This is a genomic window from Pseudomonas farsensis, assembly GCF_014268805.2.
Lineage (GTDB): Bacteria > Pseudomonadota > Gammaproteobacteria > Pseudomonadales > Pseudomonadaceae > Aquipseudomonas > Aquipseudomonas farsensis.
The window spans coordinates 57,672-115,342 of record NZ_JABWRF020000002.1 but is presented as its reverse complement, the minus strand read 5'-3'; the positions used below and the strand labels follow the sequence as shown (position 1 = coordinate 115,342).

Annotated in this window: 45 protein-coding genes, 1 pseudogene and 1 riboswitch (2 of these 47 cut by a window edge); of the genes and pseudogenes, 28 read left to right on the top strand and 18 right to left on the bottom strand. The window is 63.6% G+C overall.

Annotated features, from left to right (window positions below; all coding sequences use genetic code 11):
* The 6 genes from tkt to fba form a co-directional block, all read left to right on the top strand.
* Positions 1–1,741, top strand: the 3' portion of a protein-coding gene (tkt, locus tag HU719_RS09940; protein WP_186520425.1) for a transketolase. Its footprint begins 257 nt before the window's first position; only the last 1,741 of its 1,998 coding nucleotides appear in the window; its start codon lies beyond the left edge, outside the window; it ends in the stop codon at positions 1,739–1,741.
* A gap of 129 nt (positions 1,742–1,870) precedes the next feature.
* Positions 1,871–2,932, top strand: coding sequence for an erythrose-4-phosphate dehydrogenase (gene epd / locus HU719_RS09935; RefSeq protein ID WP_186520424.1), 1,062 nt, complete (start codon positions 1,871–1,873; stop codon positions 2,930–2,932).
* A gap of 12 nt (positions 2,933–2,944) precedes the next feature.
* Positions 2,945–4,108 carry a phosphoglycerate kinase gene (locus tag HU719_RS09930; RefSeq protein WP_186520423.1) on the top strand — a complete coding sequence of 388 codons (1,164 nt, stop codon included), beginning with the start codon at positions 2,945–2,947 and terminating at the stop codon, positions 4,106–4,108.
* Between the two features lie 32 nt (positions 4,109–4,140).
* Entirely contained in the window at positions 4,141–4,359 is a 219-nt protein-coding gene (locus tag HU719_RS09925) for a hypothetical protein (RefSeq protein ID WP_186520422.1), read from the top strand.
* Between the two features lie 79 nt (positions 4,360–4,438).
* Entirely contained in the window at positions 4,439–4,765 is a 327-nt protein-coding gene (locus HU719_RS09920; protein ID WP_186520421.1) for an MliC family protein, read from the top strand.
* A 100-nt stretch (positions 4,766–4,865) separates the two neighbouring features.
* Positions 4,866–5,930 carry a class II fructose-bisphosphate aldolase gene (gene fba, locus HU719_RS09915; RefSeq protein WP_186520420.1) on the top strand — a complete coding sequence of 355 codons (1,065 nt, stop codon included), beginning with the start codon at positions 4,866–4,868 and terminating at the stop codon, positions 5,928–5,930.
* Positions 5,931–5,983: 53 nt separating this feature from the next.
* Here the strand turns inward: fba and HU719_RS09910 are convergent.
* Positions 5,984–6,697 (bottom strand): annotated as a pseudogene (locus HU719_RS09910) (ISL3 family transposase); the annotation flags it as partial.
* Positions 6,698–6,936: 239 nt separating this feature from the next.
* Here HU719_RS09910 and HU719_RS09905 point away from each other — a divergent pair.
* The 5 genes from HU719_RS09905 (at position 6,937) to HU719_RS09885 (ending at position 12,420) form a co-directional block, all read left to right on the top strand.
* Positions 6,937–8,268, top strand: a complete 1,332-nt coding sequence (locus HU719_RS09905; protein ID WP_186536503.1) for a PI-PLC domain-containing protein — start codon at positions 6,937–6,939, stop codon at positions 8,266–8,268.
* Between the two features lie 279 nt (positions 8,269–8,547).
* Complete coding sequence (locus HU719_RS09900) at positions 8,548–10,665, top strand: putative bifunctional diguanylate cyclase/phosphodiesterase (RefSeq protein ID WP_186536504.1); 2,118 nt, start codon at positions 8,548–8,550, stop codon at positions 10,663–10,665.
* Positions 10,666–10,704: 39 nt separating this feature from the next.
* A complete protein-coding gene (locus HU719_RS09895) occupies positions 10,705–11,205 on the top strand; it encodes a M48 metallopeptidase family protein (protein ID WP_186536506.1) in 501 nt (166 codons plus the stop codon).
* A 13-nt stretch (positions 11,206–11,218) separates the two neighbouring features.
* On the top strand, positions 11,219–11,521 hold the full coding sequence (locus HU719_RS09890; protein WP_186520416.1) for a winged helix-turn-helix domain-containing protein: 303 nt from the start codon (positions 11,219–11,221) through the stop codon (positions 11,519–11,521).
* A 161-nt stretch (positions 11,522–11,682) separates the two neighbouring features.
* Positions 11,683–12,420, top strand: a complete 738-nt coding sequence (locus HU719_RS09885; protein WP_186536507.1) for a substrate-binding periplasmic protein — start codon at positions 11,683–11,685, stop codon at positions 12,418–12,420.
* Between the two features lie 168 nt (positions 12,421–12,588).
* Here the strand turns inward: HU719_RS09885 and yccS are convergent, their stop codons facing one another.
* From yccS to HU719_RS09835, 10 genes are all read right to left on the bottom strand, one after another.
* Positions 12,589–14,772, bottom strand: coding sequence for a YccS family putative transporter (gene yccS, locus HU719_RS09880; protein WP_186536508.1), 2,184 nt, complete (start codon positions 14,770–14,772; stop codon positions 12,589–12,591).
* A 173-nt stretch (positions 14,773–14,945) separates the two neighbouring features.
* Positions 14,946–16,127 (bottom strand): aminoacetone oxidase family FAD-binding enzyme, encoded by a 1,182-nt coding sequence (locus tag HU719_RS09875; RefSeq protein ID WP_186520413.1) that lies wholly within the window; start codon positions 16,125–16,127, stop codon positions 14,946–14,948.
* 133 nt (positions 16,128–16,260) lie between these two features.
* A complete protein-coding gene (dbpA, locus tag HU719_RS09870; protein WP_238337693.1) occupies positions 16,261–17,598 on the bottom strand; it encodes an ATP-dependent RNA helicase DbpA in 1,338 nt (445 codons plus the stop codon).
* A 110-nt stretch (positions 17,599–17,708) separates the two neighbouring features.
* Positions 17,709–19,136 carry a multidrug transporter subunit MdtD gene (gene mdtD, locus HU719_RS09865; RefSeq protein ID WP_186520411.1) on the bottom strand — a complete coding sequence of 476 codons (1,428 nt, stop codon included), beginning with the start codon at positions 19,134–19,136 and terminating at the stop codon, positions 17,709–17,711.
* Between the two features lie 207 nt (positions 19,137–19,343).
* Complete coding sequence (locus HU719_RS09860) at positions 19,344–20,672, bottom strand: TldD/PmbA family protein (RefSeq protein ID WP_186536509.1); 1,329 nt, start codon at positions 20,670–20,672, stop codon at positions 19,344–19,346.
* Positions 20,672–22,114 carry a TldD/PmbA family protein gene (locus HU719_RS09855; RefSeq protein WP_186536510.1) on the bottom strand — a complete coding sequence of 481 codons (1,443 nt, stop codon included), beginning with the start codon at positions 22,112–22,114 and terminating at the stop codon, positions 20,672–20,674. The genes HU719_RS09860 and HU719_RS09855 overlap by 1 nt, the downstream gene beginning before the upstream one ends.
* 30 nt (positions 22,115–22,144) lie before the next feature.
* Positions 22,145–23,941 carry an acyl-CoA dehydrogenase gene (locus HU719_RS09850; RefSeq protein WP_186536511.1) on the bottom strand — a complete coding sequence of 599 codons (1,797 nt, stop codon included), beginning with the start codon at positions 23,939–23,941 and terminating at the stop codon, positions 22,145–22,147.
* A 220-nt stretch (positions 23,942–24,161) separates the two neighbouring features.
* Entirely contained in the window at positions 24,162–24,335 is a 174-nt protein-coding gene (locus HU719_RS09845; protein WP_186520407.1) for a hypothetical protein, read from the bottom strand.
* 388 nt (positions 24,336–24,723) lie between these two features.
* Entirely contained in the window at positions 24,724–28,677 is a 3,954-nt protein-coding gene (gene putA / locus HU719_RS09840) for a trifunctional transcriptional regulator/proline dehydrogenase/L-glutamate gamma-semialdehyde dehydrogenase (protein WP_186536512.1), read from the bottom strand.
* Between the two features lie 32 nt (positions 28,678–28,709).
* Positions 28,710–28,961, bottom strand: a complete 252-nt coding sequence (locus HU719_RS09835; RefSeq protein ID WP_186520405.1) for a hypothetical protein — start codon at positions 28,959–28,961, stop codon at positions 28,710–28,712.
* 77 nt (positions 28,962–29,038) lie between these two features.
* Between HU719_RS09835 and putP the strand changes: the two genes are divergently transcribed.
* From putP to HU719_RS09785, 10 genes are all read left to right on the top strand, one after another.
* Positions 29,039–30,514 carry a sodium/proline symporter PutP gene (gene putP, locus HU719_RS09830; protein ID WP_186536513.1) on the top strand — a complete coding sequence of 492 codons (1,476 nt, stop codon included), beginning with the start codon at positions 29,039–29,041 and terminating at the stop codon, positions 30,512–30,514.
* 149 nt (positions 30,515–30,663) lie between these two features.
* Entirely contained in the window at positions 30,664–31,500 is an 837-nt protein-coding gene (locus tag HU719_RS09825; RefSeq protein ID WP_186536515.1) for a 23S rRNA (adenine(2030)-N(6))-methyltransferase RlmJ, read from the top strand.
* Between the two features lie 374 nt (positions 31,501–31,874).
* Positions 31,875–33,632, top strand: a complete 1,758-nt coding sequence (locus HU719_RS09820; RefSeq protein ID WP_186521210.1) for a carbamoyltransferase family protein — start codon at positions 31,875–31,877, stop codon at positions 33,630–33,632.
* A complete protein-coding gene (locus tag HU719_RS09815) occupies positions 33,616–34,746 on the top strand; it encodes a glycosyltransferase (RefSeq protein WP_186521209.1) in 1,131 nt (376 codons plus the stop codon). The genes HU719_RS09820 and HU719_RS09815 overlap by 17 nt, the downstream gene beginning before the upstream one ends.
* Entirely contained in the window at positions 34,746–35,642 is an 897-nt protein-coding gene (locus HU719_RS09810) for a GNAT family N-acetyltransferase (RefSeq protein ID WP_186521208.1), read from the top strand. The genes HU719_RS09815 and HU719_RS09810 overlap by 1 nt, the downstream gene beginning before the upstream one ends.
* Positions 35,639–37,048 carry a PIG-L family deacetylase gene (locus tag HU719_RS09805; RefSeq protein WP_186536913.1) on the top strand — a complete coding sequence of 470 codons (1,410 nt, stop codon included), beginning with the start codon at positions 35,639–35,641 and terminating at the stop codon, positions 37,046–37,048. Before HU719_RS09810 ends, HU719_RS09805 begins: the two co-directional genes overlap by 4 nt.
* A 30-nt stretch (positions 37,049–37,078) precedes the next feature.
* Entirely contained in the window at positions 37,079–37,960 is an 882-nt protein-coding gene (locus HU719_RS09800; protein ID WP_186536914.1) for a DUF6625 family protein, read from the top strand.
* The gene (locus HU719_RS09795; RefSeq protein ID WP_186536915.1) at positions 37,957–39,111 is read left to right on the top strand and encodes a glycosyltransferase; all 1,155 of its coding nucleotides are present in this window, start codon (positions 37,957–37,959) and stop codon (positions 39,109–39,111) included. Before HU719_RS09800 ends, HU719_RS09795 begins: the two co-directional genes overlap by 4 nt.
* Positions 39,108–39,992, top strand: coding sequence for a glycosyltransferase (locus HU719_RS09790; RefSeq protein WP_186521204.1), 885 nt, complete (start codon positions 39,108–39,110; stop codon positions 39,990–39,992). The genes HU719_RS09795 and HU719_RS09790 overlap by 4 nt, the downstream gene beginning before the upstream one ends.
* A 12-nt stretch (positions 39,993–40,004) precedes the next feature.
* Positions 40,005–40,625, top strand: a complete 621-nt coding sequence (locus HU719_RS09785; protein WP_186521203.1) for a CatB-related O-acetyltransferase — start codon at positions 40,005–40,007, stop codon at positions 40,623–40,625.
* 39 nt (positions 40,626–40,664) lie between these two features.
* Here the strand turns inward: HU719_RS09785 and HU719_RS09780 are convergent, their stop codons facing one another.
* On the bottom strand, positions 40,665–42,512 hold the full coding sequence (locus HU719_RS09780) for a bifunctional O-antigen ligase/aminoglycoside phosphotransferase family protein (protein ID WP_186536916.1): 1,848 nt from the start codon (positions 42,510–42,512) through the stop codon (positions 40,665–40,667).
* 144 nt (positions 42,513–42,656) lie between these two features.
* Between HU719_RS09780 and msbA the strand changes: the two genes are divergently transcribed.
* The gene (gene msbA, locus HU719_RS09775; RefSeq protein WP_186521201.1) at positions 42,657–44,462 is read left to right on the top strand and encodes a lipid A export permease/ATP-binding protein MsbA; all 1,806 of its coding nucleotides are present in this window, start codon (positions 42,657–42,659) and stop codon (positions 44,460–44,462) included.
* A gap of 105 nt (positions 44,463–44,567) precedes the next feature.
* Positions 44,568–45,989: a bifunctional D-glycero-beta-D-manno-heptose-7-phosphate kinase/D-glycero-beta-D-manno-heptose 1-phosphate adenylyltransferase HldE gene (gene hldE / locus HU719_RS09770; protein ID WP_186536917.1), complete on the top strand. Its 1,422-nt coding sequence runs from the start codon at positions 44,568–44,570 to the stop codon at positions 45,987–45,989.
* Between the two features lie 27 nt (positions 45,990–46,016).
* Here hldE and HU719_RS09765 read toward each other — a convergent pair whose 3' ends face one another.
* The 4 genes from HU719_RS09765 to HU719_RS09750 form a co-directional block, all read right to left on the bottom strand.
* A complete protein-coding gene (locus HU719_RS09765; protein WP_186536918.1) occupies positions 46,017–46,985 on the bottom strand; it encodes a metal ABC transporter ATPase in 969 nt (322 codons plus the stop codon).
* A gap of 35 nt (positions 46,986–47,020) precedes the next feature.
* Positions 47,021–47,833, bottom strand: coding sequence for an aldo/keto reductase (locus HU719_RS09760; RefSeq protein WP_186521198.1), 813 nt, complete (start codon positions 47,831–47,833; stop codon positions 47,021–47,023).
* Positions 47,830–49,005, bottom strand: a complete 1,176-nt coding sequence (locus tag HU719_RS09755) for an NAD(P)/FAD-dependent oxidoreductase (RefSeq protein ID WP_186521197.1) — start codon at positions 49,003–49,005, stop codon at positions 47,830–47,832. The genes HU719_RS09760 and HU719_RS09755 overlap by 4 nt, the downstream gene beginning before the upstream one ends.
* 99 nt (positions 49,006–49,104) lie before the next feature.
* Complete coding sequence (locus HU719_RS09750; RefSeq protein ID WP_186536926.1) at positions 49,105–49,437, bottom strand: DMT family transporter; 333 nt, start codon at positions 49,435–49,437, stop codon at positions 49,105–49,107.
* A gap of 92 nt (positions 49,438–49,529) precedes the next feature.
* Here HU719_RS09750 and waaA point away from each other — a divergent pair, with 92 nt between their 5' ends.
* Positions 49,530–50,801, top strand: a complete 1,272-nt coding sequence (gene waaA / locus HU719_RS09745; RefSeq protein ID WP_186536919.1) for a lipid IV(A) 3-deoxy-D-manno-octulosonic acid transferase — start codon at positions 49,530–49,532, stop codon at positions 50,799–50,801.
* Positions 50,802–50,880: 79 nt separating this feature from the next.
* Here the strand turns inward: waaA and HU719_RS09740 are convergent, their stop codons facing one another.
* Positions 50,881–52,314, bottom strand: a complete 1,434-nt coding sequence (locus HU719_RS09740; RefSeq protein ID WP_186536920.1) for a TolC family outer membrane protein — start codon at positions 52,312–52,314, stop codon at positions 50,881–50,883.
* 158 nt (positions 52,315–52,472) lie between these two features.
* A riboswitch (TPP riboswitch) is annotated at positions 52,473–52,579 on the top strand.
* Positions 52,580–52,734: 155 nt separating this feature from the next.
* Between HU719_RS09740 and thiC the strand changes: the two genes are divergently transcribed.
* Complete coding sequence (gene thiC / locus HU719_RS09735; protein WP_186521194.1) at positions 52,735–54,615, top strand: phosphomethylpyrimidine synthase ThiC; 1,881 nt, start codon at positions 52,735–52,737, stop codon at positions 54,613–54,615.
* A gap of 160 nt (positions 54,616–54,775) precedes the next feature.
* Positions 54,776–56,059, top strand: a complete 1,284-nt coding sequence (gene cytX, locus HU719_RS09730; protein WP_186536921.1) for a putative hydroxymethylpyrimidine transporter CytX — start codon at positions 54,776–54,778, stop codon at positions 56,057–56,059.
* On the opposite strand, the gene HU719_RS09725 is transcribed toward cytX, so the two are convergent.
* Complete coding sequence (locus HU719_RS09725) at positions 56,028–56,774, bottom strand: RsiV family protein (protein WP_186536922.1); 747 nt, start codon at positions 56,772–56,774, stop codon at positions 56,028–56,030. The genes cytX and HU719_RS09725 overlap by 32 nt on opposite strands.
* Before the next feature lie 184 nt (positions 56,775–56,958).
* On the opposite strand from HU719_RS09725, the gene HU719_RS09720 reads away from it, so the two are divergent.
* Positions 56,959–57,576 (top strand): NUDIX domain-containing protein, encoded by a 618-nt coding sequence (locus tag HU719_RS09720; RefSeq protein ID WP_186536923.1) that lies wholly within the window; start codon positions 56,959–56,961, stop codon positions 57,574–57,576.
* Positions 57,567–57,671, top strand: partial view of a DUF1249 domain-containing protein gene (locus tag HU719_RS09715; protein WP_186536924.1) — the 5' portion only. It continues 348 nt past the right edge of the window; the window shows 105 of its 453 coding nt (coding positions 1–105); its start codon is at positions 57,567–57,569; the stop codon falls past the right edge of the window. The genes HU719_RS09720 and HU719_RS09715 overlap by 10 nt, the downstream gene beginning before the upstream one ends.

Here is a 57,671-nt window from a genome sequence, read left to right as displayed (position 1 = left end):
TCTCAAGGCCTTCCGCCAGTTGCACAGCCGCACCCCGGGCCACCCGGAGTACGGCTACACCCCAGGCGTCGAGACCACCACTGGCCCGCTCGGCCAGGGCCTGGCCAACGCCGTGGGCTTTGCCCTGGCAGAAAAAGTCCTGGCTGCGCAGTTCAACCGTGACGGCCATAGCATCGTCGACCACAACACCTACGTGTTCCTGGGCGATGGCTGCATGATGGAAGGCATTTCCCACGAAGTCGCCTCGCTTGCCGGCACCCTGGGCCTGAACAAGCTGGTCGCCTTCTACGACGACAACGGCATCTCCATCGACGGTGAAGTGCACGGCTGGTTCACCGACAACACCCCGGCGCGTTTCGAAGCCTACAACTGGCAGGTCATCCGTAACGTCGACGGCCACGATGCCGAAGAAATCAAGATGGCGATCGACACCGCGCGCAAGAGCGACCGTCCGACCCTCATCTGCTGCAAGACCACCATCGGTTTCGGCTCGCCGAACAAGCAAGGCAAGGAAGACTGCCACGGCGCGCCGCTGGGCAACGATGAAATCGCCCTGACCCGCCAGGCCCTGAACTGGAACCACGGTCCGTTCGAAATCCCGGCCGACATCTATGCCGAATGGGATGCCAAGGCCAATGGTGCCAAGGTCGAAGCCGAATGGAACCAGCGTTTCGAGGCCTACGCCAAGGCTCACCCAGAGCTGGCTGCCGAGTTCAAGCGCCGCGCAGCAGGCGACCTGCCGGCTGATTTCAGCGAAAAAGCCCAGCAGTACATCAATGAAGTGGCCGCCAAAGGCGAAACCATCGCCAGCCGCAAGGCCAGCCAGAACGCCCTGAACGCCTTCGGCCCGCTGCTGCCCGAGTTCCTCGGCGGCTCGGCTGACCTGGCCGGCTCCAACCTGACCATCTGGAAGGGTTGCAAAGGCGTCGACGCCAATGACGCCAGCGGCAACTACGTGTTCTACGGCGTGCGCGAGTTCGGCATGACCGCCATCATGAACGGCGTCGCCCTGCACGGTGGCCTGGTGCCTTACGGTGCGACCTTCCTGATGTTCATGGAGTACGCCCGCAATGCCGTGCGCATGTCGGCACTGATGAAGCAGCGCGTCATCCATGTCTACACCCACGACTCCATCGGCCTGGGCGAAGACGGCCCGACTCACCAGCCGATCGAGCAGCTGACCAGCCTGCGCAGCACGCCGAACCTGGACACCTGGCGCCCGGCCGATGCCGTGGAATCGGCGGTGTCCTGGAAGTACGCCCTGGAGCGCAAGGATGGCCCGTCGGCGCTGATCTTCTCGCGTCAGAACCTGCAGCATCAGCAGCGTGACGCCCAGCAGATCGCTGATATCAGCCGCGGCGGCTACATCCTCAAGGACTGCGCCGGCGAGCCTGAGCTGATCCTGATCGCCACCGGTTCCGAAGTGGGCCTGGCTGTCCAGGCGTACGACGCCCTGGCCGCACAAGGCCGCAAGGTGCGTGTGGTATCGATGCCGAGCACCAGCGTGTTCGACGCCCAGGACGCCGCCTACAAGCAGTCGGTGCTGCCGCTGGAAGTGGGTGCGCGCATCGCCATCGAAGCTGCCCATGCCGACTTCTGGTACAAGTACGTGGGCCTCGAAGGCCGCGTCATCGGCATGACCACCTACGGCGAGTCGGCTCCGGCCTCGGCGCTGTTCGAGGAGTTCGGCTTCACCCTGGAAAACATCCTCGGTACCGCCGAAGAGCTGCTGGAAGACTGATGTACCCGGGAGGCCTTGTGCCTCCCGCCTGATCGCGGGGCAAGCCCGCTCCCACAAGGTATCGCAGTGCCTTGTGGGAGCGGGCTTGCCCCGCGATGGTCGTTCAACGCACCTGTTCGTGAGCATCGAATGCCCCAGCCGCGCCCCTACAAAGTTGCACTCAACGGTTACGGCCGCATCGGCCGTTGTGTCCTGCGCGCACTGTTCGAGCGCGGGGCGCAGGCCGGTTTCGAGATCGTCGCGTTGAACGATCTGGCCGATCAGGCCAGCGTGGAATACCTGACGCGCTTCGACTCCACCCACGGCCGCTTCCCCGGCGAAGTGCGGGTCGATGGCGACTGTCTGCATATCAACGGTGACTGCGTGAAAGTGTTGCGCAGCGCCACCCCCGAGGGCGTCGACTGGGCGGCCCTGGACATCGACCTGGTGCTGGAGTGCTCCGGCGCCTACAACACCCGTGCCGATGGCATGCGCTTTGTCGATGCCGGCGCGCCTCGGGTGCTGTTCTCCCAGCCCATGGCCAGCGAAGCCGATGTCGATGCCACGGTGGTGTACGGCATCAACCAGGCGTGCCTGACCGGCAGCGAACGCCTGGTGTCCAACGCCTCCTGCACCACCAACTGCGGCGTGCCGCTGCTGCGGGTGCTGGACCAGGCGTTTGGCATCGAATACGTGCAGATCACCACCATCCACTCGGCCATGAACGACCAGCCGGTGATCGACGCCTATCACCATGAAGACCTGCGTCGCACGCGCTCGGCGTTTCAGTCGGTGATTCCGGTGTCCACCGGCCTTGCCCGGGGCATCGAGCGCCTGCTGCCGGAACTTGCCGGGCGAATCCAGGCCAAAGCGGTACGTGTGCCGACCGTCAACGTGTCGTGCCTGGACATCACCTTGCAGACCGCCCGCGACACTACTGCCGCCGAGGTCAACCAGGTGTTGCGCCAGGCGGCCGTGGACGGCCCGCTCAAGGGCCTGCTGGCCTACACCGAGCTGCCCCATGCCAGCTGTGATTTCAATCATGACCCGCATTCAGCCATCGTCGATGCCAGCCAGACCCGCGTCAGCGGCCCGCGCCTGGTGAACCTGCTGGCCTGGTTCGACAACGAATGGGGGTTCGCCAACCGTATGCTCGACGTTGCACAGCACTATCTGCACGTCGTCAACCCAACCCGCAGCAAACAGCCCTGAAGGACTGCATTCATGACCGTGTTGAAGATGACCGACCTCGACCTGCAAGGTAAGCGCGTACTGATCCGCGAAGACCTCAACGTGCCTGTAAAGGACGGCGTGGTCGCCAGCGATGCGCGTATCCTGGCAGCGCTGCCGACCATCAAGCTGGCCCTCGAAAAGGGTGCAGCGGTAATGGTCTGCTCGCACCTGGGGCGCCCGACCGAAGGCGAATTCTCGGCCGAGAACAGCCTCAAGCCTGTGGCCGACTACCTGAGCAAGGCACTGGGCCGTGATGTGCCGCTGGTGGCTGACTACCTGGGCGGCGTCGAGGTCAAGGCCGGCGACCTGGTGCTGTTCGAAAACGTGCGCTTCAACAAAGGCGAGAAGAAAAACGCCGACGAACTGGCGCAGCAGTATGCAGCGCTGTGCGATGTGTTCGTGATGGACGCATTCGGCACCGCGCACCGCGCCGAGGGTTCGACCCATGGCGTGGCCAAGTTTGCCAAAGTCGCCGCCGCAGGCCCGCTGCTGGCCGCAGAGCTGGACGCCCTGGGCAAGGCCCTGAAGGCCCCGGCCAAGCCGATGGCGGCCATCGTTGCAGGCTCCAAGGTATCGACCAAGCTCGACGTGCTGAACAGCCTGAGCAATGTTTGCGACCTGCTGATCGTCGGTGGCGGTATTGCCAACACCTTCCTGGCAGCTGCCGGCCACCCGGTTGGCAAATCGCTGTACGAGGCAGACCTGGTCGACACTGCCAAGGCCATCGCGGCCAAGGTCAATGTGCCGCTGCCGGTGGACGTGGTGGTTGCCAAGGAGTTCGCCGAGAGCGCCGAAGCCACCGTCAAGGCCATTGCCGACGTTGCTGCCGATGACATGATCCTCGACATTGGCCCGCAAACTGCGGCCAACTTCGCCGAGCTGCTGAAGTCGTCCAAGACCATTCTGTGGAACGGCCCGGTGGGTGTGTTCGAGTTCGATCAGTTCGGCAACGGTACCCAGGTGCTGGCCAAGGCCATCGCCGACAGCGCCGCATTTTCGATTGCCGGTGGTGGCGACACCCTGGCGGCCATCGACAAGTATGGCGTGAGCAAGGATATCTCCTACATTTCTACCGGTGGTGGTGCGTTCCTCGAATTCGTCGAAGGCAAAGTGCTGCCAGCCGTGGCAATTCTGGAAGAGCGGGCCAAAGCCTGAGCAGCTGGGCGTTTGGCAAAGGGAGCGACCTGATGGTCAAGCAATTGCCGGTGATGATCGTGGCCCTGTTGCTGGGCGCATGCTCCAGCAAACAGGGTGCTGACAGCGAACCGTCGCAGCCGCCCAAGGGGGGCTGCTATCAGTCGCAGTGGCAGGCCGAAACGGTGCCGGTGATCAACAAACGCATTGGCCCGGATGGCCTGGAAAAGTACGACGACGAACACCAGCGCAAGGCGCCGGGTTGCCCTTGATCGGCTCCCGGGCAACCTAACGCAGGTTTTGTGGTCTTGGACATTGGGGCTGCAAGGCAGCCCCCAACGAGGTTTTGGGATGAAAGCGCTACTGGCCTTGATGGCCCTGGCAACACTGGCAGGATGCTCACTGCTGCAGCCTGCGCCCGCCCCGGCGGAAAACTGGACCCGCTGGGTCTGCGACAGCCAGGCCGAAGTGCTGTGGCGTTTTGCCGACCCGCAACAGGACCAGGTCGATGTACGCCTTGGCGGCGCTGACCAGGTCTACCGGCTCAAGTCCGAGCCGGGCGCCTCCGGCGCGCTCTACAGCGACGGCGTGCTGGCCTTCCACACCAAAGGCGATGAAGGCCTGGTGTACTGGGTGGCGACCGATGATCTGATTGGGCGGGGCTGCAAGGCACCGTGACTGGCCGGGCTGCCACGGTGGCCCACACTACTTGAACAGCAACCGCCCCTGCGGCAGGCTTGCACGAAACAAACGACGCTTGTCGGGAGAGAGATACACAATGGCACTCATTAGCATGCGCCAGATGCTGGACCACGCCGCCGAGTTCGGTTACGGCGTTCCGGCTTTCAACGTCAACAACCTTGAACAGATGCGCGCAATCATGGAGGCCGCCGACAAGACCGACTCTCCGGTCATCGTCCAGGCCTCCGCGGGTGCCCGCAAATACGCAGGTGCGCCGTTCCTGCGCCATCTGATCCTCGCCGCCATCGAAGAATTCCCGCACATCCCGGTGTGCATGCACCAGGACCACGGCACCAGCCCTGACGTCTGCCAACGCTCCATCCAGCTGGGCTTCAGCTCGGTGATGATGGACGGCTCGCTGGGCGAAGACGGCAAGACCCCCACCGAGTACGACTACAACGTCCGTGTGACCCAGCAGACCGTGGCCATGGCCCACGCCTGCGGCGTTTCGGTAGAAGGCGAGCTGGGCTGCCTGGGTTCGCTGGAAACCGGCATGGCCGGCGAAGAAGACGGCATTGGTGCCGAAGGCGTTCTGGACCACAGCCAGATGCTGACCGACCCCGAAGAAGCCGCTGACTTCGTCAAGCGCACCCAGGTCGATGCCTTGGCCATCGCCATCGGCACCAGCCACGGCGCCTACAAGTTCACCAAGCCGCCTACCGGCGACGTGCTGGCTATCGACCGCATCAAGGAAATCCACAAGCGCATCCCCAACACCCACCTGGTGATGCACGGTTCGTCCTCGGTACCGCAAGAGTGGCTGGCAATCATCAACCAGTACGGTGGCGACATCAAAGAAACCTACGGCGTACCGGTTGAAGAAATCGTCGAAGGCATCAAGCACGGCGTGCGCAAGGTCAACATCGACACCGACCTGCGCCTGGCCTCCACCGGCGCCATGCGTCGCCTGATGGCGCAGAACCCGAGCGAGTTCGACCCGCGCAAGTTCTTCGGTGAAACCGTCAAGGCCATGCGCGACGTGTGCATCGCCCGCTACGAAGCCTTCGGCACTGCCGGCAACGCCTCGAAGATCAAGCCGATCTCCCTGGAAGGCATGTTCCAGCGCTACGCCAAAGGTGAACTGGCCGCCAAGATCAACTGATCTGCTTCCGATGCCCAGGAAACCCGCAGAGATGCGGGTTTTTTTTTGGTTCTTCACGGATTGCCGGGAAAGTCATTCTTGATCTTCATGAAAAAGAATTCGCTGTCCCGGTAGCCGTAAGCCATCCGTTTGATCACCTTGATCCGGTTGTTAATGCCCTCCAGCTGCCCCGTATGCATCGGCCAGCGCACCCTACTCAGGATGCCGCGCCAGTAGTTTTTCAAGCGTTTAGCGAACTGCTTCAGTGCTGGTATCGCGCTTTCATCAGCCAGTCGCAGCCATTGCTTCCAGGCTGATCGCCAGCCCCAGGCGGTGGCGGGTGACCACAACGCTTTGAGTTCTGCTTTCATCAGATAAACCGTCATCAACGATTGATTAGCCGCCAGCAGATCCTTCAGGCGCACCTGCTGATCTTCACGTTTGAGATTCCTCGGGTTACGCAGCAGCAGCCACCGCGCCTGCTTGATCACCTTGCGAGCAGGTTTGTCATCACGCAGGCGGTTGGCCTCGTCGACCCGCACCCGATCAATCACCTCTCGCCCATACTTGGCGACCACATGAAACAGGTCGTACACCACTCTCGCCTGAGGGCAGTGCTGGCGCACTTCCAGGTCGAATGAGGTGTTCATGTCCATTGCCACGGCTTCGATCCTCGCACAGCCCTCCGGCCCCAATTCTTCAAAGAACGGTCTGACCGCGGCTCGGCTGCGACCTTCGCCAATCCAGAGCACTCGACGGGTATCAGCATCCAGCACCACGCTGGCGTAGCAATATCGTGCACAAGAACGCCGGTTTGTAGATGTGTTTGCTCGCACGAACATCATCCATCAAACCGGCGTTCTTGTTTCTGTCTTTCCCAGGATTCCGTGAAGAACCTTTTTTTTGCGGGAACGTGGCGTATTTCAACGGGTGCAGGGCCCGCGTTCTACTGACAGTTTTGTCAGTTACTCCCCGCAACTTTTCGTTCTAATGTGAGGACTCTTTGAACTCGCAGGGAGTCACGACCATGAGAATTGATTGGACCACGGGTGAAACGATGGCGCTCGAAAACGATCAACCTCCGCCCCAGGATTTTTTAGACATGCGGGATGCATATCTGCCCACTCTCATGTCCTGTGAGTATGGTTGCAACGATGTTTGTGAGCATGTAATGGATGCTGCAGAGCTCATGGCCGGTTGGTGCCCGAACGGAAGTTGGTCGGGGGGAATCTGCAAGCCTGCCAATAACAACCGAAGCAACTGGATGGGCATTTACGGCGGTGCGCGGGTATTGCCGATTGGCGAATGCATATTGTTAGGTACGCATAACGCCGGGTGCGACAAGTATGCGCCGCGCGCGTCGTCGAGTGCGACGTGCCAGGATGTGCCTATCTATGACCAGTTGATCTGGGGTATTCGGGTATTTGACCTGCGTGTTCAGTTTTTCGGCGCTGGCTCAGGCCCGAACCGCTTCATGATCTTTCACGGCTCTACAAATGGTCGAACCGTTGAAGTCGACGTGTTGCAAGCCTTGTTGAGGTATCGTCGTGACGCTGCTGCTGACAAGGAAATCGTGATTCTCGACTTCCATGAGTTCAAAGGTTTCAACGCTGCGGCACATCTAGAGTTCTGTGCATTGTTAAAAAGGGTATTGGGTAGTTCCATCATCCCTCCGACGTGTAAGGACGCGGCCATCGTGCAGCTCTGGCAGCTGAAAAAAAATACTGTGGTGGCCTATAACGATTCGCACAGGGACACCGCGTTCTGGGGGGGGGTCACTCAGCGCTGGATTGGCAGTAATACACCCAGTCGAGATGAAATGGCTGCATTCATAGCGCGGGTGGGGGGGGAGCCCAAACCTTTTGGTGAATTGCGCTCTGTACAGGCCGCATACTATTCCATGCCTTTCTTTGTTCCCAAGGACCTTTCCGGGGATGTGATGGGATGGTTTGCCGCCACCTATGCCGGGGGGCCAATATCAGATCACTTCATCATCAACACCGACTGGTCGCTGCGTTGCCGCATGGCGGATAACGTTATCTATGGGAACGATATCAGGGCACGAAGACGCAATGCGCATGTCATCTTGTCATCACCTAACCAGGCAGGCCCGGAGATCCAGACGATGTCGTATGGGATCTACAATGTTGCCAACGCTAACTGGGCATCGCCTCTCACCTTTGGTGCCAACACATCCGGCTACACGTCCGTGCAAGTGATCACCAGCGATGCCGAATGGCCCTGTGAGCTACGTTATGGCGGGCACGTTCGGCAAATAAAAAGAGGTGACAGGCTCGTATTCAAGGTCAAGCATGGCTCACTGCCGCAATTTCTCGACCATTTCAACGATCTGCAATAGCTTGCAGGGGCGCGGCAACGCCTGAAAAAGCCGGCATCACCGCATCATGCTGTGCATTAAAGTTCGTTGGGCTACATGGCAGCCTTGAGTGCACAGCATAAGCGGCAATGGCGGCTTTTTTGTGCGCGGCGTTTGCGCAGGGCGCGTTGACCATTAGTCGGCTACCCTGAAATTCATGGCGTATAGCCATAAACACCCCTTTGCGTCTTCCGGGGCCATAGCTAGAGTAAAGATCGGATCCAATGACAGGTTGATTGTCGTACTCACAAGAGAAGCAGCATGGATGTGGCTCACACGCAATTAACGGATAACCGGTCGGTTTTGCTGGTTGTAGACGATTACCCAGAAAACCTGACCAGCATGCGCGCCCTGTTATCACGGCAGGATTGGCAAGTATTGACCGCAAGTTCAGGGGTGGAAGCCCTGAGTACTTTGCTTGAACATGAAGTCGACCTGGTGCTGCTCGATGTGCAGATGCCTGAGATGGACGGCTTCGAGGTTGCCCGCCTGATGCGCGGCAGCCAGCGCACCCGGCTGACCCCGATCATCTTCCTCACCGCCAACGAACAATCCCAGGCCGCTGTGCTCAAGGGGTACGCCAGTGGCGCGGTGGATTACCTGTTCAAACCCTTCGACCCGCAAATACTCAAGCCCAAGGTGCAGGCGCTGCTCGAGCAGCAGCACAACCGGCGCATGCTGCAACGCCTGACCCGTGAGCTTGAATCGGCACGGGCGTTCAATGCCTCCATCCTGGAAAACGCCGCCGAGGGCATTCTGGTGGTCGATGAGGCAGGCATCATCGGCTTTGCCAACCCGGCCATCTCGAGGTTGCTGGAGAGCCCGGTGGATAAGCTGCAGGGTGCCCATGTGCTGGACCTCATCCAACTGCCCTGCGCGAGCCTGTGGCGCGAGTCGGCCTTCTACCAGGCGTACCTGGGGCGCAAGATCTTCCGCGTCCACGACGCCCAGTTGCGCACCTTGAGCGGCCAGTTGGTGCCTGTGGCGCTGTCCTGCGCGCCGCTGCCCGCCGAGCAGCGGGCCATGGTGGTGACGGTGCTGGACATGTCGGTGGTGCGCAACCTGCACCAGCAGCTTGAGTACCAGGCGGTCACCGACCCGCTGACCGGCTTGCTCAACCGCCGCGGCTTCTATCAGGCCGCCGAAAGCGCGCTGCTGCGCACCGAGCGTTCTGACAAGGCCAAGGCACTGATGTACATGGACCTGGACGGCTTCAAGCGGATTAACGACCTGCTCGGGCATGATGCCGGCGATCAGGTGTTGCGCTGGGTGGCCGAGCAGCTCAAGGACTGCCTGGGCAACGAGGCGTTGCTGGCGCGCATGGGTGGCGATGAATTCACCGCGTTGTTCGACGGGTTGCCCTACCCGGAGCAGGCCGGGCGCTTTGCCGAAAAACTGCTGGAACGGATGTCAGGCTTCAAGGAAGTCGACGGCATGGAGGTCAGCCTTGGGGTGAGTATCGGCATTGCCACCTACCCCGAGTGCGGCGCCAATGTCGAAGGCCTGCTGCGCGCCGCGGACGCTGCCATGTACGCCGCCAAGCAGGCCGGCCGCCAGCAGTACCGTTTCTATGACCAGGAACTCAACGGCCGCGCCCGCTCGCGGCTGATGCTCGAAGACAGCGTGCGCGAGGCCATCGAGCAGAACGACTTCACCCTGGTCTACCAGCCCCAGGTGGCGTTTGCCGATGGACGGCTGCGCGGTTTCGAGGCGCTGCTGCGCTGGAAACACCCCAGTGTCGGCGACGTGCAGCCGGGGCTGTTCATTCCGCTGCTGGAGGAGGCCCGGTTGATCAACCGGCTGGCCAGCTGGATCTACCGTAAGGGCGCCGACCAGCGGCGCAAGTGGAGCGGGCGCTTTGGCAACGAATTGGTGCTGGGCATCAGCCTCAGCCGCGCGCAGTTCGCCATGCCGGGCCTGCCCGACGAGCTGGCGCGGGTGATCGAGGAGTACGGCCTGCAGGCTCACCAGTTGGAAGTCGAGGTGGCCGAGACCTCGTTGATGTACAACATCGATGCGGCGGTCAAGCAACTGCACCGCCTGCGCGAGCTGGGCATCCGCGTGGCGCTGGACGATTTTGGCGCCGGTGACTGCTCGCTGCGCATGCTGCGCGACCTACCCATCGATACCCTCAAGCTGGACCGCCATCTGGTGGCACGGCTGCCGGAGTCTGCGATCGATATCGCCCTGGTGCGCAGCGTCATCGACCTGTGCGCTGCCTACGATATCACGGTCATTGCCGAAGGCGTCGAAACCCAGGCCCAGGCTGACTGGCTTAAGGGCGCTGGGTGTGCCTATGTGCAAGGGTTTCTGGTGGCGCGGCCGCTGGTGCCAGACGATGCGGGTGATTTTCCGGCGGTTTTCCCTTGGCCGGCCTGATTGGCTAAACTCGCGCTCACCCCAGCCGAACAGCCCGCCATGACCGCATTACGCTACCTGCAAGCCTACCCGCCGCAACTGCAAGACCAGGTGCGCCAGATGATCGCCAGCGGCCGTCTGGGCGATTACCTGCAGCAGCGCTACCCCGAACGGCATGCGGTGCAGAACGACAAGGCGCTGTACAGTTATGCCCAGGATTTGAAGCAGACGTTCCTGCGCAGTGCCCCGCCGCTGGACAAAGTGCTGTTCGATAACCGCCTGGACCTCACCCACCGTGCGCTTGGCCTGAATACTGCGGTATCGCGTGTGCAGGGCGGCAAGCTCAAGGCCAAGAAAGAAATCCGTATTGCCGCGCTGTTCAAAGAGGCAGCGCCGCAGTTCTTGCGCATGATCGTGGTGCATGAACTGGCGCACCTGAAGGAACGCGACCACAACAAGGCGTTCTATCAGTTGTGCCAGCACATGGAGCCGGACTACCACCAACTGGAATTCGACCTGCGCGTCTACCTGACCTATCGGGAGCTGCCGGGCCACACCTAGAGACAAGTGCCCCATGACCACGCAAACCAGCAAGACCCGCAGCAGCTTCTATCGGCGCCTGTACGTGGCCTGGCTGATCGACAGCGGCAACGCCACCACGGTGCCTGCGTTGATGGAGGCGACCGGCATGCCCCGGCGCACTGCGCAGGACACCATTGCCGCGTTGGCCGACCTGGATATTGTCTGTGAGTTCGAACAGCAGAGCGGCGCGCGCAATCACGCCGGGGACTATCGCATTCGCAACTGGGGCGCCATCGACAAACAGTGGATCAGCCAGCACCTGGGCCAGCTTCGCGACGTCCTGGGCTATCCGTGAAGCCTGGTAATCACCTTGGCTGCCAGCGCACGGCCAAAATAGAGGCTAAATGACATTATTGCCCGCTGCCCTCAGCCGCAGGCTTGTGTAATCTGCAAAAGCTATGCGTGGTACAGATCGCCAGTTTCAGCGTGGAGCCCCCAATTGCACAGGGATTTGAGATGCGGCCACTGCTTTGCGTTCTTGGTTTACTCGGCATGCTTTGTGCGCTGCCGGCGGCGGGTCAGGCCAAGTTGCGCCTGGTTGCCGACAGTTGGCCACCCTTTACCGACACCAGCATGCCGGGCGGGGGCCTTGCCACCAGTCTTGTAACCACCGCGCTGAACCGCGCAGGGTTCGACACGGTGTTTGAAGAGGCGCCTTGGGCGCGTGCGCTGATGGGCATTGGCGAAGGACGCTACGACGTGTTGGTGAATGCGTGGTACAGCGACGAGCGTGAGCTGCTGGGCGAGTTTTCCGGGCCTTACCTGACCAACCGCATTCGCCTGCTCAAGCGCCAGGGGCAGGCGTTCAGCTACCAGCATCAGGCCGACCTTTACCCCTACAGTATTGCCGTGGTGCGCGATTATGCCTATTCGTCGGCGTTCGACGACGATGAGCGTCTGAACAAGGTTGTAGTGCGCAATTTCTCATCGGCGGTGCGCATGCTGGCGGCCGGGCGGGTCGACCTGGCAGTCGAAGATGAGTATGTGGCCCGTTACAACCTTCAGCGCGAGCCGCCGCAGGTGCGTGATGCGATCAGCCTGGTGGACCCGCCGCTTGCCGAGAACAGCCTGCATATTCTGGTCAGCCTCAAGCACCCCGAGCATCAGCAGATCGTGGCGCGCTTCGAAAAGGCGATAGCCGCGATGAAAGCAGACGGCAGCTATGCCCGCCTGTTGCGCCAGCATGGGTTCTGAAAGCTGACGTTACGCGGTCAATGTAGGAGCGGCCTTGTGTCGCGAAAGGGCTGCAAAGCAGCCCCAGGATCTACGCATCCCGCCAAATCGTTGGGGTTGCTTCGCAACCCTTTCGCGACACAAGGCCGCTCCTACAGGAGACTGCGTTGGCCGCGGTGTGGGCAGCGTTCAGCCCGCCTGCCCTTCCTTGATCAGGTGCCCAGCCAAGGTGCGCAGCGGCCCCAGTTGCCGGCAGATCAGCGCCAACTGCGTTTGCACCAAACGCTGATGTTCGTCCAGTTCTTCCGGCATCTGCTCCAGCGCATTGGCCAGCGCTTCTTCGGCATCGCTGTGAATCGCCACCGGCAGCCGTGCAGCCAACCCATTGGCGATTTCGTCCAGGCTCGCCGCCAGGGTTTGCCCGGCACCGTCGATCAACTGCTCGTGCACTTCGGCCGGCAGCGCCGTGTCGCGGTGCGCGCCGAGGCCTGACAGGTAGCTGAGCAGGGTGTGCGACAGCACCAGGAAGCGGAACCCCACGTCGGCTTCCTTACGGAAATGCCCAGGCTCCATGAGCATGTTGGCAAGGGTCGTGGACAGCGCCGCATCGGCGTTGTGCGCATTGCGCCGGGCCAGGCGGTAGGCCAGGTCGTCGCGCTTGCCGTGGGCGTACTGCTGCATGATCTGGCGCAGGTACTGGCTGGCGCACGACAGCGTGTTGCCCAGCACCTTGTTCAGGCGACGGCCCTGCCAGTCGGGCAGGAACAGGAACACCGCCAGGATGGCGATCAGGCTGCCGACCAAGGTGTCGAACAGCCGCGGCAGGAACAGCCCGTAGCCGTCGCCGATCTGGTTGAAGCAGAACAGCACCATCAGCGTGATCGCCGCCGTTGCCAGGGTGTAGCGGGTGGTGCGGTTGACGAAGAACACCACCCCTGCCACCACCGCGAAGGCCGACTGCACCAGCGGGTTGGGGAACAGGTCGAACAGCGCCCAGCCCACGGTGAGGCCCACGGCCGTGCCGAAGATGCGCTGCACCAGCTTGCGCCGGGTGGCGCCGTAGTTGGGTTGGCAGACGAACAGCGTGGTGAGGATGATCCAGTAACCCTGGGTCGGGTGAATCAGGTGCACCATGCCGTAGCCCACCGACAGCGCCAGTGACAGGCGCAGGGCGTGGCGGAACAGCAGCGAAGTGGGGGTGAGCTGGGTGCGCAGGCGTGTCCAGACATCCTTGAAGGTGCGTGGCGAGCGGTCCAGCAGGCTGCTGTCGCTGGCATCTGCCAGGCTGTCGGGGTTGCTGGCTGCGCTGAGCAGGCGGTCAAGGGTCGCAAGGTTGGCTGCCAGCGCCCGCAGCGAGCGTAGCAGGCCGCGCCAGGCCGGATTGTTCTGGGTGCGTAGTTGCTCCAGGGAGGCGTGCAGGTCTTCCAGCGCCTCGGGGTAGCCGCTGGCCAGGACGAACGGCTGGCGCAGGCGAATCGAGCGCGCCAGCTCCTGGCACGACGAGCCCTGTTTACGCAGCAGGCGCTGGCAGCGGAACATCACGTCGCTATGGAAAAACGCATCGGTCAGCGCGTTGTAGGGGTAGTGCGAGGCGCTGACCCGCTCGTGAATATCCTGGGCCAGGAAGTACAGCTTCAGGTAACGGCTGACCTTGGAGTTGGGCTGGCTGTTGCCGACTCGGTGCAGGATGATTTCCTTGGCCGTATTCAGCGCTGCCACGACCCGGCCGTTCTGCTGCGCCAGTTCCAGGCGGCGGGCCTCGACGTCGAGGGTGCGCACCGGCTCGAACAGGCTGGCCTTGAGCTTGAGGTAACTGCCCAGCTCGAAGAACAGCTTGGCCAGGCTCTGCTGCACCGGCTGGTTGGAAAACAACGCCTGCCACAGCACCGACAGCAGCCCGTACCACGCGGCGCCTGCGACCAGCAGCAGCGGCTCGTGCCAGAAGTCGCTGACTTCGCCGCCGCGCTGGTCCACGCCGATCATGGTGTACACCGACAGAATCAGCGTGGCCGAGGCAATCGCGCCATAGCGTTCGCCCAGCGCCCCGAGCATGGTCAGGCCGAACGCGGCCAGGGCCATGGAGGCGGCGAATATCCAGGGGTAGGGGAATAGCAGCTCGACCGAGAGGGCGGCGATGGCAAAGCACACCAAGGTTACCGCCAGCGCGCTGAGGCGGCCTTGCCAGCCGTCGTCGGTCTCGGCCAGGGCGCTGGCGATGATGCCCAGGAACAGCGGGATGAGCAGGCTCATCTCGTTTTGGTACCAGCACCAGGCCATGCTGCCGGTCAGCGCGATGGTGACCCGGATGGCGTAGCTGAACTTGTCTTGACCCCACAGGCGACGCAATGAATGGCGGAACGAGCTCGATGACATGATGGCCTGCTGGGCTGATATCAATAGGAACCTTTACGGCGCCATCGCGGGGCAAGCCCGCTCCCACAAGCAAAAGCAGGCTCTTGTGGGAGCGGGCTTGCCCCGCGATGTTTGTGCGCCTTCACCGCGACGGACCAGCCAGAAGCGTTCCGTGCTGCTGAAAGGTTTCCACTCTACACGAACTGCGCCGCGGCGTTAGCCGAAGCCCAGGCCCATTGGAAATTGAACCCGCCCAAATGGCCGCTGACATCCAGCACCTCACCAATGAAGTACAGCCCAGGGCTTTTGAGCGATTCCATGGTCTTGGACGACACTTCACGCGTATCCACCCCGCCCAAGGTCACCTCGGCGGTGCGGTAGCCCTCGGTACCGGCCGGTACCACCTGCCAGGCCGACAGTCGCTCGGCAACTTGGGCAAGCTCTGCCGGGGTGTACTGCTTCAACGGCTTGGACACGAACCACTGCTCGGCCAGCAGGTTGGCCAGCTTGCGGGTGAACACCTCGCCGAGCACGGTTTTCAGTTCGCTGTTGGGCCGTTCCACTTGCTGGCCTTGCAGCCACTCCAGGGCATCGCGGTCGGGCAGCAGGTTGATCTCGACCGTGTCGCCGGCTTCCCAGAACGATGAAATCTGCAAGATGGCCGGGCCGCTGAGGCCGCGGTGAGTGAACAGCAGGTTTTCCCGGAAGCTGTGCTCGTTGCAACTGGCGATGCAGTCCAGCGAGGTGCCGGAAAGCTCGGTGCACAGCGCCTTGAGCTGCGGTTCGGTGATGGTGAATGGCACCAGCCCGGCGCGAGTTGGCAGCAGTTCATGGCCGAACTGGCGCGCCACCTGGTAGCCGAAACCGGTGGCGCCGAGGGTCGGGATCGACAGGCCGCCGGTGGCGATCACCAGCGACTGGCAGGCGAACGGGCCGGCGCTGGTCTGCAAGGTGTAGCCGCTGTCGGTCTTGCTGATCTGCTCGATGCTGGTGTTCATGCGCAGTTCGGCGCCGTTGGCGTCGCACTCGGCCAGCAGCATATCGAGGATGTCGCTGGCCTTGTTGTCGCAAAACAGCTGGCCGAGCTTTTTCTCGTGGTAAGGCACGCCGTGCTTGCCCACCAGCTCGATGAAGTCCCATTGGGTGTAGCGGGCCAGCGCCGACTTGCAGAAGTGCGGGTTGTGCGAGAGAAAGTTGGCGGGCTCTGTGTACATGTTGGTGAAGTTGCAGCGCCCACCGCCTGACATGAGGATTTTCTTGCCCGGTTTGTTGGCGTGGTCGAGCAGCAGCACCCGGCGCCCACGGCGGGCAGCGAGCTGGGCACACATCAGGCCGGCGGCGCCGGCGCCGAGAATGATCACGTCGGTGGAATGCACGAAATTGCCTCTTTAAAAGCAGGGCCGCTGCGCGCCCCATCGCAGGCTATCGCCAGCTCCCACAGGGAAACTGCAACCCACTGTGGGAGCTGGCGATAGCCTGCGATGGGGCGCGAAGCGCCCCCAAAAAACATCAGATAATGCGGACCTTGAGCGAACGCCCTTTGATCTTGCCGCTGTTCAGCCGCTGCATGGCCTGCTTGGCCAACGCACGTTCCACGGCCACAAAGGCGACGAAATCAAAGATGGCGATCTTGCCGACCTGCTTGCCCGGCAGCCCGGCATCACCGGTCAGCGCGCCGAGGATATCGCCAGGGCGCAGTTTGTCTTTGCGCCCGGCACCGATGCACAAGGTGGTCATCACCGGCAGCAGCGGCTCGCCGCCTTTGTTTTTCAGGCTGTCGAGCTGTTCCCAGCGCAGCGGCTGCTTCTGCAGTTGCTCGATGGCCTGGGCGCGGTGGCCTTCGGCCGGGGCCACCAGGCTGATCGCCAGGCCCTTTTCACCGGCACGGCCCGTACGGCCGACGCGGTGCACGTGAATCTCGGCGTCACGCGCCAGTTCGACGTTGAGCACCATGTCCAGGCCGTCGATGTCCAGGCCACGGGCGGCCACGTCGGTGGCAACCAGTACCGAGCTGCTGCGGTTGGCGAACATCGTCAGTACCTGGTCGCGGTCGCGCTGCTCCAGGTCACCGTGCAGCGCCTGGGCGACGATGCCCTTGGCGGTCAGGTGGGCGACCACGTCTTCGCACTGCTGCTTGGTGAAGCAGAACGCCACGCACGAGGTCGGGCGGTAGTGGCCGAGCACGCGGGTGACGGCTTCCAGGCGCTGGTCGGCATCGATTTCGATGAAGCGCTGTTCGATCTGGTTGTCGCTGTGCAGCGCCTCGACCTTCACCTGCTGCGGCTGGCGCATGAAATTCTTGGCCAGTTGCTCGATGCCGGCCGGGTAGGTGGCCGAGAACAGCAAGGTCTGGCGGCGCGCCGGGGTCTTGCCGATGATGCTGGCGATGGCGTCGAAAAATCCCATGTCGAGCATACGGTCGGCTTCATCGAGCACCAGGGTGTTGAGGCCGTCGAGCACCAGGGTGCCTTTGTCCAGGTGCTGCTGGATGCGCCCCGGAGTGCCGACGACGATGTGCGCGCCGTGCTCCAGCGAAGCGATCTGCGGGCCCAGCGAGACGCCGCCGCACAGGGTTAGGATCTTGATGTTGTCCTCGGCGCGGGCCAGACGACGCAGTTCCTTGGCGACCTGGTCGGCCAACTCGCGGGTCGGGCACAGCACCAGCGCCTGGCAACCGAAGTAGCGCGGGTTGATCGGGTTGAGCAGGCCGATGCCGAAGGCGGCGGTCTTGCCGCTGCCGGTCTTGGCCTGGGCGATCAGGTCCAGGCCCCTGAGGATGACGGGCAGGCTCTGCGCCTGAATCGGCGTCATCGAGGCGTAACCCAGCGCCTCCAGGTTGGCCAGCATGGCGGTGGACAGCGGGAGGGTGGCAAAGGCGGTTTGTTCAACGGTCACGAGGCGGGCCTGCGGCGATGCGAAAAATGTCGCACAGTCTACCAGCCTCGTGGCCATTCACCCTACGGCTCTACATGTTGTTCCGGACGACGGGCACGCCTTCCATCCGTCGGCGACAGTTGCATGAAGATCGCCGCGGCCAACATGGCCATGACGCCGATGGTGACGAAGGTCAGCTGGAACGCGCCCAGTGTGGTTTCTACCCCGTCGGCGTTGCCTGCGGCCGTGAAACCGCCGAGCAGCGCGCCGGCGCAGGCCACGCCCAGGCTCAGCGAAAGCTGCGCCACCACCGACAGCAGACTGTTGCCACTGCTGGCGCTGGCATCGTCCAGGTCGATCAGGGTGACGGTGTTCATCGCCGTGAACTGCATCGAGTTTACCGCCCCCAGCAGTGCCAGTTGGGTCAGCAGCAGGGCGTATGGGGTCTGTTCATCGACCAGCCCCAGGCTTGCCAGCAGGATACCCAGCAACAGCGTGTTACCAGTGAGCACGATGCGATAGCCCAGGTGTTCGATCAGCGGCCGCGCCACCGACTTGGCCACCATGGCGGCGGCGGCGAGCGGGATCATGCTCATGCCGGCCTGGGCGGGCGAGTAGCCCAGCGCCACCTGCAACAGCAGCGGCACCAGAAACGGCAGGGCGCCGCTGCCCAGGCGGGCGAACAGGTTGCCGAGGATGCCGATGGCAAAGGTGCGCACGCGAAACAGCGATGGCGAGAACAACGGCTCGGGGTCGCGCCCGGCGCGCAGCCAGTAGGCGGCAAGGCAGGCCAGGCCTGCGAACAGCAACAGCATCACCCGCAGGTGCGGCAGGTGCAGCTCGCCCAGGCCTTCCATGGCGATGGTGATCAGCACCATCGCTGCGCCAAACAGCAGGAAACCCTGGCCGTCGAAGCGGGTGCGCTCGGCCCCGCGCAGGTCGGGGATGAATTTCCACACCGCATAGCAGCCGAGCATGCCCACCGGCAGGTTGAGCAGGAAGATCCAGTGCCAGCTGAGGATCTCCACCAGCCAGCCGCCGACGGTCGGGCCCAGCAGCGGGCCGAGCAGGCCGGGGATGGTGATGAAGCTCATGATGCGCACCAGCTCAGTGCGCGGGTAGGCCCGCAGCACCACCAGCCGCCCGACCGGCAGCATCAGCGCGCCGCCCAGGCCCTGGACGATGCGGGCAAAGATCAGGAAGCCGAGGCTGTTGGCCATGGCGCACAGCAGCGAGCCGAAGCTGAACAGCAGGATGGCGCCGAAGAAGATGCGCTTGGTGCCGAAGCGGTCGGCGATCCAGCCCGAGGCCGGGATCAGCAGGGCCACGGTGAGCATGTAGGCGATGATCACCCCCTGCATGCGCAGCGGGTCCTCGGCCAGCGAGCGGGCCATGGCCGGCAGCGCGGTGTTGAGGATGGTGCCGTCGAGTGACTGCATGAAGAAGGCGATGGCCACCACCCAAGGCAGCCAGCGGGCGGTGACGGGGTCAAGTGGGGCGCGGTCGGGCATGGCTAACCTCTCTGTGCTGTATTGGCTGTTCTGGCCTCATCGCAGGCTGTCGCCAGCTCCCACAGGGATCCAGGCAAGCTGCAGAAACCCAGGACAACTCGGTCTCAGTGGAAGCTCCCATAGGGATCCAGGCAAACTGCAGAAACCCAGGGCAACTCGGTCTCTGTGGGAGCTGGCGACAGCCTGCGATAGGGCCAGGCCTGTCGATCACAATGTCAGGGTCAACCCTCTGACCAGCGCGCCGGGCAGATGACTCGATCCAGTGCTGCGCTGGCTATAGGTGCTGGTCGAGAGGATCATCTCGCGCTCGCAGGTCAGCGCCTCCAGTTGGCTGCCCAGCAAACTGTACAGGCTGTCATCGAAGCGCATGGTGCTCACCGGCCCCTGGATCTGCCCGTTTTCTACCCAGAAGGTGGCGAAGCGGGTCAGCCCGGTCATGCGTGCGGCGGGCAGGTCCGAGTAGTTCAGGTACCACAGGTTGCTGATATACAGCCCGGTACCCAGGCGCTCAAGCACCTGCGCGCTGGGCAAATCGCCCGGCGCCAGGCTGAGCGCGCAGGGCGATTCATAGCTGTCGGCGCCATTGGCCGCCAACTCGAACTCGGCCGCGCTGCGCGCACTGACCAGCCGCTCCTGCGCCTGCCCTTCGACGATCAGGCGCAGGTCGCGGCGTGGCGAGCCTTCGTCAGAGAACGCCGGGCTGAGCGAGCCGCTTACCTGCTCGCTGAAGCTCACCAGTGGGCTCAACTGCGCATCACCGCTGTACAGCCGTTGCAGCGCGCTGTTGCCGGTAGCCAGCGCCTGTGCGGAAAACCCGCCCCAGCACAGCATGCCGGCGATTTCGTCCATGGCCGCCGGGGCCAGGTAGGCGCGGTAGCTGCCGGGCTTGAGGGTGATCGGCGCGCGGCCCAGGTGCTGCAGCTGCTCGCGGGCCTGGCGCAGGCGTGCGGCGAAGGTGTCGCTGCTCCACTGCTGGCCGGCGTAGTTGGCCTTCACCGCCTGGCCATTGCTGTGGAACAGGCTGAAGTCGAAGTTGAAACTATTGGCCTGGTGCCAGCCAAAGGCCCCGAACGAGCTGGCAAAGCCCCGGCAGATGGGGCCTGCGGCATAGATACCGACCAGGTCGAGCTGGCCGGCTTCGTGTGCGACGCCGGCCAGCACCTCGTCCAGCTCCGGCAGCGGCTGTTGCTGCAGGCTGTCACTGCGCCAGGCGTTCTGATCAAGGCTCAGGTACGGGTCAAGCGCCAGCAGGGGCAAGGTCTGGCGCAGTTGCGCCAGGGCTTCGTACAGGCGCTGGCGGTCAAGTTCGGCGTCGTCGCCCAAGGTGATCTGCTGCTCGGCTTGCCGGCCATCGCTGACCAGGCGCAGTTGCACGCTGGCCTGGCTCACCACCCCGGCCTGGCGTACCTGGGCGTGGTTGAAGCGGACAAACTGCGACTGTTCGGCGCTGTAGCCGAGGGTGAACTGCTCGCCCGGTTGCAGCGCTGCGCGCAAGGCCCCGAGCAGGCCCTCGAAGCGTTGTTGATAAGTGCTCATCAGGCGTCCCCTCCGAATACGTCGATCTGGCGGAACACGCAGGCCGGCGAAGCGTGGCCCACGCGCACCACCTGGTTGGGTTCGCCCTTGCCGCAGTTGGGCGTGCCCAGTACCTGGAAGGTGCTGCGGTCGCCCACCGCCGACAGGTTGCGCCAGAAGCCTGCAGAAATGCCGCGGTAGTTGGGGTTTTTCACCACGCCCTTGAGTTCGCCGTTTTCGATCAGTTGGCCCCACTCGCAGCCAAACTGGAACTTGTTGCGCGCGTCATCGATGGACCATGAGCGATTGGTGCGCATCAGGATGCCATGCTCGATGCCGCCGATCAGTTGTTCAAGCGACTGGTCGCCAGGCTCGATATTGAGGTTGGCCATGCGGTCGATGGGCGCGCGGTTCCAACTGCATGCCCGGCTGTTGGCAACGCCATCGAGGCCGGAGCGCAGTTGCGACAGCGCCCCACCGAGCGGGCGCACCAGCAGGCCGTCGCGAATCAGGAACTGCTTGTTGGCCGGAGTGCCATCGTCGTCGAAGGCGTAGCTTGCGAGTTCTTCGCCAATACCGGGGTCGAAGGTCACGTTGAGCAGCGTGGAGCCGTATTGCAGGCGGCCGAAGTCCTCGGCCTTGACGAAGCTGGTGCCGGCGTAATTGCGTTCATCCCCCAGAATGCGGTCCATTTCCAGCGGATGGCCGATGGACTCGTGAATCTGCAGCATCATCTGGTCGGGCATCAGCAGCAGGTCACGCACCCCGCTTGGCGTGTTGGGCGCCAGCAGCAGTTGCAGGGCCTGGTCGGCAACGTGACCAGCGGCGCCAATCAGGCCGCAGCGCTCGACCACATCGAAGCCGCCTTGCTGGCCGAAGTTTTCCCGGCCCAAGGTACGGCTTTGGCTGTCTGCGCCGTCGCTTGCAGTTACCCCAAGGCCTGGGAACACGAAGCGCTGGGCGTGGCGCAGTTCGGCGCCGGCGCTGTTGAGGTAGGTTTGCTCGACATGGGTGATGCCCAGGCTTGCCTGCCAGTCCACCAGGCGGCTGTCCTTGGGCACGCTGGCCGACTCTGCGGCGAGCAGTTGCAGGCACTCGGCAAGCGGCGGCAAGGGCTGGTCGAGGTTGGGCGAGAGGTGGTCGTGGCGCTGGCTCGGGGCGGGCTGGCCGCTAAGGTCGAGCAGGCTGTGCGGGCGGATTTGCCGGGCCAGCGCCTCGGCCTGTTCCAGGGCACGTTGCAGGCCGCTTTGCGACAGGTCGGCGGTGGCCGCGTAGGCCTCGACGCCGTTGACCCGCACGCTGAGCATCGCGCCTTCGTCCTGGCTGAAGTACGGCGGTTCGGCAACGTTGCGGCGAACCGAAAGCGACTGGTGCGATTGCTTCACATGGCGAAGCGAGAACACTTCGGCCGTGCTGCGCAGCGCAGCGAAACGCTGGCGCAGCAGGGCGCTGGAATCGAACATGGGACAACCTCCGGTGCGCGGTGGCTCCCCCTAGAACCACCCCTCTTGCATGCTCAGGCACGTGTCGTCGCGGGCCTCGAGCAATGCGAGGTCATTATGGCAGGGCGGTAGTTCCCAGGTGAGGAAATAACGCGCCGCTTGCAGTTTGCCGAGGTAGAAGTCGCGCTCGTTGCCGTTGAGCAGGCCGACTTCTGCGTGTATCGCCTGCTCCAGCCAGCGCCAGCCGATCACACAGTGGCCGAAGGCCTTGAGGTACAGCGCCGAGTTGGCCAGGGCACCGGCGACCTTGCCTTGTGCCAGGTCGCCGAGCAGCGCCAGGGTCACTCCTTGCAGGCGGTTGACCAGTTGCTCCAGTGGCTGGCGCAGGGCGTCGAGGTTGGGGTGATGGCTGGCCCGCTCGCAGGTGCCGGCCATTGAACGCACCAGGAGCTTGAGGCCGGCCCCGCCGCCTTGCGCCAGCTTGCGGCCCAGCAGGTCGAGCGACTGAATGCCCTCGGTGCCTTCATGGATCGGGTTCAGGCGGTTGTCGCGGTAGTACTGCTCCACCGGGTATTCGCGGGTGTAGCCATGGCCGCCGAGGATCTGGATCGCCAGTTCATTGGCCTTGAGGCAGTAGGCCGAGGGCCAGGACTTGACCACCGGGGTCAGCAGGTCGAGCAGTTGCTGGGCCTGGGTGCGCGCGGTGGCGTCGGGCGCGGTGTGGGTGTCATCGAACAGCCGTGCGGCGTAAAGGCCCAAGTCGAACGCGCCCTCTACATACGCCTTCTGCGCCAGCAGCATGCGCTTCACGTCACTGTGGGCGATGATCGGCACGGCTGGGCTGTGCGGGTCCTTGTTGTCCGGCGTACGGCCTTGCGTGCGCTGGCGCGCGTACTCCAGCGAGTACAGGTAGCCGGCGTAACCGAGCATGACCGCACCCATGCCGACGCCGATGCGCGCCTCGTTCATCATCTGGAACATGCACGCCAGGCCCTGGTGCGGCTGGCCAACCAGGTACCCCACGCACTGGCCTTGGTCGCCGAAGTTCAGCGCCGCCGACGTGGTGCCGCGCCAGCCCATCTTGTGGAACAGCCCAGCCAGTACCACGTCGTTGCGCGGCCCCAGGCTGGCATCGTGGTTGACCCGGTACTTGGGCACGATGAACAGCGAGATGCCTTTGACGCCAGGCGGTGCGTCGGGGAGCTTGGCCAGCACCATGTGCACGATGTTCTCGGACAATTCGTGGTCGCCACCGGAGATGAAAATCTTGTTGCCCTTGAGCCGATAGGTGCCGTCGCCAGCGGGTTCTGCGCGGGTGCGGATATCGGCCAGCGAGGAGCCGGCGTGGGGTTCGGTCAGGGCCATGGTGCCGAAGTAGCGGCCCTCGATCATGGGTTGCAGGAACAGGCGCTTTTGCTCATCGCTGCCGAAGGTCTCGATCAGGTTCGCGGCACCCATGGTCAGGAACGGATACGCCGTGGTGCCTGCGTTGGCGGCCTGAAAGTGCGCGAAGCAGGCTTGCGATACCAGGCTGGGCAGTTGCATGCCGCCGGCATCGAAATCGCGGTTGGCGTTTAGAAAGCCTGCTTGCAGAAACGCATCTACAGCCGGTTTCACTTCCTCGATCAACTCGGCGCGGCCGTCTACATAGCGCGGTTCGTGCTCGTCGGCCTTGCGGTTGTGCGGGGCGAAGTACTTCTCGGCGATGCTGCGCGCGGTGCCCAGGGCTGCGTCGAAGGTTTCGCGGGTGTGTTCGGCGAAGCGCGGGCGTTGGGTCAGGGCCTCGGCGTCGAGCACTTCGTAGAGTTCGAAGGCGAGGTTGCGCGGGCAGAGCAGGGTGTCGGGCATGGTCGCGGTCCTGGGGCGGGATGCTGCGAGTCTAGGAGCGCAGATTGGGGGTGGATACCATGATTGATTCAGGTGATGGTGGAGGGGAGAGCGCGATAGCTGTCAGGCCAAAAACAACGCACCGTTAGATTCCAGCGGCCGAAAGAAGCCTTTTATGCAGTTGAAATCACGTACGCACAGTTGGACGTGCGTTTCCTGTCGAAAGAAGTTGCTGATACATCTAGCGGTAAGGCTCCTTGAGCTCTCCACTCGCGGTGAAAACCCCCGTCTTTTCGCGAAATGCTCTAGCTTCGGCAGGGTCTTCAGACAATATCTGGGCGAGCTGGCGGATGCGTTGGGCTGCCTCAATGTGAGGATTGCCGGCCTTGGATTTGTTGGATTCTTTCGCAGTCATATCGCTCTCCATCTAATGCGTTTTGCTGCAAGCAGTGGGGAGGAGTCTATGCGGAGTTGGGGATGGAGCGTTGAGCGTGGTACTGGCCGTTATGGCCTCTTCGCGGGTCAAACCCGCTCCCACGTTGTGGCTTGCCACTACATCGATGCCGTTTTACGCGGTCAGTGTAGGAGCGGCCTTGTGTCGCGAAAGGGTTGCGTAGCAGCCCCAGGATCTTAGCTTCATGCAAAATGGCTGGGGCTGCTTTGCAGCCCGTCGCGACACAAGGCCGCGCCTACACGGGATCAGATCTGGCAGGCGCTGACGTAGCTTCGGCAAACACTCGCAATCACAGCGCCACAAAAAAGGGAGGCCAAGTTGGCCTCCCTTTCAATGTTGCCTGTCAGCGTCAGCCGATCGTCATCAAGCTGGCATTGCCGCCGGCCGCCGCGGTATTCACACTCACCGCCCGCTCGATCACCAGGCGCTCCAGGGCTATCTGGTGATCGCCACTCGACAGCCCGTGTACGCCAACGATCGCCCCGGCACGCTTGGCCACCTGTTCGCAGATGCCGCGCAGCTGGTCCGAGTCGCCGTGGTGAATGACCGCGTCGAAGGCCACTTCGTCCTTGTTCCAGTCGGCAACCAGCTTGACCTTGGCTTGCACTTCCTTCGGCAGGCGACCACGCAGGGCTTTGGCCGGCTCGCCGTCCTGGAACACCGCAGCGCTGCCGACCGCCAGCACTGCTGCCAGTTGCGCCTGCAGGTCGGCTTCGTTGTCGGCCAGGCACAGCACATGCTCACGCGGCAGTACTGAGTAAGTGTTGCGCTCACCGGTCGGGCCAGGCAGTACACGGGTGATGCCGCTTTGCGTCTGCTCGGCGAACTGCGCGCACAGGGCAGCGAGGTCGCCGAGCTGGTTGCCTTCGGCCCAGGTCTTGAGCGCGTTCAGCGGCTTGAGCTGCTGGTCGCGAAGGGCGGTGTCGATTTTGGCTTCGCCGTCAGTACGCGCGAAGTGGCGGGCAATGGCGTCAGTCGGGCGGGTCGACAGCAGGCGGTACAGGTACAGCGGGCCGCCGGCTTTCGGGCCGGTGCCGGACAGGCCTTCACCACCGAACGGCTGCACGCCGACCACCGCACCCACGATGTTGCGGTTGACGTACATGTTGCCAGCGTTGACGTTGCCCACCACCTTGGCGATGGTCTCGTCGATGCGGGTATGCACGCCCAAGGTCAGGCCGTAGCCCGAAGCGTTGATCTGTTCGATCAACTGGTCGAGGTCCTTGCGGTTGTAGCGCACCACGTGCAGCACCGGGCCGAAGATCTCGCGCTTGAGCTCGTCGAAGCTTTCCAGCTCGATCAGCGTCGGCATGACGAAGGTGCCGCGCTTGATCTCCTCGCCCTCGGCGATGGCCACCTGGTACACGGCGCGGCCTTTCTCGCGCATGCCCTGGATGTGTTTCTCGATGCCAGCCTTGGCTTCGGCGTCAATCACCGGGCCAATGTCCACCGACAGGCGCTCCGGGTTACCCAGCCGGCTTTCGGCCATGGCGCCCTTGAGCATTTCGATGACACGGTCAGCGGAATCTTCCTGCAGGCACAGTACGCGCAGTGCCGAGCAGCGCTGGCCGGCGCTGTCGAAGGCCGAGGACACCACGTCGATGACCACTTGTTCGGTCAGCGCCGAGGAATCGACGATCATCGCGTTCTGCCCACCGGTTTCGGCGATCAGCGGGATGGGGCGGCCTTGGTTGTCCAGGCGCCCGGCGATGTTGCGTTGCAGCAGGCGGGCAACTTCGGTGGAGCCGGTGAACATCACACCTTTGACGCGCTCATCGCCCACCAGCCCGGCGCCGACGGTTTCACCGCGGCCCGGCAGCAGTTGCAGCACGCCTTCGGGGATGCCGGCGTCGAGCAGCAGGCGCACGGCTTGGGCTGCGACCAGCGGGGTTTGTTCGGCGGGCTTGGCCAGCACCGGGTTGCCGGCAGCCAGGGCTGCGGCCACTTGCCCGGAGAAAATCGCCAGCGGGAAGTTCCACGGGCTGATGCACACCACCGGGCCCAGTGGGCGGCAGTTGTCGTTGCGCAGGTCGTTGCGCGCCTGTACCGCGTAGTAGCGCAGGAAGTCCACGGCTTCGCGCACTTCGGCAATGGCATTGGCGTAGGTCTTGCCGGCTTCGCGCACTAGCAGGCCCATCAGTGGCTGGATGTCGGCCTCCATCAGGTCGGCGGCCCGCTCCAGAATTGCGGCGCGTTCGGCGGGCGGAGTGGCTTGCCAGATGGGCGCTGCGTTGACGGCGCACTGCACGGCATTGTTGACGTCGGCGACCGTGGCTTCCTGTACGTGGCCAACCACATCACGCTGGTCGGATGGGTTCAGTACCGGCGCCGCAGGCTCCTCGCTGGCAGCGCAGCCCAGCAGTGGTGAGGCTTTCCAGTCATTGTGGGCGGTCGCCAGCAGGGCGCAGGACAGTGACGCCAGGCGGTGTTCGTTGGCCAGGTCGATGCCAGCGGAGTTGGCCCGCTCGTTGCCATACAGCTCACGCGGCATCGGGATGCGCGGGTGCGGCAGGCCGATACCGCCTTCCTGGGTGGCCATGCGCTCGATGCTCAGCACCGGGTCTGCCACCAGTTCCTGAATCGACAGCGAGTGGTCGGCGACGCGGTTGACGAACGAGGTGTTGGCGCCGTTTTCGAGCAGGCGGCGAACCAGGTAGGCCAGCAGCGTCTCGTGGGTGCCGACCGGTGCGTACACGCGGCATGGGCGGTTCAGCTTGCCTTCAGCGACTTTGCCTACAACCTGTTCATACAGCGGCTCGCCCATGCCGTGCAGGCACTGGAATTCGTACTGGCCGGGGTAGTAGTTCTGCCCGGCGAGCTGGTAGATGGCCGCCAGGGTGTGGGCGTTATGGGTGGCGAACTGCGGGTAGATGGCTTCCGGCACGGCCAGCAGCTTGCGCGCACAGGCAATGTAGGAAATGTCGGTGTACACCTTGCGGGTGTACACCGGGTAGCCTTCCAGGCCCTCGACCTGGGCGCGCTTGATTTCGCTGTCCCAGTAGGCGCCTTTAACCAGGCGGATCATCAGGCGGTGGCGGCTGCGTTTGGCCAGGTCGATGACGTAGTCGATCACGTACGGGCAGCGCTTCTGGTAAGCCTGGATGACAAAGCCGATGCCGTTCCAGCCGGCCAGCGACGGCTCGAAGCACAGGCGCTCGAGCAGGTCCAGCGACAGCTCCAGGCGGTCGGCTTCTTCGGCGTCGATGTTGAGGCCGATGTCATATTGCTTGGCCAGCAGGGTCAGCGACAGCAGGCGCGGGTACAGCTCGCTCATCACCCGCTCGTACTGGGCGCGGCTGTAGCGCGGGTGCAGGGCCGAGAGCTTGATCGAGATGCCCGGGCCTTCATAGATGCCGCGCCCGTGCGAAGCCTTGCCGATGGAGTGGATGGCCTGCTCGTAGGACGCCAGGTACTTCTGTGCGTCGTGCTCGGTCAGCGCCGCTTCGCCGAGCATGTCGTAGCTGTAGCGGAAGCCCTTGGACTCGAACTTGCTGGCGTTAGCCAGGGCTTCGGCGATGGTCTCGCCGGTGACGAACTGCTCGCCCATCAGGCGCATGGCCATGTCGACGCCCTTGCGGATCATCGGCTCGCCGCTCTTGCCGATGATGCGGGTGAGCGAGGAGGTCAGGCCGGATTCATTGTGCGTGCTGACCAGCTTGCCGGTCAGCAACAGGCCCCAGGTCGCGGCGTTGACGAACAGCGACGGGCTGTTGCCCAGGTGTGGCTGCCAGTTGCCGGTGCTGATCTTGTCGCGGATCAACGCATCGCGGGTGCCTTTGTCAGGGATGCGCAGCAGCGCTTCGGCCAGGCACATCAAGGCCACGCCTTCCTGCGACGACAGCGAAAACTCCTGCAACAGGCCCTGCACGATACCGGCGCGGCCGCCTGCGCTCTTCTGGTTGCGCAGTTTGTCGGCCAGGGTCGCGGCGAGCTTGTTGGTGGCCTCGGCCTGGGCGGCTGGCAGGCGTGCCTGCTCCAGCAGCATCGGCACGACTTCTTGCTCCGGGCGGCGATAGGCGGCGGTGATCGCCGAGCGCAGTACCGATTGCGGCAGGATGCTTTCGGCAAACTCCAGGAAGCACTGGTGGGCATGGTCGGCGGCGACTTCGCCGGCGTCATCGCCCAGGTTTGCCGCTTGGCCGTTGAGGTCTTGCAGGGTGGCGCCACCCTCGAGCTTCTCGAGATAGTTGAAGATCGCTTGCTTGATCAACCAGTGCGGCGTGCGGTCGATGGACTGCGCAGCTGCTTTGAGTCGCTCACGGGTAGGGTCGTCAAGTTTGACCCCAAGGGTGGTCGTCGCCATTTCTTATCCTCATTATTGCCACGGGTGTGGCCTTAGCTGGAGGCAAGATTAGCCTGTAGGACAATTCGGGTGCAACCGGGTGCAACCCTATTTTTCGAAAGGCTGGGCGCAACTCGTCCGATGGTGCCCGCGCACCGGCTGGAAAGGGCGGCCTTGGTGCGTTTTGTTATGTAAAAACGGCTGTTTGCTCCGAAATGGCGCATAAAAAGCGTTTTTTCTGAAAAGTCACGAAGCGGTGCAACTTGCAAATGAAAAATGGTTGCACCTGGTTCGCGTTGTTGCATAGGATGCGCCGCCTGGGTGCAACCGCTTTGCGACGCGACGGTTGCATGAGATAAAAACAAACGCCAGGGCACAACCAATGGGCAATCCTCTAACGATCACCTTCGTGGTCTACATCGCGGCAATGGTGCTGATCGGCTTCGCCGCCTATCGCTCCACCAAGAACCTTTCCGATTACATCCTCGGTGGACGCAGCCTCGGCAGCGTGGTTACCGCGCTTTCTGCCGGTGCTTCCGACATGAGCGGCTGGCTGCTGATGGGCCTGCCGGGCGCCATCTACTTCGCCGGCCTGTCTGAAGCCTGGATCGCCATCGGTCTGACCGTCGGCGCCTACCTGAACTGGCTGTTCGTCGCTGGTCGCCTGCGTGTGCAGACCGAATACAACGGTGATGCCCTGACCCTGCCGGACTACTTCGCCAGCCGCTTCGAAGACAACAGCGGGCTGCTGCGGATCATCTCGGCCATCGTCATCCTGGTGTTCTTCACCATCTACTGTGCTTCTGGCATCGTGGCCGGCGCTCGCTTGTTCGAGAGCACCTTCGACATGCCCTACGAGACCGCCCTGTGGGCCGGTGCTGCGGCCACCATCGCCTACACCTTCGTCGGTGGTTTCCTGGCGGTGAGCTGGACTGACACTGTGCAGGCCTCGCTGATGATCTTCGCGCTGATCCTGACCCCGATCATCGTGCTGATTTCCACCGGTGGCTTCGATACAACATTCCTGGCTATCGAAGCGGTCAACCCGGCGCACTTCGACATGTTCAAGGGCGCGACCTTCATCGGCATCATCTCGCTGATGGGCTGGGGCCTGGGCTACTTCGGCCAGCCGCACATCCTGGCGCGCTTCATGGCCGCCGATTCGGTCAAGTCGATTGCCAAGGCTCGCCGCATCTCGATGACCTGGATGATCCTGTGCCTGGCAGGCACCTGTGCGGTCGGCTTCTTCGGTATCGCCTACTTCTCGGCGCACCCGGAGCTGGCGGGCCCGGTGACTGAAAACCACGAGCGCGTGTTCATCGAGCTGGCCAAGATCCTGTTCAACCCGTGGATCGCCGGTGTGCTGCTGTCGGCCATTCTGGCTGCGGTGATGAGCACCCTGAGCTGCCAGTTGCTGGTGTGCTCCAGCGCCCTGACCGAAGACTTCTACAAGGCGTTTCTGCGCAAGAATGCGTCGCAGGTCGAGCTGGTGTGGGTTGGCCGCCTGATGGTGCTGGCGGTAGCGTTGGTGTCGATCGCCCTGGCGGCGAACCCGAACAACCGTGTGCTGGGCCTGGTGGCCTACGCCTGGGCTGGCTTCGGTGCTGCCTTTGGCCCGGTGGTGCTGCTGTCGGTGCTGTGGAAAGGCATGACCCGTAACGGGGCGCTTGCTGGCATCGTGGTGGGCGCGCTGACGGTGATCTTCTGGAAGCAACTGGACACTGGCTTGTACGAAATCATCCCAGGCTTCCTGTTCGCGACCCTCGCCATCGTGCTGGTGAGCAAGCTGGGCAGCCCGTCGGGCAGCATGGTTTCGCGTTTCGAGACCGCCAACAAGGTCTATCACGCTGACAAGTAACGCCTGCTGAATCGGCGCTGCCTGTAAATCGCGGGGCAAGCCCGCTCCCACGACAGCCCTAGCGGTTTCGTGGGGGTGGGCTCGCCCCGCGATGCTTTTGTGCGTCACCGGCCCAACAAGGTAAACTTGCCGCCTTCGCAGGAGCCGCCATGAATTATCGTCACGCCTTCCACGCCGGCAACCACGCCGACGTCCTCAAACACATCGTGCTGACCCGCCTCATCGCCTTGATGTCGCGCAAGGAGCAGCCGTTCGCCTATATCGACACCCATGCCGGCCTCGGCCTGTACGACCTGCAGGGCGACCAGGCGACCCGCACCGGTGAATACCTCGAAGGCGTTGCCCGCCTGTGGGGCCGCGATGACCTGCCGGCGGCAACTGCCGACTATATGCGCGTCATCAAGCGCCTTAACCAGGACGGCGAACTGCGCTACTACCCAGGTTCGCCCGAGCTTGCCCGGCGCCTGATGCGCCAGCAGGACCGCGCGCAGCTCAACGAGAAGCACCCCGAAGACGGGGCGCTGCTCAAAGAGAACATGAAGAAAGACCCTCGGGTCACCGTGCACCTGGGGGAGGGCTGGCATATCCCGCGGGCGCTGCTGCCGGTGCAGGAAAAGCGCGCCATCATGCTGGTCGACCCGCCGTTCGAGCAGGCCGATGAACTCAAGCGTTGCACTGTGGCCATGAAAGAGGCCATCGGCCGCATGCGCCAGACCGTCGCAGCCATTTGGTACCCGATCAAGGACCAGCGTTCGCTGACCCGGTTCTACCAGGACCTGACCAGCACCGGGGCGCCAAAACTGCTGCGCGTGGAGTTGTACGTGCACCATCAGGACAGCCCGCAGGGGCTGAACGGTTCGGGCCTGGCCATCGCCAACCCGCCTTGGGGCCTTGAGGAAGAGCTCAAGGAACTGCTGCCGTGGCTGGCCAAGGAGCTTGCGCAAACGGCGGGCAGTTTCCGCATGGATTGGCTGATCGCCGAATAATCCCGTGGGAGATTCTATGGTTTCGGGCAAGTCGCTTTTGATTGTGTAGGAGCGGCCTTGTGTCGCGAAAGGGCTGCGAAGCAGCCCCAGGATCTGTGCACCCACCAGAATCGCTGGGGCTGCTTCGCAGCCCTTTCGCGACACAAGGCCGCTCCTACACTGACCGCGTAGACGGCATCGATATGGGATGGGCGAGCTATGTGGGAGCGGGCTTGCCCCGCGATGGTGCTGCAGATGCCGCCATCGCGAGGCAAGCCCCGCTCCTGCGTCTGTTCATCGCGCCCGGCGATGTTTGCGTTATAATCCCGCCCCTTTAGCCGTCACCCACCCCAGAGGCCGGTGGCGCACTTCTATCGAATTGAGAGGCTAGACCCTTGGCACTGACGATTCTTGGCCTGTCCGGCGCCCTTAGCCATGACCCTTCCGCGGCCCTGTACATCGACGGCAAACTGATTGCCGCCGCCGAAGAAGAGCGCTTCGTGCGTGACAAACATGCGAAGAACCGCATGCCTTACGAGTCGGCAAAGTTCTGCCTTGAGCAGGCCGGCATCAAGCCGTCCGACGTTGACGTGGTGGCCATTCCGTTCGCCCCGATCAGCCTGTTCGGCAAGGCGCGCTGGCACTATGCCAAGCGCTACTGGTACGCCCCGGACCGCGCCCTTGATGCGTTGCTGATGGGTAACCGCCGTTATAAGCGCTACCGCAACAAGATTGTCTGGTGCCTTGAGCAACTGGGCTTTGACCCGAAAAAAGTCAAGATCGAGCCGGTCGAGCACCACTTGGCCCACGCCTCCAGCGCGTACCACTGCTCGGGCTTCAAGGAAAAGACCGCAATCCTGGGCATCGATGGCAAGGGCGAGTACGCCACGACCTTCTTCGGCTACGGCGAAAACGGCAAGATCCACAAGATCAAGGAATTCTTCGACCCTGACTCGCTCGGCGGCCTGTACGGTGCTATCACCGAGTTTCTCGGTTTCGAGATGCTCGACGGCGAATTCAAGGTCATGGGCATGGCGCCCTACGGCGATGCCAGCAAATACGACTTCTCGCGCCTGGCCAGCTTTGAAAACGGCGAACTGGTGATCAACACCGAGTACGCCAACGTGATTGGCCTGCGCCGCTATAAAGAGAAGGGCAAGGGCTTCTACTTCTCGCCCAAGCTGATCGAGTGGCTGGGCCCGAAACGCGAAGGCGACATCGCTGACGAGCCGTACATCCATTACGCCGCCAGCATGCAGGCGCTGTTCGAAAAGCTCGCCCTGCAGATGATCGACCATTACCTGGGCGACACCCTGCGCGAAACCGGCAAGCTGGCCTTCGCCGGCGGCTGCGCGTTGAACGTCAAGCTGAACCAGAAGATCATCGCCCGCCCGGACGTCAAGGAGCTGTTCGTCCAGCCGGCTTCCGGCGACGCCGGGACCGCGGTGGGTGCTGCGGCCTATGTGTCCCACGCCCGTGGCGTGCCGGTCGAGAAGATGGAACACGTCTACCTCGGCCCTGCGTACTCCAACGAAGACGTGATCGCGGCCTGCGCCCGTCACCCGAGCCAGCCAAAATGGCGCAAGCTCGACAACATGCCGGAGCAAATCGCCAAGATCATGGTCGATGGCAACCCGGTGGCCTGGTTCCAGGGCCGCATGGAGTTCGGCCCGCGTGCGCTGGGTGGTCGTTCGATCATCGGCTGCCCAAGCGTTGCCGGCGTAGCCGACCGCATCAACCACCAGATCAAGTTCCGCGAGCGTTGGAGGCCTTTCTGCCCGTCGATGCTCGACACCGTCGCGCCGCAGATGATCAAGATCGATCACCCGGCCCCGTTCATGACCTTCACCTTCGAAGTGTCCGAAGAATGGAAAACCCGTGTGCCCGAAGTGGTTCACGAAGACGGCACGTCCCGCGCCCAGGTGCTCAAGCGCGAGTACAACCCGCGCTACTACGACATGATGAAAGCGCTGGAAGTGCTGACCGGCAACGGTGTGTCGCTGAACACCTCGCTGAACCGCCGTGGCGAGCCGATGATCTGCTCGCCTACCGACGCGCTGAACATGTTCTTCGGCTCGGACCTGCAATACCTGATCATGGAAGACATCCTGGTAGTCAAGGACGGCGCGGCGGCTTATGACCAACCGCTCTGAAGCGCGGGTCTTGCAGTTCTGTCATAGCTATGACGGGCCGTTTCTCGACTGTGCCCGTCAATATGCCAGCCTGTTCCAGGGTAGCGGCTACAAGGTCACCACCGTGTTCCTGACCGGCGCCGCGGACCCACAGGTAGCCGCAGGCTGCGCCAGCGACGAAGTGCTGTTCATGCAGTTCAGCTCGGCCGCTGTGCGCGGCCTCAAGCTGGGGGCGATTGCCGCGCTGCGCAAAATTGCCGCGCAGCGTCATTTCAGCTTCTGCATCGCCCACCGTGCCAAGCCGATCTACGTCGCCTTGCTGGCTACCAAACTGCAGGTAATCGGGGTGCACCACGCCTTCGGGGACTACGCGCGCAAAGGCCGGCAGTTATTTGCCAACCTGTTTCGCAAGCGCCTGAGCCTGCTCGGTGTTTCCGATGCGGTGCGCGACGACATGCGCCGTTGCCTGGCGCAGTGGCCTGCCGAGCGTATCCAGACCCTCTACAACCGCATCGATGTGCAGGCGCTCAAGGCCAGCCTTGTGCCGCGTGCGCAGGCGCGTGAAGCGTTGGGCCTGCCGGCGCAGGCGTGGGTGGTCGGCAACGTCGGCCGCCTGCACCCGGACAAGGACCAGGCAACTTTGCTGCGTGGTTTTGCCCAGGCATTGCCCGGGCTGCCCAGCGGTGCTCGCCTGGCCATTCTTGGCAAGGGGCACCTTGAGGCCAGGCTCAAAGCACTTGCCGCAGAACTTGGCATCGATTCCAGTGTGGATTTCGTCGGCCAGGTAGCGGATGCGCGGCGGTACTTCCAGGCTTTCGACGTGTTCGCCTTGAGCTCGGATCACGAGCCGTTCGGCATGGTTCTGCTCGAAGCCATGGTTGCTGGCGTGCCTGTGCTGGCTACGGCCTGCGGTGGTGCCCGCGAGGTGGTTGAAGGCGTCGGCGTGCTGTTCCCGCTGGGCGACGCAGCGCAGTTGGCCCAAGGCCTGCAGCACTTGGCCGGGTTGGCCGATGAGCAACGCACAGCCTGCGCGCAGCACATGCTGCAGCGGCTCAATGAGCGGTTCAGCGATCAGGCGGTACGTGACACCTTCTGGCAGTTGCCGCATGTGCGTGAACTGGGAGCGCAGGCCTGATGCTCAATTACCTTCAAGCCTGGCGCGAACGCGGCTGGCAGGTGATCGATGCGCTTGCCTATCGCCAGGCGTGGGATCGTTTTGGCGGCAGTGTCGCCACCCATCCGCTGGTGATCGAGACGCTTGCCGAGCTTGCGCAGATTCCGGTGCGCTACCTGGGTTGGTCGCAAAACGGTGAATTGCAGGCCGCAGTACCCGTTTGGGGGCGGCATATCGCGCTGTCCAAGGACGTCCTCAAGCGTCATGGCAAGAAAGGCCTGTTCGACCTGGGCAACGCCGAGATCATTCTGCCTGCCGCAACGGGTGCAGGGGCGCCGCTACGCCATGCTGGGCGCTACCTCTGCGAGCTGAGCGAGGGCCGCTTCGCCGGGCTCCGGCCCCAGCCTGAGCAACTGGCCATGGCGCGCCCGCACGAGGCGCTTTCGAAGAAATTCCGTTACAACCAGCGCCGCGAGTTGCGCCTGCTGGAGGAGGCCGGGGGCGTGGTGCGACCGGTCAGCGAGTTTGCGCCAGCGCAGATTGCCAGCATGTATTGCGACCTGTTTCAGCGCCGCTGGGGCTTTCCTGCGGTGGGTGGCGAGCGGCTGGCGGAGGTGCTTGAGGCGTTGCAGTCGTTGCTGATCGGTTCGGTGGTGTTTCTCGAAGACGCGCCGATTGCGATTCAACTGGTTTACCGAGTTGAAGCCCCAGAGTGGATCAGCGTGGAGTACGTCAATGGGGGTGTAGACCCCGAGACTCGCGCCTTCAGCCCTGGCAGCGTGTTGAGTTTCCTGAACACGCAGGCCGCTTGGGAAGACGCCCACGCGCGGGGCAAGGCCCTGCGCTTCTCGTTCGGCCGTGCCGACCGCGAGTACAAAGAGCGCTGGTGCCATCCAGTGCCAGTGTTCCAGTCATGAATCGCAAGCAGGCGCTGCTCAGGCGCCATCGGCGTAACAAGCGCATCGGCGTGCTGGTGGGGTTGGTTGCGCTGGTGCTGATCGGAGCGGCGACCTGGTGGTGGTTGCCCCTGCTGTTGCTGCCGCTGCTGTGGGTCGCCCACGAGGCGTGGTTCGCTGACCACCTGTTCTACGCCGCCACTCAGGACTATGCCTATCGCTTCCCGGCAGGCAGCGAACAGGTTGGCGTGGCGTGGGTGGATGGGCATCTGCAGGCGCCTGGCCTGCAACTTGGCGGTGATGAAACCCTGGTCTTGCAGGTCACCCTTCGTTGCGCCTGGCTTGGGCGGCTGCTAGACCCGGGTGTGCGCCTGAGCTGCGCCGGGGGGCATGACCTGCAGGTCTTCGAGCGCGGCGTACGCGGCAAGCGCTTTCTCAACCTAAGTGGCCTGGCGCCTGCGCTGTGCGATGGCAGCCTGGCTGTGCGCGGCCGCTTCTGCCGGCTGGTCGGCGAGCCACGGCTGTGGGTGCTGCGCCAGCCCGACCTGCTCAGCAAGCGGGTCATGGTCATCGCTCCGCACGCCGACGATGCCGAAATCGCCGCCTATGGCCTATACAGCCAGGCCGCCGAGGCGTGGATCGTCACCCTCACCGCGGGTGAAATCGAAGCCGAGCATTATCAGCAGATGGGCCTTGGGCGAGCGCAAGCGGCCCGCCTGAAAGGCCGGCTGCGCGCATGGGACAGCCTGGCAGTACCCCGTTGGGCGGGCGTGGCGCAGGAGCGCTGCGCACAGCTGGGCTACTTCTGCTTGCAGCTGCAGGCGATGCGTGACGCGCCCGACCAGCCAATCGGCTCGCGTGAGGCTGACCTTTGCGACACCCGGCCATTTCGCGCCTTGAACAGCCTGCAATTGCCCGGTGACGACGGCCTGCCAACCTGGAACAACCTGTTGGCCGACCTGCGCGCGCTGCTGCTGAAGGCCCGGCCCCAGGTGATCGTGATGCCGCACCCCACGCTAGACCCGCACCCGGACCATGTCTGTGCTCGGCAGGCGCTGGTCGAGGCGCTGCAAGGCCTGGACTGGCAGCCTGAACTGATGCTGGGTTACGCCAACCACCTGCATGACAACGACCGGTGGCCCATGGGCGACAGCGGCGCAGGCATTGCCTTGCCGCCGATGCTGGATGAGCGGGGCGACTGGGCCCCTTGCAGCCTGTCACTTGATCTGCCACGCCAGCACGACAAGGCGATGGCGCTGGGTATGATGCACGATCTACAGCCACCGCAGCCGTTCAAGCGTCGTTTGCGCCGTGCTATCCAGCGCTGGCTTGCCGGGCGTCGTGGCTCGCCGTACGGTGAGAACGAGTTCTTCCGCAAGGCGGTACGCCGACACGAGCTGTTCTGGATACTTGATCACGAAAGCTGATGTAAGGATTGCATCCTAGGTGAGTTTCTATTGAAAACGTCGAACCCACGCATACTGTTCATCATTCCCTATTTCGGGCAATGGCCGTTCTGGATGCCGCTGTTTCTGGAAAGCTGCCGGCGTAATGCCGACATCGACTGGCTGCTGTTCAGCGACTGCGGCGTGCCTGCCAACCTGCCGGCCAACGTGCGCATCGAAGCCATCAGCTACACCGATTACTGCCAATTGGTCTCGGCACGTCTGGGTATCGATTTCGCCCCCGCGCAGGCCTACAAGCTCTGCGACCTCAAGCCTGCCTTGGGTTACATCCATGAAGACCGGCTGCAGGGCTATGACTTTTGGGCGTTCGGCGACATTGACCTGATCTACGGCGACCTGCGCGGGTATTTCACCAATGAGCGGCTGGCCCGCCACGATTTCTTCTCCACCCACGAGCGCCGCGTAGCTGGCCACCTGTGCCTGATGCGCAATACGCCGTGCAAGCGTTCGCTGTTCATGCGCATGAAAGACTGGCGCCGGCGGCTCACCGACCAGGTGCACCACGCGCTGGATGAAGGCGCGTTCACCCGCGTGTTCCTGCGCCACAAGAACTTCCCCAAGCCTGTGTTCAACCTGCTGGGCAAGCTGTACCCGCTGCGTCGGCGCAGTGAGTTCAAAGAAGCGTTCAGCACCCCTGGCGGCTGTATTGCGTGGCAGGATGGCACATCGAACTTCCCGCGGCGCTGGTTCTGGCGCGACGGGCGCTTGACCAATGATCTGGATGGCAAGCAGGAGTTTCCGTACTTCCATTTTGTTTGCTGGAAGCGCAACGAATGGGCCGACCTCAAGCCTGACCCGCAACACCTGCAGCAAGTCGCGGGCGCCAGCGCCTGGGTCATCAGCGAGAACGGGTTTCATCAGGAAGAACTATGAAGCAGCGTTTCAAGGTCCTGCAATTGCAGCCTGACTACAACATCAAGCACCACGATTTCGCCGACCTGGCCGAGCAGATTTTCAAGGCGCTGCCGGCTGATCGTTTCGAAACCACCATGGCCTTCCTCAAAGGGCGCCCTGGCCCGCTCGATGCGGTGAGCCGTGCCGACCGTTCGGTGTATTTCGAGTTTTCCGACAAGGCCCTCAAGGGCATGCGCCTGAGGGCTTCCTGGCAGCTGTTTCAGTTTTGCCGGCGGGAAAAGTTCGATGTGGTGATCTGCAACCGCTTCAAGCCGGTGAACATGCTGCTGCAGCTCAACCGCTGGCTGAAGGTGCCGCTGTGTATCGGCATTTCCCACGGGTTCGGCGAGTACGACCGTGTCTACCGTCGGCGTCAGGCCCAGCGCCTGATCGATCAGCGCTGGCAGTTCGTGGGTGTGTCTCCTGCGGTCAGGCAGTACCTGATCGACCTCGACTGTGGTTTCACCGCTGAAAACACCCATGGCATCACCAATGCCATCGATATCGAGCAGGCTGAGGCGTTGCAACTGGATCGTCCGACTGCCAGGCAACAGCTGGGTCTGCCTGCTGACGTGCGCCTGATCGGGGCATTGGGGCGGCTGGTGCCGATCAAGGGGCACACGTACCTGATCGAGGCGTTTGCCGCGCTCAAGGACAAGTACCCTGATACTCACCTGGCGATCATTGGCGCAGGTCGAGAGCAGGCGCAGTTGCAGCAGCAGATCGAGCAAGCCGGCCTGGCGGGACGCGCCCATTTGCTGGGGTTCAGGGAAAATGCCCTGCAATATGTGCGCGCGTTCGATATCTGGACCATGCCGTCGTTGGCCGAAGGCCTTGGTCTGGCATTGCTGGAAGGGATGAGTGGCCATCTGCCGGTTATCGCCTCCAGCGTCCCTGCCATGTTGCCGCTGATCGAAGGTGCCGGCGGGCTACCGGTGGCGCCTGCCGATGTGGCCGGCTTGACCGCAGCGCTGGACACCTACCTGGCCCTCGACCCGGCATCTCTGCGTGCCAAGGGCGAGCAGGCCTACCACTACCTCAAGCATGAGCACGACATCGAAGAGTTCCGCCAGCGCTATCTGGCGCTGATCGAGTCAGGCCTGCACGCTGCACCGAAGGAGCTGTCATGAGTGTTACCCAACCGTTGGTCACGGTGATCATCGCATCGTACAACCACGGGCCCTACATTGAGGAAAGCATCCTCAGTGTCATCAACCAGACCTACAGCAATATCGAATTGCTGGTGGTCGATGATGGCTCCAGTGACGACAGCGTCGAACGTATCCAGCGGCTGCAGGCCGTGCACGGCTTCGATTTTCGCGTGCAGAAGAACATGGGCCTTACGCACACTCTCAACGAGGCCATTGCCCGCGCCCAGGGCAGCCTGATCGCACCGTTCGGTTCCGACGACATCATGATGCCGGACCGCATCGCCATTCAGGTCGAGTACATGGCCGACAAGCCCGAGGTGGGCATCTGCGCCGGCAACATCGAATTGATCGATTCCGACGGCGCGTTGTTCCCCGAGGCTCGGCAGCGCCGGGATGTGCCGTTCCGGCGCCTGGATTTCGACGACATGTTCCTTGAGCGCAAGCCCTATCCGCCGGCCCCGACCTTGCTATTCCGCCGCGAGGCCCTGGAAAAGGTCGGCGGCTTCGACCCGCGCATCCGCCTTGAAGACTTGCTCATCGAGTTGAAGGTCACCCACGCGGGTTACTTCATCGACGGGTTGAGCGTGGTGATGGCGCGCTATCGCAAGCACGCCACCAACTCGTACAAGAACCACCGTTTCATGATCGACAATATCCTGCGCACCTATGCCCTGTTCAGCGACCACCCTCGCTATGAAGAGGTCAAGTACAAGGCGCTGAACTCGATGTTCCTCAAGACCGCCAACCGTGACCGCGCCTTGGCCCGTGAACTGCTTGCGCAGATTCCGTTCAGCGCCTTTACGCGCAAGACCTGGCGCGGCCTGGGGCGCTTGTGGTTCATGCCTCTGGAAAAAAACTGAGCGGAGCAGGCCATGGGCTGGTTGCAGCGTTACCGTGAAAAGCAGGCCAAGCGTGCCATTCGCAAACTGCCCCACCTTGAGCGTGGCCAGGCGCGTTTCAAGGCGCGCTACCCCGACTACGCGTTCGGGGTTGGCAGCTATGGCGTGCCGCTGGTGCATGACTGGCAGGAAGGCGCCACCCTGCGCATCGGCGCGTTCTGCTCCATAGCCGAGGGCGTGCAGATCTTCCTCGGTGGCCATCATCGGGTCGACTGGGTCACCACCTATCCGTTTCCGGCGATGCTCGAGCAGGCGCGCGATATCCCCGGCTACGCCTTCAGCCGTGGCGACGTCGAAGTGGGTAGCGACGTGTGGTTGTGTTCCGGCTGCGTGCTGCTGTCCGGGGTCACCATCGGCCATGGCGCTGTTGTTGCTGCCTCGGCAGTCGTCAGCCGAGACGTGCCGCCTTATGCGGTAGTGGCTGGAAACCCCGCCCAGGTGGTCAAGTGGCGCTTCCCTGAAGAGGTGCGTGCACAGCTGCTTGCTGCGGCCTGGTGGGAGTGGCCGCAGGAAGAGATTGGCGAAGTGGTGGGCAAGCTTTGCAACACCGATATCCAGGCCTTTCTGGACTACGCCCGCCAGCGCAAGCGTTGACCTGCGGCCACCGCACGGGTGGCCGCAAATCAGCGGTGATCAGGCGTTGCCAGCGGCACTGATGCAGCGCTGAACCCGCGCCGTGGCACTGGCGCTGGCCTGCTCGGCATACCCTTGCAGCAACTGCGCGGTGTTTTCCTCGAACAACCAGGTGCGGTCTTCGGGATAACGTTGCATATGGCGCAGGTTGCGTTGGCGCAGCTTGAGCGGCAGCGGGCTGGGCCGGATACGCATGTCGGCCAGGTCGATCAGCGCAAACGCGTCGTTGTGTACCAGCACGTTGCCCAGGTGCAGGGAGCGGAAATACACCCCCTGTTCGTGCATGCGCGCCAGGTAGTTGCCAAAGCGCAGTACCAATGCCTGACGCTGTGCTGGCGACGGGCTCTGTTGCAGCGCCTCACGCAGGGTCTGGCCAGGCAAGGGCTGGTAATGCACGGCGGTGCTGGCATCGGCGAACCGGTACAAGCCCAGTATCGTCGGGGTGGTGAAGCCCAGCTGTGCCAATTGCTGGCTGTTGCGCACGAAGCGCGCCGCATAGGGGTTGATGAAGCCCGAACTGTACCAGGCGCGACGGCGGAACAGCTTGAGGAAGCTGCCGTCTGCCAGGCGCAGGACCTTCGGCCCGAGGCCATCCTGTTCGATCACGCTGGCAGCCGCGGTCAACTGCTCGGCTTGGGCCGGGGACAGGTCGCGCAGGGCGGGCGTTGCGATACGCCCGCTACGTTGGGCGATGTTCAGGGCCGCGAGCAGGGCCAGGGGAATCCACAGCAGGAACCAGTGCTCCTTGGGCCGGGACATGATGCCGCCGCCTTCGGTCAGGCCCGCAGCAATGCCATACACCAGCAGGCTCGAGGCCAGGACGAACAGCGGATGGCTGCGGTTGCGCCAGCCGCTATAAAGGCCCAGAAGCAGCATGCCGGCCCAAGGCAGGAAGCCGAGTACGCCGACATAGTAGAGCGTGCCGATCGGGAAGCTGTGGGGCTCGCTGAAGGGGATGCGAAAGCCAAGGTCCAGCGCCAGATGGGCGTCATAGCCATGCCCGAGCCATGGCTGCTGGGCAACCAGTTGCAGTGCCGCGGTCCACAGTTCGATGCGGTAGGAGCCGCCGCGGTTCAGCCCCATGTGGGGAAACATCACAACTGCACCAATAGCTACAACCAGCAGGGCACCCACGAGCAAGGCCGAACGGCGGTCCCTGTGCAGGAAGGCGAGCCAGAACGCAGCGGCGGTGAGTGCCACGAGCGGCGTTCGCGAGCCGGTGGCCAGCACCACGAGGCCCATCACACCCAAGGCGCAGGCGCTCAGGGTCAGTACCCGCAGATCTTTGCTGGTCATGCACAGCGCCAGCCAGTAAATGGTGAAGAAACCGAATACGTGTGAGCTGAGCAGCGGGTTGTCCAGTGCCCCACCGCCTATAAGGCGAAGCTTGGGGGCGTAGAACCTGAAATAGTCGACCAGATGTGGCAGGGTAAGCAGCAGCGCGACAAGGGCGCTCGCCATCAAGACCGGTTGCAGCGCCTCCAGGCGGTGACGCAACAGCAGGGCCATGCCTGCGAACAGCATGAAGATGTGCAGCGGCCGCTTGATCAAGCCAGAGACGCTATCCTCGGTATCGCTCCAGGCAATACTGACGATCGCATAGCCAGCGAACGCCAGGAACACCAGCACCAGTGGTTCGCGCAGCATCTGGCGCCATTCGCCTGGGCGCAGGCACAGCGCGATCAGGGCGGGTGCGCTGAAGAGGGCGTAATAAGCCTTGTGCATGTGGCTACGGTCGGGCAGCAGAAACAGCGCGCTCAGCAGCAAAAACAGCCCTGCTGGCAACACCCACAGGCAGATCGAGTCGAAGAGGCGGTCGGCGCCGGTCTTGATACAGCTCGGTTGCATGGTCATTATCGATGGCGAAAAAGGTTGGCCATGGTAGCGCAACTTGCCCGTGAATGCGCTCCCATCGGGGCTGCCCAATGGTGTGCCGGCGCTCCGGGCAAGCTGTGTTAAAGTCTGCGTCCCATTCCAGATTGCTCACCTGTCATGACCGAATCCAGCGGCGCCTCCAGCCCATCGAGCCTGAAGATCTATTTCCGCCTGCTTGGCTATGTGCGGCCCTATGTCGGCCTGTTCCTGCTGAGTATCGTGGGCTTTCTGATCTTCGCCTCGACCCAGCCGATGCTTGGCTACATCCTCAAGTACTTCGTTGACGGCCTGTCCAACCCGGCCGCCAGCCTGTTCCCCAACGTCCCTTACCTGCGCGACATGCAATTGATGCACACCGTCCCGGTGCTGATCATCCTGATCGCCGCCTGGCAGGGCCTGGGCTCGTACCTGGGTAACTACTTCCTGGCCAAGGTCTCGCTTGGCCTGGTCCACGACCTGCGCGTGCAACTGTTCAACAACCTGCTCACGCTGCCCAACCGTTATTTCGACCAGAACAACTCCGGGCACCTGATCTCGCGCATCACCTTCAACGTGACCATGGTCACCGGTGCTGCAACCGATGCCATCAAGGTGGTCATCCGCGAAGGCATGACGGTCATCTTCCTGTTTGGCTCGTTGTTGCTGATGAACTGGCGCCTGACGCTGGTGATGATCGCGATCCTGCCGCTGATTGCGCTGATGGTCGGTACCGCCAGCAAGAAATTCCGCAAGCAGAGCAAGAAGATCCAGGTGGCAATGGGCGATGTCACCCATGTCGCTTCCGAAACCATCCAGGGCTACCGTGTGGTGCGCAGCTTTGGTGGCGAGGTCTACGAGAGCCAGCGGTTCCTCAAGGCCAGCCGCAGCAATACCGACAAACAGTTGCGCATGACCCGCACCGGCGCCATCTACACGCCGCTGCTGCAACTGGTGATCTACATCGCCATGGCCATCCTGATGTTCCTGGTGCTTTACCTGCGTGGCGATTCCTCTGCCGGTGACATGGTTGCCTACATCACCCTGGCCGGGCTGTTGCCCAAGCCTATCCGGCAGTTGTCGGAGGTGAGTTCGACCATTCAGAAAGGCGTGGCCGGTGCCGAGAGCATCTTCGAGCAACTGGACGAAGAGCAGGAAATCGACAAGGGCACCGTTGAGCGCGACGCGCTGACCGGCCGCCTTGAAGTTCGCAACCTCAGCTTCACCTACCCGGGGACTGACCGGCAGGTACTCAGCGATATCAATTTCACTGTGGAGCCTGGGCAGATGGTTGCGCTGGTGGGGCGTTCGGGCAGTGGCAAGTCCACGCTTGCGGCGCTGATCCCGCGGTTTTACCACCACAGCACCGGTGAGATTTTGCTGGATGGCATCGAAGTCGAGGACTTCAAGCTGCTCAACCTGCGCCGGCATATTGCCCAGGTCAACCAGCATGTCACCCTGTTCAGTGACACCATTGCCAACAATATCGCCTACGGCGACCTGGCCGGTGCGCCCCGCGAGGCTATCGAGGCCGCAGCCGAAGCGGCCTATGCCAAGGAGTTCGTCCAGCAGTTGCCGCACGGTTTCGACACCCAGGTGGGCGAGAACGGCGTGCTGCTGTCTGGTGGCCAGCGCCAGCGCCTGGCTATCGCCCGGGCGTTGCTCAAGGATGCACCACTGCTGATTCTCGACGAGGCGACTTCGGCGCTGGACACCGAGTCCGAGCGGCACATCCAGGCCGCCCTGGACCGGGTGATGCGCGACCGCACCACGTTGGTCATCGCTCACCGCCTGTCGACCATCGAGAAGGCCGACCTGATTCTGGTCATGGACCAGGGGCGTATCGTCGAGCGCGGCAGCCATGCCCAGCTCATGGCGCAGAATGGCTACTATGCCCGCCTGCACGCCATGGGCCTGGACGAGCCAGGTACTGGCGATCTCACCTGACACGGCTGGCCCGGAGCCTGCTGCCGGCGCCCACGGGCGTCGGTCGATCTCTGGGCGGCTGTGCTAATATCCTGCCCCTGTTCACTTTTTCATTTCGGGTTGCCCATGAAGTTGTCCATGCCGCGTTTCGATCAAGCTCCGGTACTGGTGGTCGGCGATGTCATGCTCGACCGCTACTGGCATGGCGGTACTTCACGCATATCGCCTGAAGCACCGGTGCCGGTGGTCAAGGTCGACCAGATCGAAGACCGTCCAGGCGGCGCGGCCAACGTTGCGCTCAATATTGCAGCCCTCGGCGCGCCCGCAGCGCTGGTGGGCGTCACCGGCCAGGACGAGGCTGCCGACAGCCTGGCCAACAGCCTGCAAGCTGCCGGCGTGCGCTCGGTGTTCCAGCGCATCGCCCACCAGCCAACCATCGTCAAGCTACGGGTGATGAGCCGCCACCAGCAGTTGCTGCGCATCGACTTCGAAGAACCTTTCGCTACCGACCCGCTGTCGCTGGGCGCCGAGGTGGACGCATTGCTCGACGGGGTCAAGGTGCTGGTGCTGTCGGACTACGGCAAAGGTGCGCTGAAAAACCACCAGTCGCTGATCGAAGCCGCGCGCGCCAAAGGCATCCCGGTGCTGGCCGACCCCAAGGGGCGCGACTTTTCCATTTACCGTGGCGCCAGCTTGATCACCCCGAACCTGAGCGAGTTCGAAACCATCGTTGGCCGCTGCGCCGATGAGGCCGAACTGGTTGCCAAGGGCCTTAACCTGCTCGAAGAGCTGGACCTCGGCGCTGTACTGGTCACCCGTGGCGAGCATGGCATGACCCTGCTGCGCACCGGCCACCCGGCCCTGCACCTGCCAGCGCGTGCCCGTGAAGTGTTCGATGTGACCGGTGCCGGTGATACCGTCATTTCTACCCTGGCGGCCGCCATCGCTGCTGGCGAAGACCTGCCCCATGCGGTCGCGCTGGCCAACCTGGCCGCAGGCATCGTGGTCGGCAAGCTCGGTACCGCCGCCATCAGCGCGCCGGAGCTGCGCCGCGCCATCCAGCGCGAAGAAGGCTCCGAGCGTGGTGTGCTGGGCCTGGAGCAACTGCTGCTGGCCATCGACGATGCCCGTGCGCACAACGAGAAGATCGTCTTCACCAATGGCTGCTTCGATATCCTGCATGCCGGGCATGTTACCTACCTGGAGCAAGCCCGTGCCCAAGGCGACCGGCTGATCGTTGCAATCAACGATGACGCTTCGGTCAGCCGCCTGAAAGGGCCGGGCCGCCCGATCAACAGCGTTGACCGGCGCATGGCCGTGCTGGCCGGCCTGGGTGCAGTGGACTGGGTCATCAGCTTCAGCGAAGACACCCCGGAAAACCTGCTGCGCCAGGTCAAGCCGGATGTGCTGGTCAAGGGCGGCGACTATGGCATCGAGCAAGTGGTCGGCGCCGATATCGTCAATGCCTATGGCGGCACGGTGAAAGTGCTGGGGCTGGTGGAAAACAGCTCGACCACGGCTATCGTCGAGAAAATCCGCAAGAACTGACCCACTCGCTGCGCGTCTGCGCAGCGGCTATTTATGCACGCTTGCGCGAGCCCGTTGCAGCAATGCGCGGGCTTTTTCGCTGAAGCGTTGCAGATGCCCGGCAGGTTTGCGCGGGCTTTCGGCCAGGCCCTGCTGCTTGAGCCAGTCCTTCCAGCGCACGCGCTCTTCGCGTACCACCCAGCCTTCCTGCCTGGCAAAGCTTTCGGCCAGCCACAGGCCGCGCGTGCTGGCCGGCTGTAACTGGTCCTTTTTGACCGTGTACAGCTCAGGTAGCGGCTGGCCGTCCTGTAGCGGCATCAGGTAGAGGTCGGGGCGCTTGCGGTCCAGGCGGGCGACCAGTTGGTTGCCTTCAAGCCGTTCGTCGACATGGAACAGGCTCAGTGGCCGGGCATCGCGCGGCACTTGCAGGCGCAGGTCATAGATCAGTTGCAAGGAGGCGGTGGGCAGGTGCACATAGGCCCGTGGCCGCTCCATCAGTGTCAGGTTGGCGCACTGCACCGGCCGCGCCGCGCCAGACTGCGGCGACAGCACGAACGGCGGCGCTTCGCGGTAGTGCAGGGCCGCGCTGTAGGGCGTGGGCAGCCAGGTGTCGTTGAAGCGCCCTCCCAGCCAGCCCTCGGGGGTTTCCAGCAGGCATTCCTCGGCGACCTCCTGAATGGCGGTGAGCAGAGGCAGGTTCAGCTCATGGGCGGGCACGTAGCCGGAAATCAGCTTCAGCACCACATCGCCCCGGTCCTGGCGGCGTTGGCGCACCAGCACCCAGTAATCACAGCCTTGCCAATTGAGGGTCAGGCGGACCGAAACCCCAAGGTTGGCCAGTTCGACCACGAACCGCTCGGTGTCCGGCAGTTGGATCGCCTTGCGCCGCTGCAAGGTTTGCGAGAAGTTCTGCGGCATGCCGACGCCCTGGTAGCTCAGGCCATCGGCACTGGCCTCGACATGCAGCGCCAGGGTTTTGAAGTTGCTTGGGTTCTTGCGGATCAGCATACGCGCCACAAAGCTCCTCCTCCTGTTGGGCCGGGCCTCGCGGCTTAACGCCGGCCGAGGATCCGCGCCACGGTGGCCACGTTATGGGCCAGGTGCACCGGGTTGATGGTGCCGACGATGGCGCTGTGCACGCCGGGGTGGGCAAACAGTAATTCGAAGCTGGCCTGCACCGGGTCGATGCCCGGTGCCAGGCACGCATGCCCGCTGGCCAGGGCCTTTTTCACCAGGATTGCCTTGCCATGCTCGGCAGCGTAGTCCAGCACCGGCCGCTCGGCTTGCTCGTTGAGGTTGTAGGTGACCATGGCGCAGTCGCCCTGCTGCAGGGCTTTGAGGCCCCCGGCGACAGTCTTGCCGGAGAAACCATAGCCTAGAATCTTGCCTTCCTGCTTCAGCGCAGCGAGGGTTTCATACACGGCTTCCTGCTCAAGAATGTGCAGGTCGTTGCCATCGGAGTGCACCAGCACCAGCTCGATACGGTCGGTTTCAAGGCGCTTGAGGCTACGCTCGACCGAACGCCGGGTGTGCGCTGCGCTGAAATCGAAGTGCGACAGGCCGCTGTCGAATTCTTCGCCCACCTTGCTGACGATCACCCATTCATCGCGCTGGCCGCGCAGCAGCGGGCCGAGGCGCTGTTCGCTCAAACCATAGGCGGGCGCGGTGTCGAGCAGGTTGATACCCATATCGCGGGCCTGGCCCAGCAGCAGGCGGGCGGCGTCGTCATCGGGGATGGTAAAGCCGTTGGGGTATTTCACGCCTTGGTCGCGGCCAAGCTTCACCGTACCCAGGCCCAGTGGCGACACGCGCAGCCCGGTGCTGCCTAGGGCGCGATGGTGGTCGTGCAGGGTTGGCAGGCTCATGGCAGCAGTTGCTCCCAGGCCGCAACGCCGAGGGCCGGGCGTGGCAGGCCGCTGAGGTCGGGCTGCGCCTGCGGGCGGATGCCGTCGCGCTGGAAGCTCGCCAGCACGCGGTCGGCAAAGTCCGGGGCCAGGGCCAGTTTGGTCGGCCAGCCCACCAGCAGGCGCTGCTGCTCGGCCAGAAACGCGTTGTCCGGGCGCACCAGGCCAGATTGCGCAGGCTCGGCGCGTTCGACGCGCAGCGTGGCCCAGCGCACCAGGCTTTGATCGACCCACGGCAGCAGGCCGGCGATTTCCTTCTGGGCGGCGGCAATTTGCGCGGCTGCATCGCGGGCCACGCCGTCGGCCTCGGCCAGGTCGCCGCCCAGGTACCACACCCATTGGCCGTCTGCGGCCGGGTGGGTGGTGACGGTGACCCGTGGTTTGGGGCCGCCGCCCAGGCAATGGGCGTACAAGGGTTTGAGGTTAGGGCCTTTGGCCAGCACCATGTGCAATGGCCGGCGCTGCATGGCCGGCTGGGTCAGGCCCAGGGCGTGCAGCAGGTCTTCGGTGCCGCCACCGGCGCTCAGTACCACGCGCTGGGCGCGGATCTCGCGGCCATCGACACGCAGGCCGACCAGTTCGCCGGCATCGTGCAGCGGCTCGATATGTTCACCGGCCAGCAAACTGTCGCCGGCCAGTTGTGCCAGGTTGGCCAGCAGCGTGGGGACATCGATGACCAGCTCTGCCAGGCGATACACCTTGCCCTTGAAGCGGCCGTCTTGCAGGGCTGGCGGTAGTTGCTCGCCCTTGACCTGGTCGACCCGGCCGCGCACGGCCTTGCTGGCAAAGAAGCTGGTGAGGTTGCCGGCCAGGGTGCCGGGGGACCACAGGTAGTGGGCGTCGGACAGCAGGCGGGTGCTGCCCAGGTCCAGTTCGCCGTTGCCGGCCAGCGCTTCGCGCCAGCGCCGGGGCATGTCGGCAATGGCTTCGGAGGCGCCGGTCAGCGCCCCGTGCAGGGCGTACTTGGTGCCGCCATGGATGATGCCTTGGGACTTGATGGTCTGCTCGCCGCCCAGGGTTGCGCGCTCCACCAGTACTGTCGAATAACCCTGGCGGCGCAGCCGGGCATTGAGCCAGAGGCCTGCGACCCCGGCGCCGACGATCAGCACGTCAGTGGAAATGGCAGATGGCATGCGTGCACCTCGAAAGCTTGGACAGGTGCGCAGTATACAGGCTGTGCGAGTTTGCCGTCGTGACCACGGGCAAGCAGCGCGGCGCCGCTGCTGGTGGGGTCAGTGCCCGGAGCTGTTGGAGAACAGCTGGATCACCACCACCCCGCCGACGATCATGGCCATGCCCAGCATCGCCGGCAGGTCCAGCTTCTGCCCGTAGATCACCAGCGCAGCCACGCTGATCAGCACGATGCCCAGGCCCGACCAGATGGCATAGGCGATACCCACCGGGATGCTGCGCACCACCAGGGTCAGCATCCAGAACGCGACCGCGTAGCCGCAGACCATCAGCAGCAGCGGCAGCGGGGTACTGAAGCCCTTTACCGCTTTCATCGAGGCGGTGGCGATGACTTCGGCGACAATGGCGATGGCCAGATAGATATAGGCGTTCAAGGCGGATTCTCCGTGGCAGTCGGCCATTCTAGGCCAATCCTGGCCATTGCTGTAAGGCGTACTGCGGAGCTGATCAGGTAAACTCCGCTGCCATGAACAGAACTCTTTATACCCTGCTGTTTCACCTGGGCCTGCCGCTGGTTGCGCTGCGCCTGTTCCTGCGTGGGCGCAAGGCACCAGCCTACCGTGCGCGCATTGCCGAGCGCTTTGCCTGGCGCATGCCGGCGCTGCGCCAGGGCGGTATCTGGGTGCATGCGGTGTCGGTGGGCGAGAGCATCGCGGCGGCGCCGATGGTGCGCGCGCTGCTGGCGCAATACCCAGACCTGCCGATCACGCTCACCTGCATGACCCCGACCGGGTCCGAGCGCATCCAGGCCCTGTTCGCTGGCGAGCCACGGGTGCAGCACTGCTACCTGCCGTATGACTTACCGTGGGCGGCCGGGCGCTTTTTCGACCATGTGCGCCCGCGCCTGGGCATCATCATGGAGACCGAGCTGTGGCCCAACCATATCGACCAGTGCGCCAGGCGCGGTATCCCGGTGGTGCTGGCCAATGCGCGACTCTCCGAACGCTCGGCCCGGGGTTACGCGCGGTTCGCCGGGCTGACCCGGCCGATGCTTGAGCAAATGAGCCTGATAGCCGTGCAGACCGAAGCTGAGGCCGAACGTTTTCGCAGCCTTGGCGCGCGCCCGCACTGCGTGCAGGTGACCGGCTCGATCAAGTTCGACCTGAAGGTGGATGCGCAGTTGCTGCCCGCTGCCCGCGAGCTGCGCGAGCAGTGGGGCGCCAGCCTGCGCCCGGTGTGGATCGCCGCCAGTACCCATGACGGCGAGGATGCGCAGATTCTCGAGGCCCACCGGCAGTTACTCGAAGTGCATGCTGATGCGCTGCTGATTCTGGTGCCGCGCCACCCTGAACGTTTCAATGCCGTGCATGCGCTGTGTGCCGAACGCTTCGTCACCGTACGCCGCTCCAGCGCGCACGCGGTGGGTGGGCAAACCCAGGTGCTGCTTGGCGATACCATGGGCGAGCTGCTGTTCTTGTATGCGCTGGCCGACATCGCCTTCGTGGGCGGCAGCCTGGTCGCCACTGGCGGGCATAACCCGCTGGAGCCGGCAGCGCTGGCATTGCCGGTGATCATGGGGCCGCATGTGTTCAACTTCCTCGAAATCAGCGCGATGTTGCGCGAAGCCGGGGGCTTGCAGCAGGTCGATGATGCCGAAGGGCTGGCCCAGGCGGTGCGCCGGCTGGTGGAGTTGCCGCAGGATGCCCGGCGCATGGGCGAGGCGGGCAGGGCGGTGATGCAGGCCAATCAAGGCGCGTTGCAGCGGTTGCTCGATGGCGTGGCGGCTCTTCTGCGCTAAACAGCATCGCGGGGCAAGCCCGCTCCCACAGATGTCAGGCCCCTGTGGGAGCGGGCTTGCCCCGCGATGCGTATGACGCTCAAGGCCTGCGTTCGAAATTTTTTGCCGCTGCTGCTGCCAGGTCGGGTGGCAGGAAGTCTTTGTCGGGGTTGTAGTCGGCTTTCAGGTAACGCCCCAGGTCCTGCAAGTCTTGCGGGCTGAGGGTGCCGGCGGCTTGCTTGAGGCGCAGGTTGTCGAGGATGTAGTCATAGCGGCTGTTGTTGTAGTCGCGCACCGAGGTGTACAGCTGGCGCTGGGCATCCAGTACATCGACGATGTTGCGCGTACCCACCTGGTAACCGATTTCGGTCGCCTCCAACGCGCTCTGGTTGGAGATGATCGACTGCTTGCGCGCCTGCACCTGCTCGACATCGGTATTCACCGCCCGGTGCAGGTTACGGGTGTTCTCCACCACCTGGCGGCGCAGGCTCTCGCGCTGCTGCTCGCTCTGGCTCAGCCGTGCGTAGGCCTCGCGCACCTGCGAACTGGTCAGCCCGCCGCTGTAGATCGGGATGTTCAGTTGCAAGCCGACGCTGGTCTGCTCGACGTCACCGCCATAACGCACGCCATTCTGCGACGGGTTGCTGAAGCCCAGGCTATCGTTGTCACCTTTCTGATAACGCGCCACCGCGTCCACGGTGGGCGCATGCCCGGCCTTGCGCTGGCGCAGGGTCTCTTCAGCGGCGCTGACGGCGTGGTTGGTGGCCAGCAGGTTGAGGTTCTGGCGCCCGGCGGTCTCGACCCAGGCCTTGGCATCATTGGGGGTGGGCACCTGCACCGGCAGGCTGTGCACTACGCCTTGAAGCGAGCTGTACTGGCGGTTGGTCAGGGTGATCAGCGCCTCGAAGGCGTCCTGTACCTGGCGCTCGGCGATGATCCGGTTGGCCCGCGCCGTGTCATAGCTGGCCTGCGATTGCAGCACATCGGTCTTGTCCGAAAGGCCCACATCGAAACGCTCGTTGGACTGGTCGAGCTGGCGCTTGAACGCGGCTTCCTCGGCCTTGGTCGACGCCAGGCTGTCCTGGGCGCGCAGCACGCTGAAGTAGCTTTCGGCACTTTGCAGAATCAGGTTCTGCTCGGTGGCCGACAGCTCCAGCGCCGCCTGTTCGTTGACCGCCTCGGCGGCCTGCAACTGGAACCAGCGGTCGGCGCGGAAAATCGGCTGGGCCAGGGTGGCGCTCCACGAATTGCCGCTGCGGTTGGAGGTGACCGAGGGTTCGTCGAGCTTGGTGCGGGTGTTCATCATTTCGGCGCCGGCCGACAGGTTCGGCAGCAGGCCGGCACGGGCCTGGGGCACCACTTCGCGGCGGGCGCCATAGTCGGCGCGGGCGGCTGCCAGGTCGGCATTGTTGTCTACCGCCTCCTGGTAGACGCTGACCAGGTCGGTCTTGACCGTTGGTGGCGGATCCACTGCCCAGGCTACTGCGTTGGACGCACAAGACACGGCAATTGCCAGTGAAAGTTTGCGCAGCATAGGACAATCCTTGATCAGGGTTTATTTACTGTACTGTCGAGTACCGGCGATGCGCCAGTGTAGTGCCGAGCGCCGCTGCGAACAATCCGCGTCTGCACCATTGGTCATGCCCGGTGCAAGCCGCTTGGCTTTGCCGACCACTCCAGTCTAGACTGCGCATGTTCTTGTCGGGGTGCCTTGATGCAAAGGCTGAGATCGGTAGTTTCCGGATCCCGTTGAACCTGATCAGGTTAGCGCCTGCGTAGGGAACAAGATTGCTCTCACTTCCCGGGAGCCTCTTGTGCCAGGTCCGGGGTTGTCGCAGCTCACGCTCGATGGCACTCCATGTCTTTGGCACTGCACCCAGTAATGGGCTGCATCCGCGTCCTTCAGGTTCTTCCCCGACATTTCTTCCGCTGGAAGCCGTCTGGAGAGCCTGTGATGAGCAAACAAGAAAAAACGATCCACCTCAGCGAATCGGCGCAAGTCGATCAGCAGTCCGTGCAACCGCTGCCCAATTCGCGCAAGGTCTACGTCCAAGGCTCGCGCCCCGACATCCGCGTGCCCATGCGCGAGATCAGCCTGCACGACACCCCCACCGACTTCGGCGGCGAGAAGAACGCCCCGGTGCTGGTCTATGACACCTCCGGCCCCTACACCGACCCTGACGTCATCATCGACGTGCGCAAGGGCCTGGGCGATGTGCGCTCGGCCTGGATCGACGCCCGTGGCGACACCGAGCGCCTCGCCGGCCTGAGCTCCAACTTCGGCCAGCAGCGCCTGGGCGACGCCGAACTGACCAAGCTGCGCTTTGCCCATGTGCGCAACCCGCGCCGGGCCAAGGCCGGCGCCAACGTCACGCAGATGCACTATGCCCGCCAAGGCATCATCACCGCCGAGATGGAATATGTGGCCATCCGCGAGAACATGAAACTGCAGGAAGCCCGCGCCGCCGGCCTGCTCAACCAGCAGCACCCCGGCCACAGCTTTGGTGCCAGCATCCCGAAAGAAATCACCGCCGAGTTCGTGCGCGAAGAAATCGCCCGTGGCCGTGCGATCATCCCGGCCAACATCAACCACACCGAACTTGAGCCGATGATCATCGGCCGCAACTTCCTGGTGAAGATCAACGGCAACATCGGCAACAGCGCCCTGGGTTCCTCGATCGAGGAAGAAGTGGCCAAGCTGACCTGGGGTATCCGCTGGGGCTCGGACACGGTCATGGACCTGTCCACCGGCAAGCACATCCACGAAACCCGCGAGTGGATCATCCGCAACTCGCCAGTGCCGATCGGTACCGTGCCCATTTACCAGGCGCTGGAAAAGGTCGGCGGCGTGGCCGAGGACCTGACCTGGGAGCTGTTCCGCGACACCCTCATCGAGCAAGCGGAGCAGGGCGTGGACTACTTCACCATCCACGCCGGTGTGCTGCTGCGCTATGTGCCGCTGACAGCCAAGCGCGTGACCGGCATCGTCAGCCGGGGTGGCTCGATCATGGCCAAGTGGTGCCTGGCGCACCACAAAGAGAACTTCCTGTACACGCACTTCGATGAGATCTGCGAAATCATGAAGGCCTATGACGTCAGCTTCTCGCTGGGTGACGGCCTGCGCCCGGGTTCGATTGCCGACGCCAACGACGCGGCGCAGTTCGGCGAGCTGGAAACCCTCGGCGAGCTGACCAAGATTGCCTGGAAGCACGATGTGCAGTGCATGATCGAAGGCCCAGGCCACGTACCGATGCAGCTGATCAAGGAGAACATGGACAAGCAGCTTGAATGCTGCGACGAGGCGCCGTTCTACACCCTTGGCCCGCTGACCACCGACATTGCGCCGGGCTACGACCACATCACCTCGGGGATTGGCGCGGCGATGATCGGCTGGTTCGGTTGCGCCATGCTTTGCTACGTCACGCCCAAGGAACACCTGGGGCTGCCGAACAAGGATGACGTCAAGACCGGCATCATTACCTACAAGATCGCCGCCCATGCGGCCGACCTTGCCAAGGGCCACCCTGGCGCGCAGATCCGCGACAACGCGCTGTCCAAGGCGCGTTTCGAGTTCCGCTGGGAAGACCAGTTCAACCTCGGCCTGGACCCGGACACCGCGCGCTCGTTCCACGACGAAACGCTGCCCAAGGAGTCGGCCAAGGTTGCGCACTTCTGTTCGATGTGCGGGCCGAAGTTCTGCTCGATGAAGATCACCCAGGAAGTGCGCGAGTACGCCGCGCGCATCGAGACCGTCGATGTCGAGGTGGAGCAAGGCATGCGCGAGCAGGCCGAGCGCTTCCGCCAGGAAGGCAGCCAGCTGTACCAGAAAGTCTGACCAGTAGCCGCCTGGGGCCGTTTTACGGCCATCGCGGGACAAGCCCGCTCCCAAAGAATGCATGAAGACTGCGTTTGTGGGAGCGGGCTTGTCCCGCGATGGCCGCAGGCAGCCCCAAACCCCACGCTGACCTTCATCCAACGTTACCCGGCGAACAATAATGACCACACCCAGCCATTTCTCCCCCGACCACCCGGTCCCCCTCCAGCACCGCCAGTTTGGCGCCCGCGACCTGTTCTCGCTGTGGTTTTCCCTCGGCATCGGCCTGATGGTGCTGCAGGTCGGCGGCCTGCTGGCGCCGGGCCTGGGCCTGGCCGGTGCGCTGCTGGCGATTGCGCTGGGTACGGCAGTGGGCGTGCTGTTGCTGGCATCGGCCGGCGTCATTGGCAGTGACACCGGCCTGTCGGCCATGGGCACCTTGCGCCTGACCCTGGGCAGCCACGGCGTGCGCCTGCCGGCGTTGCTCAACCTGCTGCAACTGGTGGGTTGGGGCTCGTTCGAGATCATCGTCATGCGTGATGCCGCAAGCCTGTTGGGTGCGCGCACGTTCGGCGAGGCCAGCACCTGGAGCAGCCCACTGTTATGGACCCTGTGCTTCGGCGCGCTGGCTACCCTGCTTGCGGTCAGCGGGCCGCTGGCGTTCGTGCGCAAGGTACTGCGTAAATGGGGGATCTGGCTGTTGCTCGGCGCCTGCCTGTGGCTGACCTGGAACTTGTTCGCCAAGGCGGACCTGGCCGACCTCTGGCGCCGACCTGGCGATGGCTCGCTGTCGCTGGCGCTGGGCTTTGACATAGTGATCGCCATGCCGCTTTCGTGGCTGCCGCTGATCGCCGACTATTCACGCTTCGGCCAGCGGGCCAGCCGGGTGTTCGGCGGCGCCGCGCTGGGCTTTTTCCTGGGCAATGCCTGGCTGATGAGCCTGGGCGTGGCCTACACCCTGGCGTTTGCCCCCAGCGGCGAGGTCAATGCGCTGTTGCTGGCGCTGGCGGGCGCCGGGCTGGGTATCCCGTTGCTGCTGATCCTGCTCGATGAGTCGGAAAACGCCTTTGCCGACATCCACTCGGCGGCGGTATCGACGGGGCTGCTGCTCAAATTCAAGGTCGAGCACCTGGCGCTGACCATTGGCCTGCTCTGCACCTCGATCGCGCTGCTGGCGCCGCTGGCGCAATACCAGAACTTCCTGCTGCTGATCGGTTCGGTGTTCGCGCCGTTGTTCGGCGTGGTGCTGGTCGACCACTTTGTGGTCCGTCGTCGGCGCCTGCCGGCCCGTGTTGGTGGGCTGCATTGGCCTGCGCTGCTGGCCTGGGCGGTGGGGGTGGCGGCCTATCACCTGCTGGCCAACCAGGCGCCGGAGCTTGGCGCAACCCTGCCAGCGCTGCTGCTGGCAGGGTTGCTGTACGGCCTGCTAGCGCTTAGCCGCGGCCGGGAAACAGCTCAGGCTTGAGCACGCCGTTCAAGCGCGGGTAGGGGATTTTCAGCTCGACGTGGCCCATGGAGTAGGGCGCAATGGCGTTGACTTCATACTTCACCACCACCGCGCCATAGGTCAGGGCAATGTGCGGCGATGTGCGGAACGGCCAGGTTTTGACGAACTCGGCGTCCTTGTCCATGCCGGTGCTGATCTGCCAGGCGCGGTGCGATTCCTCGACGGTCTTCCAGAACGTCTCGGCCTGGCCGGGCAGCAGCATGTCGTCCAGGGTCAGCACCTTGTCCAGCTTGCGTGAATAGTTGATGAACGCCCGCCCCGGCATGCCATGAGCGCCGCCGCTGTCGAGGTAGCTGGACAGCTCGATGATCACCAGTCCGTCATGCTGCTCGCGTACCTTGGCTTGCAGGTAGCTGCTGTTGCGCTTGTCGGCGGTGGCCAGGTACTGCTGCTCGTAAGATTGCAGCGAGGCCGGCGCTGCGCCGCGCTGGTTGTCTTCGGTCAACTGCAGCAGGCGTTTTTCAACGATGGCGTCGAGCTTGGGCAGCGCGGGGAAGTGCACGGTGTCGATATTCACCAACGGGCAGTCGCTTTCGCTGCAGCCGGGCTTGATGTGCTCCCAGGCCTCGCGTTTGACCTCGAGCGGCGCGCGGTAATTGGGGGTGAACAGGCTCTGGCAGGCGCCGAGGGCGAGGGCCAGAACGGCCACGCAAGTCAGTTTGACGAGGGTCATGGTGCCTCTTGAACAACGATGATGATCGGCCTTGGACCGCCTACGCGGCCTTCAGTTCGCCACTAAGCTAACAGAGAGCGTAGCGCCTGTCCCGGCTGCGCGAACGGTCGCCGCAAAGGGGTGAAAACGGGCGGCACGCAGAGTAGGATTGCGCGATGCGGTAAACAGGTCTTAAGGAGTTTGCATGACGGATACGCCGAAGCTTGTGCCCGACCAGGTCGAAATCACCCGCCGGGAACAACTGTTCAAGGGCTTCTACAAGCTCGACAAGCTCCACCTGCGCCACGAGTTGTTCGCCGGCGGCATGAGCCGCGAGTTCACCCGCGAACTGTTCGTGCGCCATGACGCGGTCTGCGTGCTGCCATACGACCCGCAGCGCGACGAAGTGGTGCTGATCGAGCAGTTCCGCGTGGGTGCCATGGGCAAGGTCAGCAACCCGTGGCTGATCGAAATGGTCGCCGGCCTCATCGACAAGGACGAGCAGCCCGAAGAAGTGGCTCACCGTGAGGCCGAAGAGGAAGCGGGCCTGACCTTCAGCGCGCTGTGGCCGATGACGCGGTATTTCCCGTCCCCCGGCGGCAGTGACGAGTTCGTCCACCTGTTCCTGGGGCGCTGCAGCAGCGAAGGTGCGGGCGGCCTGCATGGCCTTGACGGAGAAAACGAAGACATCCGCGTGCGCGTGTGGTCGTTCGAGGATGCCCTGCAAGCGGTACGCGACGGGCGCATCTGCAACGCCGCGGCTATTATCGGCCTGCAATGGCTGGCTCTTAACCGTGACGAAGTCCGAGGTATGTGGAAGTGAACTTGCTGCGTGAGCGCTATCGGGTCGATCTGGCCGGGTTGCAATCGGCCTGTGAGGCCAACTATGCCCGGCTGATGCAGCTGTTGCCGGATATG

What these genes read in the sequence shown, in the direction of transcription:
- epd (WP_186520424.1), top strand. Translation starts at nt 1,871, where the DNA reads ATGCCCCAGCCGCGCCCCTACAAAGTTGCACTCAACGGTTACGGCCGC.
- HU719_RS09930 (WP_186520423.1), top strand. Translation starts at nt 2,945, where the DNA reads ATGACCGTGTTGAAGATGACCGACCTCGACCTGCAAGGTAAGCGCGTA.
- HU719_RS09925 (WP_186520422.1), top strand. Translation starts at nt 4,141, where the DNA reads ATGGTCAAGCAATTGCCGGTGATGATCGTGGCCCTGTTGCTGGGCGCA.
- HU719_RS09920 (WP_186520421.1), top strand. Translation starts at nt 4,439, where the DNA reads ATGAAAGCGCTACTGGCCTTGATGGCCCTGGCAACACTGGCAGGATGC.
- fba (WP_186520420.1), top strand. Translation starts at nt 4,866, where the DNA reads ATGGCACTCATTAGCATGCGCCAGATGCTGGACCACGCCGCCGAGTTC.
- HU719_RS09905 (WP_186536503.1), top strand. Translation starts at nt 6,937, where the DNA reads ATGAGAATTGATTGGACCACGGGTGAAACGATGGCGCTCGAAAACGAT.
- HU719_RS09900 (WP_186536504.1), top strand. Translation starts at nt 8,548, where the DNA reads ATGGATGTGGCTCACACGCAATTAACGGATAACCGGTCGGTTTTGCTG.
- HU719_RS09895 (WP_186536506.1), top strand. Translation starts at nt 10,705, where the DNA reads ATGACCGCATTACGCTACCTGCAAGCCTACCCGCCGCAACTGCAAGAC.
- HU719_RS09890 (WP_186520416.1), top strand. Translation starts at nt 11,219, where the DNA reads ATGACCACGCAAACCAGCAAGACCCGCAGCAGCTTCTATCGGCGCCTG.
- HU719_RS09885 (WP_186536507.1), top strand. Translation starts at nt 11,683, where the DNA reads ATGCGGCCACTGCTTTGCGTTCTTGGTTTACTCGGCATGCTTTGTGCG.
- yccS (WP_186536508.1), bottom strand. Translation starts at nt 14,772, where the DNA reads ATGTCATCGAGCTCGTTCCGCCATTCATTGCGTCGCCTGTGGGGTCAA.
- dbpA (WP_238337693.1), bottom strand. Translation starts at nt 17,598, where the DNA reads ATGCTGGCCAACCTGGAGGCGCTGGGTTACGCCTCGATGACGCCGATT.
- mdtD (WP_186520411.1), bottom strand. Translation starts at nt 19,136, where the DNA reads ATGCCCGACCGCGCCCCACTTGACCCCGTCACCGCCCGCTGGCTGCCT.
- HU719_RS09860 (WP_186536509.1), bottom strand. Translation starts at nt 20,672, where the DNA reads ATGAGCACTTATCAACAACGCTTCGAGGGCCTGCTCGGGGCCTTGCGC.
- HU719_RS09855 (WP_186536510.1), bottom strand. Translation starts at nt 22,114, where the DNA reads ATGTTCGATTCCAGCGCCCTGCTGCGCCAGCGTTTCGCTGCGCTGCGC.
- HU719_RS09850 (WP_186536511.1), bottom strand. Translation starts at nt 23,941, where the DNA reads ATGCCCGACACCCTGCTCTGCCCGCGCAACCTCGCCTTCGAACTCTAC.
- HU719_RS09845 (WP_186520407.1), bottom strand. Translation starts at nt 24,335, where the DNA reads ATGACTGCGAAAGAATCCAACAAATCCAAGGCCGGCAATCCTCACATT.
- putA (WP_186536512.1), bottom strand. Translation starts at nt 28,677, where the DNA reads ATGGCGACGACCACCCTTGGGGTCAAACTTGACGACCCTACCCGTGAG.
- HU719_RS09835 (WP_186520405.1), bottom strand. Translation starts at nt 28,961, where the DNA reads ATGCAACAACGCGAACCAGGTGCAACCATTTTTCATTTGCAAGTTGCA.
- putP (WP_186536513.1), top strand. Translation starts at nt 29,039, where the DNA reads ATGGGCAATCCTCTAACGATCACCTTCGTGGTCTACATCGCGGCAATG.
- HU719_RS09825 (WP_186536515.1), top strand. Translation starts at nt 30,664, where the DNA reads ATGAATTATCGTCACGCCTTCCACGCCGGCAACCACGCCGACGTCCTC.
- HU719_RS09815 (WP_186521209.1), top strand. Translation starts at nt 33,616, where the DNA reads ATGACCAACCGCTCTGAAGCGCGGGTCTTGCAGTTCTGTCATAGCTAT.
- HU719_RS09810 (WP_186521208.1), top strand. Translation starts at nt 34,746, where the DNA reads ATGCTCAATTACCTTCAAGCCTGGCGCGAACGCGGCTGGCAGGTGATC.
- HU719_RS09805 (WP_186536913.1), top strand. Translation starts at nt 35,639, where the DNA reads ATGAATCGCAAGCAGGCGCTGCTCAGGCGCCATCGGCGTAACAAGCGC.
- HU719_RS09795 (WP_186536915.1), top strand. Translation starts at nt 37,957, where the DNA reads ATGAAGCAGCGTTTCAAGGTCCTGCAATTGCAGCCTGACTACAACATC.
- HU719_RS09790 (WP_186521204.1), top strand. Translation starts at nt 39,108, where the DNA reads ATGAGTGTTACCCAACCGTTGGTCACGGTGATCATCGCATCGTACAAC.
- HU719_RS09785 (WP_186521203.1), top strand. Translation starts at nt 40,005, where the DNA reads ATGGGCTGGTTGCAGCGTTACCGTGAAAAGCAGGCCAAGCGTGCCATT.
- HU719_RS09780 (WP_186536916.1), bottom strand. Translation starts at nt 42,512, where the DNA reads ATGCAACCGAGCTGTATCAAGACCGGCGCCGACCGCCTCTTCGACTCG.
- msbA (WP_186521201.1), top strand. Translation starts at nt 42,657, where the DNA reads ATGACCGAATCCAGCGGCGCCTCCAGCCCATCGAGCCTGAAGATCTAT.
- hldE (WP_186536917.1), top strand. Translation starts at nt 44,568, where the DNA reads ATGAAGTTGTCCATGCCGCGTTTCGATCAAGCTCCGGTACTGGTGGTC.
- HU719_RS09760 (WP_186521198.1), bottom strand. Translation starts at nt 47,833, where the DNA reads ATGAGCCTGCCAACCCTGCACGACCACCATCGCGCCCTAGGCAGCACC.
- HU719_RS09755 (WP_186521197.1), bottom strand. Translation starts at nt 49,005, where the DNA reads ATGCCATCTGCCATTTCCACTGACGTGCTGATCGTCGGCGCCGGGGTC.
- waaA (WP_186536919.1), top strand. Translation starts at nt 49,530, where the DNA reads ATGAACAGAACTCTTTATACCCTGCTGTTTCACCTGGGCCTGCCGCTG.
- HU719_RS09740 (WP_186536920.1), bottom strand. Translation starts at nt 52,314, where the DNA reads ATGCTGCGCAAACTTTCACTGGCAATTGCCGTGTCTTGTGCGTCCAAC.
- thiC (WP_186521194.1), top strand. Translation starts at nt 52,735, where the DNA reads ATGAGCAAACAAGAAAAAACGATCCACCTCAGCGAATCGGCGCAAGTC.
- cytX (WP_186536921.1), top strand. Translation starts at nt 54,776, where the DNA reads ATGACCACACCCAGCCATTTCTCCCCCGACCACCCGGTCCCCCTCCAG.
- HU719_RS09725 (WP_186536922.1), bottom strand. Translation starts at nt 56,774, where the DNA reads ATGACCCTCGTCAAACTGACTTGCGTGGCCGTTCTGGCCCTCGCCCTC.
- HU719_RS09720 (WP_186536923.1), top strand. Translation starts at nt 56,959, where the DNA reads ATGACGGATACGCCGAAGCTTGTGCCCGACCAGGTCGAAATCACCCGC.